Origin of the sequence: Clostridium sp. MCC345, from assembly GCF_018785345.1 — a bacterium.
Lineage (GTDB): Bacteria > Bacillota > Clostridia > Lachnospirales > Anaerotignaceae > Anaerotignum_A > Anaerotignum_A faecicola.
The window spans coordinates 53,996-111,666 of sequence record NZ_WQPP01000003.1 but is presented as its reverse complement, the minus strand read 5'-3'; the positions used below and the strand labels follow the sequence as shown (position 1 = coordinate 111,666).

The 57,671-nt window shown below is 48.4% G+C and carries 55 protein-coding genes, 1 tRNA gene and 1 riboswitch (2 of these 57 running past the window's edge); of the genes, 12 read left to right on the top strand and 44 right to left on the bottom strand.

The annotated features are described in order from the left end of the window. Both secA and GPK49_RS00655 read right to left on the bottom strand, forming a co-directional pair. Positions 1-1,607, bottom strand: the 5' portion of a protein-coding gene (secA, locus tag GPK49_RS00660; protein WP_016406682.1) for a preprotein translocase subunit SecA. 988 nt of this gene lie to the left of the window's left edge; the window shows 1,607 of its 2,595 coding nt (coding positions 1-1,607); it begins with the start codon at positions 1,605-1,607; its stop codon lies beyond the left edge, outside the window. Between the two features lie 232 nt (positions 1,608-1,839). After that, the gene (locus tag GPK49_RS00655) at positions 1,840-2,430 is read right to left on the bottom strand and encodes a thymidine kinase (RefSeq protein ID WP_016406681.1); all 591 of its coding nucleotides are present in this window, start codon (positions 2,428-2,430) and stop codon (positions 1,840-1,842) included. Between the two features lie 196 nt (positions 2,431-2,626). On the opposite strand from GPK49_RS00655, the gene GPK49_RS00650 reads away from it, so the two are divergent. Continuing rightward, positions 2,627-3,973, top strand: coding sequence for an MATE family efflux transporter (locus GPK49_RS00650; protein ID WP_444876927.1), 1,347 nt, complete (start codon positions 2,627-2,629; stop codon positions 3,971-3,973). Between the two features lie 41 nt (positions 3,974-4,014). On the opposite strand, the gene GPK49_RS00645 is transcribed toward GPK49_RS00650, so the two are convergent. The 7 genes from GPK49_RS00645 to GPK49_RS00615 all read right to left on the bottom strand — a co-directional run bounded on the left by GPK49_RS00645 (position 4,015) and on the right by GPK49_RS00615 (position 10,810). Next, positions 4,015-4,611, bottom strand: coding sequence for an HD domain-containing protein (locus GPK49_RS00645; protein ID WP_016406679.1), 597 nt, complete (start codon positions 4,609-4,611; stop codon positions 4,015-4,017). A 113-nt stretch (positions 4,612-4,724) separates the two neighbouring features. Then, on the bottom strand, positions 4,725-5,270 hold the full coding sequence (hpf, locus tag GPK49_RS00640) for a ribosome hibernation-promoting factor, HPF/YfiA family (protein ID WP_016406678.1): 546 nt from the start codon (positions 5,268-5,270) through the stop codon (positions 4,725-4,727). 538 nt (positions 5,271-5,808) lie between these two features. Beyond that, positions 5,809-7,011, bottom strand: coding sequence for a class I SAM-dependent rRNA methyltransferase (locus tag GPK49_RS00635; protein ID WP_215676446.1), 1,203 nt, complete (start codon positions 7,009-7,011; stop codon positions 5,809-5,811). A 105-nt stretch (positions 7,012-7,116) separates the two neighbouring features. Then, a complete protein-coding gene (locus tag GPK49_RS00630) occupies positions 7,117-8,298 on the bottom strand; it encodes a coenzyme F420-0:L-glutamate ligase (RefSeq protein ID WP_016406676.1) in 1,182 nt (393 codons plus the stop codon). Positions 8,299-8,626: 328 nt separating this feature from the next. Continuing rightward, the gene (deoD, locus tag GPK49_RS00625; RefSeq protein WP_215676445.1) at positions 8,627-9,349 is read right to left on the bottom strand and encodes a purine-nucleoside phosphorylase; all 723 of its coding nucleotides are present in this window, start codon (positions 9,347-9,349) and stop codon (positions 8,627-8,629) included. A 67-nt stretch (positions 9,350-9,416) separates the two neighbouring features. Then, entirely contained in the window at positions 9,417-10,253 is an 837-nt protein-coding gene (locus GPK49_RS00620; RefSeq protein WP_215676444.1) for a deoxyribonuclease IV, read from the bottom strand. Positions 10,254-10,264: 11 nt separating this feature from the next. Continuing rightward, positions 10,265-10,810: a helix-turn-helix domain-containing protein gene (locus GPK49_RS00615; protein ID WP_016406673.1), complete on the bottom strand. Its 546-nt coding sequence runs from the start codon at positions 10,808-10,810 to the stop codon at positions 10,265-10,267. Positions 10,811-10,961: 151 nt separating this feature from the next. On the opposite strand from GPK49_RS00615, the gene GPK49_RS00610 reads away from it, so the two are divergent. The 3 genes from GPK49_RS00610 (at position 10,962) to GPK49_RS00600 (ending at position 18,844) form a co-directional block, all read left to right on the top strand. Then, a complete protein-coding gene (locus GPK49_RS00610; RefSeq protein WP_215676443.1) occupies positions 10,962-12,086 on the top strand; it encodes an SLC13 family permease in 1,125 nt (374 codons plus the stop codon). A gap of 124 nt (positions 12,087-12,210) precedes the next feature. Next, a complete protein-coding gene (locus GPK49_RS00605; protein WP_215676442.1) occupies positions 12,211-14,697 on the top strand; it encodes a LuxR C-terminal-related transcriptional regulator in 2,487 nt (828 codons plus the stop codon). A 136-nt stretch (positions 14,698-14,833) separates the two neighbouring features. Continuing rightward, positions 14,834-18,844: an S-layer homology domain-containing protein gene (locus tag GPK49_RS00600; protein WP_215676441.1), complete on the top strand. Its 4,011-nt coding sequence runs from the start codon at positions 14,834-14,836 to the stop codon at positions 18,842-18,844. Between the two features lie 97 nt (positions 18,845-18,941). Here the strand turns inward: GPK49_RS00600 and GPK49_RS00595 are convergent, their stop codons facing one another. Then, a complete protein-coding gene (locus tag GPK49_RS00595) occupies positions 18,942-20,600 on the bottom strand; it encodes a Na+/H+ antiporter NhaC family protein (protein WP_215676440.1) in 1,659 nt (552 codons plus the stop codon). A gap of 141 nt (positions 20,601-20,741) precedes the next feature. Beyond that, a riboswitch (Lysine riboswitch) is annotated at positions 20,742-20,913 on the bottom strand. Between the two features lie 511 nt (positions 20,914-21,424). On the opposite strand from GPK49_RS00595, the gene argC reads away from it, so the two are divergent. The 5 genes from argC (at position 21,425) to argF (ending at position 26,732) form a co-directional block, all read left to right on the top strand. Then, on the top strand, positions 21,425-22,354 hold the full coding sequence (gene argC, locus GPK49_RS00590; RefSeq protein WP_016406668.1) for an N-acetyl-gamma-glutamyl-phosphate reductase: 930 nt from the start codon (positions 21,425-21,427) through the stop codon (positions 22,352-22,354). Between the two features lie 12 nt (positions 22,355-22,366). Then, positions 22,367-23,584, top strand: a complete 1,218-nt coding sequence (argJ, locus tag GPK49_RS00585) for a bifunctional glutamate N-acetyltransferase/amino-acid acetyltransferase ArgJ (protein ID WP_215676439.1) — start codon at positions 22,367-22,369, stop codon at positions 23,582-23,584. 74 nt (positions 23,585-23,658) lie between these two features. Next, positions 23,659-24,519 (top strand): acetylglutamate kinase, encoded by an 861-nt coding sequence (gene argB / locus GPK49_RS00580; protein WP_016406666.1) that lies wholly within the window; start codon positions 23,659-23,661, stop codon positions 24,517-24,519. Between the two features lie 36 nt (positions 24,520-24,555). Then, positions 24,556-25,728, top strand: coding sequence for an aspartate aminotransferase family protein (locus GPK49_RS00575; RefSeq protein ID WP_215676438.1), 1,173 nt, complete (start codon positions 24,556-24,558; stop codon positions 25,726-25,728). A gap of 98 nt (positions 25,729-25,826) precedes the next feature. Next, a complete protein-coding gene (argF, locus tag GPK49_RS00570; protein WP_215676437.1) occupies positions 25,827-26,732 on the top strand; it encodes an ornithine carbamoyltransferase in 906 nt (301 codons plus the stop codon). 67 nt (positions 26,733-26,799) lie between these two features. Here argF and GPK49_RS00565 read toward each other — a convergent pair whose 3' ends face one another. After that, positions 26,800-27,192: a metal-dependent transcriptional regulator gene (locus tag GPK49_RS00565; protein WP_016406663.1), complete on the bottom strand. Its 393-nt coding sequence runs from the start codon at positions 27,190-27,192 to the stop codon at positions 26,800-26,802. Positions 27,193-27,731: 539 nt separating this feature from the next. On the opposite strand from GPK49_RS00565, the gene GPK49_RS00560 reads away from it, so the two are divergent. Beyond that, positions 27,732-28,847, top strand: coding sequence for an aminotransferase class I/II-fold pyridoxal phosphate-dependent enzyme (locus GPK49_RS00560; protein ID WP_118580914.1), 1,116 nt, complete (start codon positions 27,732-27,734; stop codon positions 28,845-28,847). A 193-nt stretch (positions 28,848-29,040) separates the two neighbouring features. Here GPK49_RS00560 and GPK49_RS00555 read toward each other — a convergent pair. From GPK49_RS00555 to GPK49_RS00520, 8 genes are all read right to left on the bottom strand, one after another. Beyond that, a tRNA-Arg gene (locus tag GPK49_RS00555) sits at positions 29,041-29,113 on the bottom strand. Between the two features lie 99 nt (positions 29,114-29,212). Then, complete coding sequence (locus tag GPK49_RS00550) at positions 29,213-31,654, bottom strand: glycogen/starch/alpha-glucan phosphorylase (RefSeq protein ID WP_016406661.1); 2,442 nt, start codon at positions 31,652-31,654, stop codon at positions 29,213-29,215. A gap of 121 nt (positions 31,655-31,775) precedes the next feature. After that, entirely contained in the window at positions 31,776-32,219 is a 444-nt protein-coding gene (locus GPK49_RS00545; protein ID WP_215676436.1) for a hypothetical protein, read from the bottom strand. Between the two features lie 63 nt (positions 32,220-32,282). Further along, positions 32,283-32,852 (bottom strand): chromate transporter, encoded by a 570-nt coding sequence (locus GPK49_RS00540; protein WP_215676508.1) that lies wholly within the window; start codon positions 32,850-32,852, stop codon positions 32,283-32,285. Further along, positions 32,852-33,397 carry a chromate transporter gene (locus tag GPK49_RS00535; protein ID WP_215676435.1) on the bottom strand — a complete coding sequence of 182 codons (546 nt, stop codon included), beginning with the start codon at positions 33,395-33,397 and terminating at the stop codon, positions 32,852-32,854. The genes GPK49_RS00540 and GPK49_RS00535 overlap by 1 nt, the downstream gene beginning before the upstream one ends. Positions 33,398-33,417: 20 nt before the next feature. Then, entirely contained in the window at positions 33,418-34,482 is a 1,065-nt protein-coding gene (prfA, locus tag GPK49_RS00530) for a peptide chain release factor 1 (RefSeq protein ID WP_016406657.1), read from the bottom strand. Between the two features lie 2 nt (positions 34,483-34,484). Then, entirely contained in the window at positions 34,485-35,366 is an 882-nt protein-coding gene (prmC, locus tag GPK49_RS00525) for a peptide chain release factor N(5)-glutamine methyltransferase (RefSeq protein ID WP_215676434.1), read from the bottom strand. Further along, on the bottom strand, positions 35,350-36,276 hold the full coding sequence (locus GPK49_RS00520; RefSeq protein WP_318283794.1) for a DUF1385 domain-containing protein: 927 nt from the start codon (positions 36,274-36,276) through the stop codon (positions 35,350-35,352). Before GPK49_RS00520 ends, prmC begins: the two co-directional genes overlap by 17 nt. A gap of 114 nt (positions 36,277-36,390) precedes the next feature. On the opposite strand from GPK49_RS00520, the gene GPK49_RS00515 reads away from it, so the two are divergent. After that, positions 36,391-36,636 carry a hypothetical protein gene (locus GPK49_RS00515; protein ID WP_215676432.1) on the top strand — a complete coding sequence of 82 codons (246 nt, stop codon included), beginning with the start codon at positions 36,391-36,393 and terminating at the stop codon, positions 36,634-36,636. A 160-nt stretch (positions 36,637-36,796) separates the two neighbouring features. Here GPK49_RS00515 and GPK49_RS00510 read toward each other — a convergent pair whose 3' ends face one another. The 5 genes from GPK49_RS00510 to GPK49_RS00490 all read right to left on the bottom strand — a co-directional run bounded on the left by GPK49_RS00510 (position 36,797) and on the right by GPK49_RS00490 (position 39,637). Then, on the bottom strand, positions 36,797-37,549 hold the full coding sequence (locus GPK49_RS00510; RefSeq protein WP_215676431.1) for a DNA adenine methylase: 753 nt from the start codon (positions 37,547-37,549) through the stop codon (positions 36,797-36,799). A gap of 126 nt (positions 37,550-37,675) precedes the next feature. After that, a complete protein-coding gene (locus tag GPK49_RS00505) occupies positions 37,676-38,308 on the bottom strand; it encodes a hypothetical protein (protein ID WP_215676430.1) in 633 nt (210 codons plus the stop codon). Between the two features lie 4 nt (positions 38,309-38,312). Continuing rightward, positions 38,313-38,654, bottom strand: a complete 342-nt coding sequence (locus GPK49_RS00500; RefSeq protein ID WP_318283793.1) for a hypothetical protein — start codon at positions 38,652-38,654, stop codon at positions 38,313-38,315. Positions 38,655-38,717: 63 nt separating this feature from the next. After that, the gene (locus GPK49_RS00495; protein ID WP_215676429.1) at positions 38,718-39,488 is read right to left on the bottom strand and encodes a phage antirepressor KilAC domain-containing protein; all 771 of its coding nucleotides are present in this window, start codon (positions 39,486-39,488) and stop codon (positions 38,718-38,720) included. Further along, on the bottom strand, positions 39,485-39,637 hold the full coding sequence (locus tag GPK49_RS00490; protein WP_016408210.1) for a hypothetical protein: 153 nt from the start codon (positions 39,635-39,637) through the stop codon (positions 39,485-39,487). Before GPK49_RS00490 ends, GPK49_RS00495 begins: the two co-directional genes overlap by 4 nt. Before the next feature lie 448 nt (positions 39,638-40,085). Between GPK49_RS00490 and GPK49_RS00485 the strand changes: the two genes are divergently transcribed. Beyond that, on the top strand, positions 40,086-40,277 hold the full coding sequence (locus GPK49_RS00485) for a hypothetical protein (protein ID WP_215676428.1): 192 nt from the start codon (positions 40,086-40,088) through the stop codon (positions 40,275-40,277). Positions 40,278-40,299: 22 nt separating this feature from the next. On the opposite strand, the gene GPK49_RS00480 is transcribed toward GPK49_RS00485, so the two are convergent. The 20 genes from GPK49_RS00480 to GPK49_RS00385 form a co-directional block, all read right to left on the bottom strand. Next, the gene (locus GPK49_RS00480; protein WP_215676427.1) at positions 40,300-40,584 is read right to left on the bottom strand and encodes a hypothetical protein; all 285 of its coding nucleotides are present in this window, start codon (positions 40,582-40,584) and stop codon (positions 40,300-40,302) included. After that, positions 40,584-40,874 carry a hypothetical protein gene (locus GPK49_RS00475; RefSeq protein WP_016408216.1) on the bottom strand — a complete coding sequence of 97 codons (291 nt, stop codon included), beginning with the start codon at positions 40,872-40,874 and terminating at the stop codon, positions 40,584-40,586. The genes GPK49_RS00480 and GPK49_RS00475 overlap by 1 nt, the downstream gene beginning before the upstream one ends. A 15-nt stretch (positions 40,875-40,889) precedes the next feature. Then, entirely contained in the window at positions 40,890-42,026 is a 1,137-nt protein-coding gene (locus GPK49_RS00470) for a phage tail spike protein (protein ID WP_215676426.1), read from the bottom strand. Between the two features lie 4 nt (positions 42,027-42,030). Beyond that, positions 42,031-42,171 (bottom strand): XkdX family protein, encoded by a 141-nt coding sequence (locus GPK49_RS00465; protein WP_215676425.1) that lies wholly within the window; start codon positions 42,169-42,171, stop codon positions 42,031-42,033. 14 nt (positions 42,172-42,185) lie between these two features. Beyond that, entirely contained in the window at positions 42,186-42,479 is a 294-nt protein-coding gene (locus tag GPK49_RS00460; protein WP_215676424.1) for a hypothetical protein, read from the bottom strand. A 12-nt stretch (positions 42,480-42,491) separates the two neighbouring features. Next, positions 42,492-43,739, bottom strand: a complete 1,248-nt coding sequence (locus GPK49_RS00455; RefSeq protein ID WP_215676423.1) for a BppU family phage baseplate upper protein — start codon at positions 43,737-43,739, stop codon at positions 42,492-42,494. Positions 43,740-44,091: 352 nt separating this feature from the next. Next, positions 44,092-44,790, bottom strand: a complete 699-nt coding sequence (locus tag GPK49_RS00450) for a phage tail domain-containing protein (RefSeq protein ID WP_215676422.1) — start codon at positions 44,788-44,790, stop codon at positions 44,092-44,094. Beyond that, the gene (locus GPK49_RS00445) at positions 44,787-49,520 is read right to left on the bottom strand and encodes a phage tail tape measure protein (protein ID WP_215676421.1); all 4,734 of its coding nucleotides are present in this window, start codon (positions 49,518-49,520) and stop codon (positions 44,787-44,789) included. The genes GPK49_RS00450 and GPK49_RS00445 overlap by 4 nt, the downstream gene beginning before the upstream one ends. A 69-nt stretch (positions 49,521-49,589) precedes the next feature. Then, positions 49,590-50,561, bottom strand: coding sequence for a hypothetical protein (locus tag GPK49_RS00440; protein WP_215676420.1), 972 nt, complete (start codon positions 50,559-50,561; stop codon positions 49,590-49,592). An 82-nt stretch (positions 50,562-50,643) separates the two neighbouring features. Beyond that, entirely contained in the window at positions 50,644-50,802 is a 159-nt protein-coding gene (locus tag GPK49_RS00435; RefSeq protein WP_215676419.1) for a hypothetical protein, read from the bottom strand. Continuing rightward, positions 50,799-51,209, bottom strand: coding sequence for a hypothetical protein (locus tag GPK49_RS00430; RefSeq protein ID WP_215676418.1), 411 nt, complete (start codon positions 51,207-51,209; stop codon positions 50,799-50,801). Before GPK49_RS00430 ends, GPK49_RS00435 begins: the two co-directional genes overlap by 4 nt. A 75-nt stretch (positions 51,210-51,284) precedes the next feature. Then, positions 51,285-51,887: a hypothetical protein gene (locus GPK49_RS00425; protein WP_215676417.1), complete on the bottom strand. Its 603-nt coding sequence runs from the start codon at positions 51,885-51,887 to the stop codon at positions 51,285-51,287. Positions 51,888-51,894: 7 nt separating this feature from the next. Continuing rightward, positions 51,895-52,377, bottom strand: a complete 483-nt coding sequence (locus GPK49_RS00420) for an HK97-gp10 family putative phage morphogenesis protein (protein ID WP_215676416.1) — start codon at positions 52,375-52,377, stop codon at positions 51,895-51,897. Beyond that, positions 52,377-52,694: a hypothetical protein gene (locus GPK49_RS00415; RefSeq protein WP_215676415.1), complete on the bottom strand. Its 318-nt coding sequence runs from the start codon at positions 52,692-52,694 to the stop codon at positions 52,377-52,379. Before GPK49_RS00415 ends, GPK49_RS00420 begins: the two co-directional genes overlap by 1 nt. Beyond that, positions 52,691-53,065: a hypothetical protein gene (locus GPK49_RS00410; RefSeq protein WP_215676414.1), complete on the bottom strand. Its 375-nt coding sequence runs from the start codon at positions 53,063-53,065 to the stop codon at positions 52,691-52,693. Before GPK49_RS00410 ends, GPK49_RS00415 begins: the two co-directional genes overlap by 4 nt. Continuing rightward, positions 53,034-53,354: a hypothetical protein gene (locus GPK49_RS00405; protein WP_215676413.1), complete on the bottom strand. Its 321-nt coding sequence runs from the start codon at positions 53,352-53,354 to the stop codon at positions 53,034-53,036. Before GPK49_RS00405 ends, GPK49_RS00410 begins: the two co-directional genes overlap by 32 nt. After that, entirely contained in the window at positions 53,354-54,829 is a 1,476-nt protein-coding gene (locus tag GPK49_RS00400; RefSeq protein WP_215676412.1) for a phage major capsid protein, read from the bottom strand. Before GPK49_RS00400 ends, GPK49_RS00405 begins: the two co-directional genes overlap by 1 nt. Positions 54,830-54,843: 14 nt before the next feature. Further along, the gene (locus tag GPK49_RS00395; RefSeq protein ID WP_215676411.1) at positions 54,844-55,647 is read right to left on the bottom strand and encodes a head maturation protease, ClpP-related; all 804 of its coding nucleotides are present in this window, start codon (positions 55,645-55,647) and stop codon (positions 54,844-54,846) included. A 2-nt stretch (positions 55,648-55,649) separates the two neighbouring features. After that, complete coding sequence (locus tag GPK49_RS00390; RefSeq protein ID WP_215676410.1) at positions 55,650-56,858, bottom strand: phage portal protein; 1,209 nt, start codon at positions 56,856-56,858, stop codon at positions 55,650-55,652. A 13-nt stretch (positions 56,859-56,871) separates the two neighbouring features. Then, positions 56,872-57,671, bottom strand: the final stretch of a protein-coding gene (locus GPK49_RS00385) for a terminase TerL endonuclease subunit (RefSeq protein WP_215676409.1). 871 nt of this gene lie beyond the right edge of the window; the window shows 800 of its 1,671 coding nt (coding positions 872-1,671); the start codon falls outside the window, past its right edge; its stop codon occupies positions 56,872-56,874.

Here is a 57,671-nt window from a genome sequence, read left to right as displayed (position 1 = left end):
TCATGACGTTCCGTACCGATGATTTTCAAACCACCCAGCTCTGCAACGCCTTCGCCCAGCTTAATGTCCGTACCACGGCCGGCCATGTTTGTCGCAATCGTAACTGCGCCCATCTGCCCTGCCAGTGCAACGATTTCCGCTTCCTGTGCGTGGTACTTCGCATTCAGCACCTGATGCTTCACGCCCTCCATCTTCAGCAGCTTGCTCAGTGTTTCGGATTTTTCGATTGTAACCGTACCAACCAGTACTGGCTGTCCCTTTTCGTGTGCCGCAATAATATCTCTTACCACCGCGCGGAATTTGCCCGCCTCGGTACGATACACAACATCATCCAGATCCTTTCTCTGTATAGGACGGTTTGTGGGAATTTCCACAACGTCCATCCCATAGATATTACGGAATTCTTCTTCCTCTGTTTTCGCCGTACCTGTCATGCCGCATTTCTTAGCGTATTTATTGAAATAGTTCTGGAAGGTAATTGTTGCCAGAGTTTTGCTTTCTCTGCGCACCTGTACGTTTTCCTTCGCCTCGATTGCCTGATGCAGACCGTCGGAATAGCGTCTGCCCGGCATCATACGCCCTGTGAATTCATCAACGATAACGATTTCGCCCTCATGAATCACATAATCCTTATCCAGATGCATGTTATAGTTTGCCTTCAAGGCATTGTTGATATAATGCTGCAGCTCCAGATTTTCGGGATCGGAAAGGTTGTCCACGGAGAAATATTTTTCCGCCTTTGCAACACCTTCCTGCGTCAGCACAACGGATTTCGCCTTTTCATCCAGAACGAAGTCGCCTTCCTCCTGAATTTCCTCCTTCAGAAGGGCATTCATTGCCTCATCCTCATTCAAAATACGACCCTTTTTCAGTTTTTTAACAAACAAATCTGCCACGCGATACAAGTCCGTAGACTTGGAGCCGCTGCCGGAAATAATCAGGGGTGTTCTGGCTTCGTCAATCAGAACAGAGTCTACCTCGTCGATGATGGCATAATGCAGGTCTCTCTGCACCATGTTTTCCTTTCGTACTACCATGTTGTCACGCAGGTAGTCAAAGCCGAATTCATTGTTTGTACCATAGGTAATATCGCAGGCATACGCCGCGCGGCGTTCGTTGTTGTCCATCCCGTTCAGGATGCAGCCCACGCTCAGCCCTAAGAAACGGAATACCTCACCCATCCAGTCAGAGTCACGCTGTGCCAGATAGTCATTGACCGTAACCACATGTACGCCCTTGCCCTCCAGCGCATTCAGATATGCAGGCAGTGTTGCCACCAGTGTTTTACCTTCACCTGTTCTCATCTCGGCAATACGTCCCTGATGCATCACGATGCCGCCCATCAGCTGTACGGGAAAATGCTTCATATTCAGCACATTGGGACGGGAAGCCGCCTCTCTTACCACTGCATACGCCTCCGGCAGAATATCATCCAGTGTTTCGCCCTTTGCCAGACGATCCTTAAATTCCTGTGTCTTTCCTCTCAGCTCTTCATCCGAAAGGTTTTCATACTGGGGGCCCAGTGCTTCAATCTTCGCCACGATGGGCTTGATTTTCTTGATTTCCTTTTCACTGTAGTTCCCAAATATTTTTTCCAAGAAACCCATTTGGTTCACCTCATTTTTCTTTTCTCACATGTGCCGAAAGCAGACAGCCGCTCGATAGGCACACTTTTACATTATTATAGTATAGCAGAAGAACACCCCCGTACACAAGGAAAACTTGCGCATTTCAGGGGATGTTCAAAAAGTTTTAAGAAATCTTTATATAAATTTCACATTTTTTCTCAATACCACTATTCTTCTGACGAAAAACAGCGCATTTTATTCCGCTTCTGCTTTATTTCTCTGATTTCGACTCAAGCGCCGCCTTCTTCCAGCATTTATAGCACATCGGACGATAGCTTTCGTTGCCCCCCAGAAGGAACTGCTCCCCTTCGGTAACAACTCTGCCCTCCGCATCAATTCTTGCGTTCACCATAGCCTTTCCGCCACAGGTGCAGACCGTTTTCAGCTCCGTCACGGAATCTGCCAACTCAAACAGCCTTGCACTGCCGGGGAACAATCTTGTCCGAAAATCTGTCCGCAGTCCAAAGCAGAACACAGGCACATTGTAATAATCCACAATCTCCCGTAGCTGCTCCACATGGGCAGGCTGTAAAAACTGTGCCTCATCCACAATAATCACATCATAAAATTCCCGTTCTCTGTCACGGAAAACCTCATATAAATCCATATCGTCGTCAATCACATCCGCAGGCTGCTCCAGCCCGATGCGAGAATGTACCTTATCTGCGCCATAGCGCGTATCTGCCGCAGGCTTCATCAGCCAGACGCGCATCCCCTGTTCCTCGTAGTTGAATTTCGTAATGAGTGCCTGTGCCGATTTGGAGCTGCCCATCACGCCGTATCTGAAATATAATTTTGCCATACACAAAACCCCTTTGCTTTTTCTTCTCAATTTCCCTGTTATGATACCACAATCCTAGCCCCTTGGCGAGTGACACTCTCCCCAAAAATTCTTTTGCTTTTTGCTTTCTTTTCTCAAAAAAAAGAGTATACTGTCTAAAGAAGGTAAAATGACAAAAATATAACAAAATGATACCCACCAAAAATTCAGATTGGAGATGACTTTGTTGATTACAGATTTAACCCGGGGCAGCAGCCGAAAAATGCTCTGGATGTTTTCCATTCCCATGCTGCTGAGTGTTGCCTTTCAGCAGGTTTATCAAATTGCAGACAGCATCATTGCCGGGCAGTTCATCGGTGAAGCCGCGCTTGCGGCAGTCGGTGCATCCCACCCCATCACTATGATTTTCATGGCAGTTGCCGTTGGCAGCAATATCGGCTGTGCCGTTGTGGTTTCCCGCCTGTTCGGGGCAAAAAAATACAGCGCACTCAAAACGGCTATCTGCACCATCTTCTGCGCCTGCATTGCGGTCAGCGTGGTTCTGACGCTTGTCGGCATTTTCGGCGGAAGTGCCATGCTTCGCCTCATCCGCACCCCTGCCGATGTTTTCGCCGATGCCAAACTCTATCTGCATATCTATATCTATGGGTTTTTGTTCCTGTATCTTTATAATATCTGCAACGGCATCTTCACCTCTCTGGGGGACAGCCGTACGCCGCTGTATTTCCTCATCGGCTCCTCCATAAGTAATATTCTTCTGGATATTTTCTTCGTGGTCTGGCTGAAAATGGGCGTTGCCGGTGTTGCATGGGCAACCTTCGCCGCACAGGGCGCGGCATCCGTGCTCGCCTTTCTTACGCTGGTGCATCGCATCAAGCAATTAAGAAGCACCGAGCCGTATGCAAAATTTTCCGCAGAAATGCTTGTACAGGTTACCATCGTTGCCATTCCAAGTATTTTGCAGCAATGCTTTGTTTCCGTCGGGAATCTTTTCGTGCAGTCTGCCGTCAATAGCTATGGCTCTGCCGTTGTTGCAGGCTTTTCTGCCTGCCAGAAGCTGAATACCTTTGCCGTCACCTGTATGACAACCCTGTCCAACGGCGTTTCCTCCTTCACCGCTCAGAACCTCGGCGCAGATAAAAAGGAACGTGTTTCCGAAGGCTTTCGGGCAGGGGCGCTCCTCGGTATTCTGGTCTGCGTACCGTTTTTCCTGTTCTATTTCTTCTTCGGCCGCACCGCCATGGGGCTGTTTCTGGATGAAAGCAGTGCTGCCGCAATTCAGGCAGGTGTAGACTATATGCACATCGTCACCCCCTTCTATTTCATCGTAACGATTAAGGTCATGTGCGATGGGGTGCTGCGCGGCGGCAGTGCCATGCTCTATTTCATGACAACCACCTTCACCGACCTCTTCCTGCGTGTGGCGTTGGCGTTTCTCTTTGCAAAAGGGCTTGGTCTCGGCGCAACCGGCATCTGGATGGCATGGCCCTTCGGCTGGACACTTTCCGCCCTTCTTTCCATTTTCTTCTATCGTTTAAAGCCTTGGCTGAAAAAAGATCTCTGATACTAAAAAATGCACTACGAAATCGTAGTGCATTTTTTGACCTATTTATCCTCTTTGATATTCTTTTTCCGAATGTTTTCCTCAATCAGCTCTCTTGTATATTCCCAGATTTCCGCCGAACCCAATTCCGTTTTCGCCTGTCTCCCCCAGACCTGACTGCGGCTCACCCTATGCGCACGCCAATCTCCGCCGTCATTGGCATTATTCAGCAGCAGCGGCTGAAAATTATCCATCACATGCGCAAATCTTGCCTCTGGTGTTTCATTCGCTTCAAATTCTTCAAATAATCCGCGCAGCTCATCTCTCTGGTCATCTGGCAGTAAGCCGAAAATCCGCTCTGCCGCCTTTTCCTCCCGTTCCGCCTGCGTTGCCAACCCTGCCGTATCGTAGGCATAGGTGTCCCCTGCATCAATCTCCACAATATCATGAATCAGCGCCATCATCATCGTTTTCGCAAGGTCAAATTCCGCATTTGCGTATTCCTTCAGCAGATAAATCATCATCGCCATGTGCCATGCATGCTCGGCATCGTTTTCCCTTCTGCCGTGCCCGCTCAGGTGCGTCTGTCTAAGAATATTCTTCTCCTTGTCCGCCTCCAGAATAAACGCCACCTGCTTCTTAAATCGTTTTCTGTCCATCGTTCTCCCTCTTTCTTCATAAGAAAAGCCTTAGACCTTTCGGTCTAAGGCTCAGGAACTCGTCTGTTTATTTTTCTGCTTCAGCAAGTCAAAATCCTAATTTCAACTTGTTTTTAATATTCGGGCTCAATCAGACCGTAGGTGCCGTTCTTTCTCTTATAAACCACGCTTACCTCGTCTGTCTCCGCATCGCGGAATACAAAGAAGCTATGCCCTACCAGTTCCATTTCCATAACAGCCTCTTCCGCATCCATAGGCTTTACGGCAAAACGCTTTACCTTCTCGATTTTTACCAGAGGCTCGTCATCCAGACTTTCCTCAGGCACCAGAATTGCCGCATATTCTGCCGCATAGGCATCTGCGCCGTTTCTGATTTTGGTGCGCATCCGTTTTTTATAACGGACAACCTGCCCCTCCAGAATATCCACCGTTTTATCCATAGCGGCTGTCATGTCCGCATCCTGCACCTCTGCCCGTGCATATCTTTTATTCATAGGAATGGTTACTTCCACCGTAGCAACCTGTTTTTCCAAGCTTAATGTGATGGTTGCCTCTGTGTCCGCAGGGAACAGCTTGGCAATTCGATCCATCTTCTTTTCTACCATTTCCTTTGTTTTGTCCCATACATCGATGTTTTTCCCAATAATGTTATAACGCATACTAACAACTCCCTTCGGGATTCTCTCATCTTCTCAGAGAATCAAAAACATATATCCAATCGGCACCGCGCCGATGAGATTCAAAAGTAATCAAAATGGATTTCTTGTTTATTTGTTATATTCTCCGTTATTTCGTAAAATCCTTCTTTCTTTTGAAAAAAATATTTGAATTTTCGATTTTTTTCGCAGGCGCATCAAAAAAAGAGTTGTAGGCTTTTTCTGCTTTCGTTTCCATAATCTGATTTATGGAATCGGATACTTTTTCCGCAGAAGCAGAAACGGCGGATTCTCAGGCTTTTCAAATTTCCACAAAAAACGACATTCCTCTCCATTTTTCCACAAATTTTTTTGCACAACCTGTGGATATTGTGAATAACCTTGTGGAAAACTTACGTTTCAAGGATTTTTATTGTGGATAAAACGTGGAATTTATCCACGTTTTCCACAGTCACATTCTTCTGTTCATATCTGCCATAGGTTCACATAATCTTCCATCTCTCAAAAAGAAAAAGCCCTTCATTCTTTTTTTATCGCCGCATTAAGGCTGATTCATAACCTGAAAAATATAGAATTTCAGATAATAGGATTCCTCTGCCGCCCAGAGAATCGGATGATCGGGTGCCTGATGGCGATATTCCACCTGACGCAGGCGTTTATGCACATTCTTTGCCGCCTGCCCGATGGTCTGGGTGAACAATTCATAGGTCATAAAATGCGAGCAGGAGCAGGTTGCCAGAAATCCGCCGTCCTTCAGCAGCTTCATGGCACGCAGGTTGATTTCGCGATAGCCCTTAACCGCATTCTTGACAGAGCTTCTGGACTTTGTAAAGGCAGGAGGATCCAGAATAATCACATCGAATTTTCTGCCCTCTGCTTCGAGTCTGGGCAGCAGCGCAAACACGTCCTCGCACTGAAATTTCACAACCTCCTGCAAGCCATTCAGCTTGGCATTCTCCGTTGCCTGATCCACTGCAAGCTGACTTGCATCAATCCCCAGCACGCTTTTTGCCCCTGCAATGCCTGCATTCAGCGCAAAGGAGCCTGTATGGGTAAAGCAGTCCAGCACATCCATTCCCTGACAAATTTTATGAATGGACAGTCGATTATATTTCTGGTCAAGGAAAAAGCCGGTTTTCTGCCCTTCCTCCACATCAACGATATATTTTACGCCGTTTTCCACAATCTGCACCTTCGTATCAAAGGGTTCGCTGAGGAAGCCCTTCCAAGGCTGCATGCCCTCCTGCCTGCGCACCTTCGCATCACTGCGTTCATACACGCCGCGGATATGGATGCCGTCCTCCAGCATAGCTTCGATGAGCAGGCGCAGAATCGTTTCCTTCATGCGGTCAATCCCCATCGCAAGAGACTGTACCACAAGCACATCGGAGAATTTATCCACAACCAGACCGGGCAGAAAATCCGCTTCCCCGAAAATAACACGGCAGGAGGAAATATCCACCGTCCGTTTGCGGTAATTCCATGCCGCCTCTACTCTGGCGCGCAGAAATGCCTCATCAATCACCGCATCCTTATTTCTGCTCATCATACGAATGGTGATTTTGGAATTGTTATTATAAAAGCCTGTCCCCATGGGATAGCCGTCAAAATCCTGCACCGCAATCAGCTCGCCATTGACCGCATCCTCCGTCACTGCGGCAATTTCATTATCGAATATCCAAAGACCGCCCGCCTTAAGCATACGCCCTTCGCCCTTTTTCAATGTTGCAACAGGTAAACCCATCAGCCTTCTCCTTTCTGAATAAAAACCCTTCCTGCGAAAAAAAGGAGTATCTCCCGATACTCCTTTTCATTTTACTTATCTTACTTATCCGCTTATCAGACTTGCTTAGTTTGCGTAGTTATTGAAGTAATTCTGAACCAGAACGATAGGGGTACCCTTATCACCGGAACCACTTGTCAGGTCACACAGGGAACCAATCAGGTCTGTCAGGCGGCGAGGTGTGGTACCTTCGGATGCCATCTGTCCTTTCAGATTTGCTTCTTTTGCCTTGATTGCATTCTTAATTGCATCTGCCAGTGCATCGCCGTTCAGGTCAGCAAAATCGTTATCTGCCAGATATTTCAGCTTCAGCTCATTGGGCAGACCGTTCAGACCATCTGTATAGCCTGCGCCGACAACGGGGTCAGCCAGCTCCCAAATCTTACCAACGGGATCCTTGAATGCGCCGTCGCCATAAACCATAGCCTCTACCTTTACGCCGGTGCGTGCGATTATTTCCTTCTGGATTTTTTCTGCTACCTCCTGTGCGTTCTTAGGGAACAGCTTGATGGTTGTTTCTGTTGCCTTATTGGAGCCAAGCAGACCGTACTCTGCATTGTAGCCACTGCCATTTACGGGTGCGTTCAGGATTTCTGCCAGTGTCAGAACCTTTTCGCCGCCCTTTGCCAGAATACGGCGTTTGGAGCGTTCTCTGTTGTGAATATCACAGCACAGCACGTTCTTTGTATACTTTACGATTGCTTCGGGGTGGTTTGCGAATACGATTTCAGCTTCTGCGCCTTCCTCTTCAATCAGACCCTTGTAGTATTCTACATAGTCAACGCCTGTGAAGGGGTGCTTCACATAGCCGAATGCCTTACGGTATTCATCCAGAGACAGCACGTCTGTGTAGGGATTTACGCCGCTGTCATCCAGAATATCCATATCAAACAGGTGGTTGCCTACTTCATCGGAAGGATAGCTCAGCATCAGCACTACCTTCTTTGCGCCCTTTGCGATACCTCTCAGGCAGATTGCAAAACGGTTTCTGCTGAGGATGGGGAATACAACACCGACTGTTTCACCGCCCAGCTTTGCTTTTACGTCTGCCGCAATATCCTCTGTGGATGCGTAGTTGCCGTCTGCACGAGCAACAACTGCCTCTGTTACACAGATTACATCTCTTTCATGCAGCTGGAAACCATCCTGCTCCACTGCCGCCAGAACGGAATCTGCTACGATTTTAACGATGTCATCCCCTTCACGGATGATAGGTGCTTTGATACCTCTGGAAATTGTTCCTGCCATAGTGTAAAACCTCCTGAAAAATTCGATTTATTTCTCACAGGCATTCTGCCTGCTTTGATCGAATGATTTTTGCCATTGTGCAAAGCGGAAACCCGAATCCCATTTTCTGCAAGCAGAATGGTCTTCCTAAGGAAAAAACGGCTTTCTCCGCTATAAATGTAAAAAGATCCCACGAAAACGCGGGATCGATGGCAAAATTTCTAGTCATGGTGTGATGAAAGTACATTCGATCACCGACGCACTCATTCTACCAAGAAAAGCGCACACTTGTCAATAATATCCCACTTGTTTTCTATAAAAATATCTTATATCAATCATAATTTTTCATTTAGACTTCCTCCATCCGAACCGCCGTATCCAAGGCAATTTCCATCATCTGGGTGAAGGTATTCTGTCTCTCCTCGGCTGTGGTGGCTTCGCCTGTAATCAGATGGTCGGAAATGGTAACAATGGTCAATGCGCGTTTGCCTGCCCTTGCCGCCTCCAGATACAGTGCGGTCGATTCCATTTCCACCGCAAGCGTACCCATTTTCGCCCAGGAAACGGTTTCCGCCATGCCGCCCTCGTTATAGAATGCATCAGAGCAGAGGAGATTGCCAACGTGCATTTCAATTTTCCTTGCCTTCGCGCAGTCCACCGCTGTGGAAAGAAGCGTATAATCCGCTGTGGGAGCTAAGGTGCCGGGCATGTGATATTGCTCGGCATAGCTTGAGGTTGTGTTGGAGCCGATGCCTGCCACGATATCGCGCACCTTCAGCCTTTCGGACAATGCCCCCGCGGAGCCGATGCGGATAATGTTTTCCACATCATAGAAATTGAATAATTCATGGCTGTAGATACCGATGGAAGGGCAGCCCATGCCGCTTGCCATAACAGAAACCCTTTTGCCCTTATATAGACCCGTATAGCCGAGAATCCCACGGGTGTGGTTGACCTCCACGGCATCGGTCAGAAATGTTTCCGCAATGAATTTCGCCCGTAAAGGGTCGCCGGGCATCAATACTGTTTTTGCAAAATCGCCTTTTTCGGCAGAAATATGAGGTGTTGCCATATCCATTCCCTCCTTATTGTTATTGAAGCTTGCTATTGAAAATTTTTCTCGTTTCTCAAATCGTTTCTTATTTTTCCTCGCGCAGGCTTTTTAAAAGAGAAATCTCTTTGGCGTAGCCCGCCGCCTCGTTCGGTGTTTCCAGATAAAACGGCAGATGGCACAGCTTCGGGTGGTTGATAATATTTGCAATGCCTGCCAGACCAAGCGTACCCTCACCGATTTTCTCGTGTCTGTCCTTATGACTGCCGATGGGATTCTCGCTGTCGTTCAGGTGAATGGCTTTCAGCCTGTCCAAGCCGATGATGTCATCAAACACCTGCAAAACGCCATCCAAATCCCCGATGATGTCATAGCCGCCATCATACACATGGCAGGTATCCAGACAAACGCCCATGCGCTCCTTCTGCTCTACTCTGTCCAAAATGGCGCGCAGCTCCTCAAAGCTTCTGCCGACCTCACTGCCCTTCCCTGCCATGGTTTCCAGAAGGACGAGGGTTTTGCCGCCTGCCGAAAGAATATCGTTCAATGCGTCCGCAATCAAGGGAATCCCGATTTCCACTCCCTGCTTCACATGGCTGCCGGGGTGGAAATTAAACATCACATCAGGCAGAAGCTCCAGCCTTGCCAAGTCCTCCTTCATGGTATTTCTGGCGAAGGTGCGCAAATCCTCCTTCGCGGCACAGGGGTTCATGGTATAGGGTGCATGGGCAAGCAGTGTGCCGAAGCGGTGCTCCGCATGAAAGGCATTGTATTTTTCGATATCCTCTAAATCCAGCGCCTTGACAGAGCCGCCTCTGGGGTTTCTGGTGAAAAACTGGAACACATTCGCCCCAAGCTTCACTGCCTCCTTCCCCATGGCAAGATAGCCCTTGGCGGCAGATAAATGACAGCCGATATAAAACATAGTTGTCCTCCTTAGCCGATATAATACACGATATTGGTAAATTCCGTCATGCTTTCCCCGCGGTTGCAGTAGGTATGGGGCTGGGTGCAGTCAAAATGGATGAAATCCCCTTCTCTGAGGAGATATTCCTCGCCGCCGTAACGCAGAACCATTTCCCCTCGCGTCACCAGAAGATATTCATGCGTATTCATGCCATGCCCTTCGGAAGTGTATTCCTTATGTGCATCCAATTCGCCGTTGAAAAACTCAAAATCGCGCGCAGGGTTGGCTGTATTGTAATGATAGGCACGATAGCCGTCATACTCCGCAATAACGCTTTCCTCTTTTCGAATCAGCAGAGGCACATCAATCTGCTCATCAATCAGCTTTGTATAGGAAACCTGTAAGCCACCTGCGATCTTCCAGAGAGTGTTGATGGTAGGGTTGGATTCGCCCTTCTCAATCTGGCTGAGCATAACCTTGCTGACACCGGAAAGCTCCGACAGCTTTCCCAAACTGAAGCCACGCTCTGCGCGCAGCCGTTTTAAATTGACAGCAATAATTTCATTCAGATTCATGGAGGAACCTCCTTTCTTCTCTTTTTTTATTTTACCCTGTTCTTCCTCTTTCCGCAAGCAAAACAACGCTTGCGGCTTTGCGTCTGCCGCCGTATAATTGTCTGAGCTGAAACAAGCGGAACCAAAAGGAAAAAGAAAAGGAAAAGAGACCATGAAGGAAAAACTGCTTACATTTTTCAAAAAAGAAACGATTCTCTGCATTGCCTGCCTGTTGGCAGTGCTTTCGGCATGCATTGTGCCGCCCGATGCAGCGTATCTTGGCTACGTTGATACAAGGGTGCTGATTCTGCTTTTCTCGCTGATGGCAGTATTGGCAGGCTTTCGCGCGCTTGGCATCTTCGACCGCATGGCAAATCTGCTTCTGGCAAGGGCGAAAAAAATGCGGCAGTTGGCGCTGACCCTAGTCATGCTGTGCTTTTTCTCCGCAATGCTTGTGACCAATGATGTGGCACTGATTACCTTTGTGCCGTTCACGATTTTACTGCTGCAGCGCGTGCATTTAGAGGAAAAGCTGATTCCCGTTATTGTTCTGCAAACGATTGCCGCCAATCTGGGCAGTATGCTGACCCCTGTTGGCAATCCGCAGAATCTCTATCTTTATACCATTTCGGGGATTGGGGTCGGGGCGTTTTTCAGAATTACCCTGCCGTTTGTTCTCGTGTCCTTCTTTCTGCTGCTTCTGCTCTGCTTTTTGCAGGGAAACACCTCCTTAGCCACACAGCCGCAGACAACGCCACCCACACGGACAAGAGCAGAAAAACAACAGCTTTTCGGCTTGACGGTGCTGTTTTTTCTTTGCCTGCTGGCAGTTTTCCGCATCCTGCCCGTTCTGCCGCTGTTGGCGTTGTCACTGGTGTGGTTTCTGCTGTTTCAAAAAGGGATTCTGAAAGAGGTGGATTACTGCCTGCTGCTCACGTTTGTATTTTTCTTTATCCTGATTGGGAATCTGGGACGTATTTCCGCCATACGGGAAGCCCTTCAAGCACTGCTCTATGGCAGAGAGGTGCTTGTTTCTTTTCTGAGCTGTCAGCTCATCAGCAATGTGCCTGCGGCGGTTCTGCTTTCAGAATTTACCGACCGATATGACCTTTTGCTTGCAGGGGTGAATATCGGTGGTCTGGGGACATTGATTGCCTCTATGGCAAGTCTGATTTCCTATAAATATTTCGCACAGATACCGAATGTCGGAAAGGGGAAATATCTGCTCTGGTTTACCCTTGCGAATCTTCTGTTTGCGATAGTTCTGCTGGGGCTTGCAGCTTTGCTCCCCTCCTGACTGCAAAGGGCGATTTTATTGCATTTTATCATAGCCTCCTCTGCCCAAAAAGTATTCCAAAAGGCAAAAAGCTATGCTAAAATAAAAAAATATCAAATCCCTTTGAACGAACGAGGTGTATCGCATGCCGAAACGAAAGCAGGATTTTAACACCATATACATATCTGAACGATTACAGGAGGCACTGCGCCCAATTTCGCGCTGTGCGCTGACAGCTGTGGTTGCACCAATGGGCTATGGCAAAACAACCGCTGTCAACTGGTATCTTGCGGAGCGCAGGAAAGAGGAAAACGCGCGCATCATCCGTATCAGCGTCTATTCCGACAATCTCGCAATTTTCTGGAAAAGCGTACAGGATGCCTTTTTGCGTGCAGGGCTTTCCATTTTGCTGGATTATCCCTGCCCGACGGATGCCGCCGGCGGCAGTCTGCTGGCAGATGACCTTTGCCATGCGCTTGCAGGAGAGAAGCCATGCTATCTTTTCATTGACGATTTTCATCTGCTGACAGATGTACACACCGCTGCCTTTCTCTGCACGCTGGCGAACCGTCTGCCCGAAAATGTGCATGTCATTGTAGCAAGCCGCGACCGTTTTCTGCCCTTTGCGGCACAGGTACGTCTGGGCGGCAGGCTCTGTCAGCTTGGCACGGCAGAGCTGCGTCTGAACCATGCAGAGCTTGCCGTTTATGCACACCGCTGTGGCACTGCCCTTTCGGATGCAGAAATTTCCTCCCTGCTTTATACGAGTGAGGGTTGGTTTTCCGCAATTTATCTGCATCTGCGTACGCTTGCGGAACGTGGCACTTTGCCCAACCGTAAATCCGATATCTACACCATGTTTACCGCCGCAATGATTGCGCCCCTGCCTGTGGATGCAAGAGAATTCCTCGCGGTTATGGGGCTTGCGGATGAATTTACGCTGGAAATGGCGCACTTTATTACAGAAACTCCCCATACAGAAAAGCTGCTGACCACACTGACGGAGCAAAATGCCTTTGTGAAGCGTCTGCCCGATGGGAAGGTCTATCGTTTTCACCACATGATGAAGGAATGTGCAAAGCGCACCTTTCACACGCTGCCGCCCGAAAAGCAAGCGGTGTACCGCAGCCGTTTTGGTATCTGGTATGAGGAGCACCGCCAATATCTGCATGCCATGGCGGCGTATCGGCAAGGCAGAAATTATGATGCTCTGCTTCGCATTGTGGAGCAGGATGCAGGCATCCTGCTTTCCTCTCTGTCGCCCAAAGCAGTGCTGAAGGCAATCGAGGAGTGTCCCGTTTCGATTCTGAAGGAGCATCCGCTCGCAATTCTCGTGCTGATGCGCAGTATGTTCAACTGGCGGCTGATTCCCGAAATGATGCGGATGAAGGAGCTTCTGCTGACCGCTATCGCAGAGCATCCGGAGCTGCCGGAGCAGGAAAAGGGAAACCTTCTGGGAGAATGTGACCTGATTCTCAGCTTCCTGATGTATAATGACATCAGTGCTATGAGCAGGCTCCACCGCAGCGCAAGCAAGCAGATGTCCCGTCCTGCCGTCAGCATACAGAACGTCGGCGGCTGGTCATTTGGCTCGCCCTCGGTTCTGATGATGTATCACAGAGAGCCCGGCGCACTCAAAAAGGAGCTTGCCGAAATGGAGGAATGTATGCCCCATTATTACAAAATCACGAATGGGCATGGACAGGGGGCAGAAAAAATCATGTCCGCCGAAGCCTATTTTCTACAGGGAAAATTTACAGACGCGCAGATTGCTTTGGAGCAGGCGTATGCCCAAATTGAAGGAAATGGACAGGAAAACATTGCCCTCTGCTGCGATTTTCTGGCAAGACGGCTTTCCCTCTGCATCGAAACAGAGGAACGAGCTTCCTTCGCGGCACGGCGTGCGTATCTTCTGAAGCAGCATAATATCGCATGGCTGAATATTTTCAATGCGACTGCCGCCTATTACTATGCCCTGCTGGGGGAAACAGAGGAAATCCCCGAAATTTTCCGCACGCACACGCTTTTCTCCGTCAATATTCTTGTTCCCGGCAAGCCCATGATAGAAATGGTTGAAAATCAGGTTTATCTGGCGCAGGGTGCTTATGCAAAGGTCATCGGGCGGAGCGAGGGATTGCTTGCCGCCTGTGCAGGGCTACAGTATGCCTTGGTGGCGCTGCATCTGCGGATACAGACCGCGGCGGCGTATGCCATGCTCGGAAAAACAGAGGAGGCGCAGGCGCTTCTTTTGCAGGCATTGCAGGAGGCAGAGCCCGATGAGTTTCTTCTGCCCTTCGTGGAAAATTACCGCTATATCAAAAAAACGCTTGAAAAGCTGCCGCAAACGCCCCTTCTTGCACGCATCCAACGGCTTGGAAAGGCATCCGAACAGCGGCAGAAGCAGCTTTCCACGCATCGTCCTGCATCCCTTGCCGCGCTGACGGAACGAGAATATGAAATCGTGAAGCTGATGGCAAGCCGTCTGCGGAATCGGGAAATTGCGGAAAAGCTGTTCCTTTCCGAGGGGAGCGTCAAGCAATATATCAATCAGATTTATTCCAAGCTACAAATTGAAGGGGATACCCATAGCAAGAGAAAACAGCTCTTTCAATTACTGGAAGAAAAAACCTAACTTTTGGTTAATAGCCTTTTGCCTTTTATCCATCGTACAATAACAGTACGGTGGATTTTTTATTTACTTTTTTTGAAGAAGGGAGGATATCCGAGGGGAAGAACTGTGATTGATTCAGCTAAAAAGGAGGAATACTATGATAAAACGAATATACAGCAGCCTGCTTGCGCTGGTTATGGTGGTAGGGCTGCTGCCGACGACAGCATGGGCGGAGGTCACTGCTGAAAATGACTGGAATATTTTTAAAACAGATGATTATAGTCTGCCGGAAACACAGGAGCAGATCCTTACGGCTATGATTCAGAATCCAAAATTTGCAGATGCTTGGGCACCTATTGTAAATAATATTTTGCCCAAAACATTCGTCAATGACAATGAGTGGTCTAGCTATGATGAATCTTATACAAAATTTACTGCAAATGATTATGCAAATGTAAAATATACATCTAAGGGTCTGCGAGATGCTGTCAACAGTTGCATTGACAAGAGCGAAATTAAAAATGGCACAGGCATTTTGAACAGTCTGCCTGAAGCAGAAACTCCTGTTTACTATGTATATACAAAAGCGGAAAAGAAAAGAGATACTGGACACTCTTATATAAGCACCGGCTATGGTTATTATATTCAGCTTTTCTATGACTTTGAAATCGAAGGCATTAAGGGCAGATTTAAATCTCCATCCGTAGAGAATGATGATACACAAGAATCTTTAGAGGAGAGAGGCTATAGATTTTCCATGGGCGGCAGCTCCGACAGCTATAAGGTAACAGCAGAAAACCGCAACGATTTTGAAAATACCGTAGAAAAAAGCTATACCTATGAAAAGAGTACCTCTACCTCTACCACAGTTTCCAACACCTATTCTCAAAACTGGACAGAGGAAACCACGATAGGCGTAGAATTCAGCGTTCCCGTTTTGGCGGCACTTTCGCCTACCGCAAAGGTGGAACAGAGCTTCTCCTATTCCTACGGAATGGAAAAGACCTACGAAACCAGCAAGGAGGAATCCTATTCCCAGTCCATTCAGGACACCATCTCCGTTCCTCTGCCTGCACATACCGGCATTGATATTAACGTGGATGTAAAGGATATGACAACTACGATTCCTTATACAGGTGCGGTACACATCAAATACAAGACCATGATTCTCTCGGCTTCCGGTTGTAATGTAACCAAGGTGAACGGTACCAACGAGAATCGATGGAAAGAAAGAACATACCAAAAATACACCTTCGGTCGTGACGGCAGATCCGCTATCGAGGATTTGGATGCCAGAATCGAAAACCGCAATGTCTCCGGCTTTGACCCCGATAAATTAAATATGAATACACTTTATCAGGGTGAATTCAAAACCGCCGCTGACGCACTCCTCTCCGGCCAGCCTGTAGCACCGTATTTCGGCGATTTCCACTACACCTCCAAAAACACAATCATCACACCACAGCAGGTTTATCCGATTTACGCCTTAGATAGACTTGTTCCAGATACGGAGAACATCACGCTGTATGAACAGCAGGATATGCGTCTGGACAGCATTAAGGTGCAGGCATTAAATGAACATGCTGTGGCTTGGTATGGGTTCAATCCTCGCTTGAGCGGCAAATGGACAGTTGTGGATGAAAACCTTGATGACGCATCGGAATATGCAGAAATCACAAAAAACAAAAACGGCTACCCTCTCTTGCAGGCATTGAAGCCGAATGACGGAAAAGAGCTTTTCCTTCGCTACGAGCCGAAGTCTTCCATTGAAACAACGGATGATTTCAACAGCGAATTGATAGAGCTTACCATCAATCCTGTAAAGCTGTCCTCCGTTACGGTGGAAGGCTCCTTTGACACCTTCTACCTGAATGACGGAAACAACAAAACCGATGTTGCGGGGCTTACCGTTACCGCAAAGGATGAGGCCGGCGAAGATTTCACCGTAACAACAGACAGAATAAAATGGTATGCAGAGGAAACAGACGGCATTACCGTAGATGAAACCACCGGCGACATTTCCTTCGACAAAGCAGGAACCTATCAGATTTATGCAGTTGTCAATGGAACAGAATCCAACAGAGTGGCTCTGCAGGTACTCCCCAAAAGATATTTGAACGAAATTACTGTAGAGGGAACCATTCCCGATTTAACTTACGATGACGATGCTGCAAATACCTTCGACCTTTCTTCTCTTACCATCACAGGCACAGACCAGTATGGTCATGATTATGCACTTGATGCAGACGAGTATGACTGGAGATTGACAAGCGATAAGGGCTATGCCGCAATTAACGGAAATACAATTACAGGGCTTGTTGTGGGAATGGATACAGTTACACTGTATTACCCTGTAGGAAAAGATGATAATAACGAAACGGTATATAAGCAATCTCTCCCGATTACCGTAAAGGTCGTGGCAAAGCCTTATGTAGATGAATTTTACTATAACGACGGCGCACCCAATGCGGTAGAAGGTATGGCATACAACCTGACACAGATTCCTCTGATGGCACGAGATCAGCATGGAAATCCCTTTAATGTACCCAATGACATTGTATGGAAATTGGCAGACAATAACGAAACAGAAGCAACGCTTGATACCACAGCAGGAACACTTACCGTTAAAGCAGGGCAGGTACCGAATGCCTCTTATGCAGATGTAATTTTAGAGGCATATTCTCCTTCCATCGACAAAACAGCAAGGAATATTGTTGTAAAGGCAGAACAACAGCCTGTTCTGAAAAGCATCAAGGCAACAATGAACGAAAGCTTCATTTTGCGTCTGGATGAAAATGCCAAACTGGCAGACCATTTCAGCGCAGTCGGATATGACCAGTACGGCAGAGAAATGCAGAATCTTACCTTTACATGGCATACCACAAAGCCCGATGTGGTTTCTCTGAAAAACGGAACACTGAAAGCACTCAAGGAAGACTCCACCGAAATTTATGCGACCGCAGATGAAATCGAAAGCAACCGAATCACACTGACGGTAGCAGCACCGAGAAGATTAACCGGCATTTCCGTAAGCGGTGTATCCTCCACAGCGGCAAAAAATACAACCCTTGACTTAACAAAACCCGTTGTAAAAACCTTTGATCAGTTCCAGAAGGAATTCAGCTCGGATGAACTGAAGGCTTATCCTGCATCCATCCGCTGGACACTGGAAAAGAACGATACCAATGCCGTTATTGACGGAAACATCCTGAGCTTTGGCGACAAGGACGGCAAAATGACCTTGATTTGCGCGGCAGTAAATACAGATACCAACGTAATCGTTGAAAAGAGAATCGACATTCAGATTGGCGGCTCCTCCTCTGGCGGCGGTTCCTCCTCCGGTGGCGGCGGCGGTGGTGGCGGCGGCGGTACAGCCAAATCCGCTTATATGATTACCGTTGAAAACACCAAAAACGGTGAGGTAATCTCCAGCCACAAGACAGCCGACAAGGGAGATACCGTTACATTGACTGCTACTCCTGATAAGGGCTATGCTGTTCGACGCATAATCGTTACAGACAGCAGTGATCAGAAGCTGACACTGACCGAAAAGGATAGCAAATATACCTTCACAATGCCCGCCTCTAACGTGACCGTTAAAACCACATTCATCATGGATAAGTCCAAAGATGAAGTACCAAACCCCTTCGAGGACGTTTCTGCAAGCAGCTACTACTATGATGCAGTTCAGTGGGCAGTGAAGAATGGCACTACCGGCGGCACATCCGCCACAACCTTCTCTCCCGATGCTCCCTGCACACGCGCGCAGGCGGTAACCTTCCTGTGGAGAGCGGCAGGCAGTCCTGCACCTAGCAGCACAGAAATGCCCTTCGCAGATGTACCTACGGATGCCTACTATTATAATGCGGTACTGTGGGCAGTCGAAAACGGCATTACCGGCGGCACATCCACTACAACCTTCTCCCCCGATGCTCCCTGCTCCCGCGGACAGATTGTTGCCTTCCTGTGGCGCAGCAAGCAGTCCCCTATGGTTGCGGCAGAAAATCCGTTTATGGATGTGAATGCAGCGGATTATTACCATAATGCAGTGCTTTGGGCGGCAGAAAACGGCATTACCGGCGGCACAGGCGCAAATACCTTCAGCCCCGATGCTCCCTGCACACGCGCACAGATTGTAACATTCCTGTATCGCGCATTGCATAAGTAACCCCTTTCCCCAACTGCCTTTCTGTTGGGATATAAAAAGCGGCGTAACCGAAATCGGTTACGCCGCTTTTAGTATAAACTATTTTATAAACGTCTTTTTATTTCTCTGCCGGAACTTCCTTATCCCCGTACAATTTACGGATAGCAAGAATTACAACAACCATGGAAACGATTGCGATAGGCAGGTTGATCATCCAATTCTGGATGAGTGCCGCCAGAACGTAGTTCACAGCGGAAACAGCCGCTACAGTCAGTGCATAGGGCAGCTGTGTGGATACATGGTTGATGTGGTCACACTGCGCACCTGTGGATGCCATGATGGTGGTATCGGAGATAGGAGAGCAATGGTCACCGCAAACCGCACCTGCCAATGTAGCCGCTACGGTAATGGTCAGCATTTCACTGCCTGTCTGCATAATAGGCACAACGATAGGCAGGAGAATACCGAAGGTACCCCAGGAGGTACCTGTTGCAAATGCAAGGAACACCGCGATACAGAATACGATAATGGGAATAAAGACCTGCAAAACGCCTGTGCTGTTTGCCAGAATACCTGCAACGAATACATCCGCGCCCAGAAGCCCTGTAATACCGGACAGTGTCCATGCAAATGTCAGAATCATGATTGCAGGAACCATCGCCTTAAAACCTTCGGGAAGCGCTTCCATGAACTGATGGAAGGTCAGCACGCGGCGAGGGATATACAGCAAGAAGGTAATCAGCAGTGCCGCTGCAGAGCCAAGCAGAAGGCCTGTGGGTGCGGAACAGTTTGCAAAGGCATTGATGAAGCTTTCGCCTTCAAAGAAGCCGCCTGTGTAAATCATGCCGATGATACAGCAGATAATCAGCACGATAACGGGCAGAACCAGGTCGATAACCTTACCATTGCCCACTACCTCGGATTCTGCCTCTGCACTTGCAAAGGGTCTTGCATCTGTGGTATAGAGATCATTGTTCAGCTGTGCATTTCTTTCATGCTCCAGCATAGGGCCGAAGTCTGTATTGGTGATGGTCAGTGTCAGCATTGCCACAATGCTCAGCAGTGCATAGAAGTTATAGGGAATGGCTCTGATGAACAAATCCAAGCCGTTCACGCCCTCAACTACGCCGGCTACTGCCGCAGCCCAGGAGGAAATGGGAGCAATGATACAGATAGGAGCCGCTGTTGCATCGATGATATACGCAAGCTTCGCTCTGGAAACCTTATGCGTATCCGTAACGGGACGCATAACAGAGCCTACGGTCAGGCAGTTGAAATAGTCATCCACGAATACCAGAACGCCCAGCAGGAAGGTGGACAGCAGTGCGCCCTTTCTTGTTTTGATTGCCTTAACTGCCCAACGGCCATACGCCGCAGAGCCGCCTGCCTTATTCATCAGCGCAACCATGATACCCAGAATAACAAGGAAAATCAGAATCCCCACATTGTCGCTGTCGGAAAGCTTTGCCAGCATACCGCCGTCTGTGATATCAGTGAAAATCGTCAGATAGGTCAGCTTGGGGCTGAAGTTCGCATAGAACAGACCGCCGACCACGATACCGATGAACAAAGAGGAATAAACCTCCTTTGTAATCAGTGCCAGAATGATTGCAACCAGCGGAGGCACCAAAGACCATGCGGTTGCATACATTTTACTTGTGTGCTCTGCCGCTTCTGCATCGCCCGCAAAAACGGTTACGGACATGGCTGCCGCTACCAGAACAACCACAAAGAGCGTTCCCAGCCATGTTTTTTTGATGTTGCTTTTTGTTTTCATAACCCTTCTCCTTTCAGAAAATCTTAAATGATAAAAACAGTAATAAAGGAATAAATAAGATGATATCGGTTGTCCCCAAATTTCGGAAACAAAAAAGCCCTGCGCAAAGCGCACGGCATCAGAAACATAAAAATATGCTGAAATTCCGATAGCGCTCCACATCCGTGACAGTACATTACATTTTTTGCAATGTCCCAGCAGCTTCTTCCCTTGGGCAGAAAAAGCCACTTCGGCAACGCCGCCTTTCCCCCTCCTGCCGCCCACGGCTCTATTGGGAGAGGATACTCATCGTCATTGCACCTCTATCTTCCTTATTTGTTGTCTGACGTTTCCGTCGGACTATTCTTCATTCATAACATACCGAAGCACTAAAGTCAAGCCTTTCTGTAAAAAAGAACAGGTTTTACGGTTTTTTGTTGACTTTTGTGCGAAAACAAGCGCAAACGGTTTTTCTGCGGATACATTCCTTCTTTTGCATCGACAATACACGCCACCTCTGTTTTTTATTCACATATTCGCGTGAATATTGCATAAACTGTGTATACAATACACATATACACAGCTTCTATCGGAATTACCAAAGCGTTTTTTTGCAGAACAGCGGCAAATTCTATATAGTTTTTGCAGATTTTCTCTCTGATTTTTGTCTATTTTATCTCTCGTATTTTTATTTCTCTCCGTTCTCGCTCTGCAATTCGCTAAAATTGAATAATTATACATATATTTATTGACTTCACCCATAAGGAGTATATAATAAGAATAAATCATCATTACCATGGGGTAATCATTTATTTCGGAAGAAAAAGAAAGGAAGGAACAGCCTGATGAAGCATAAGGTATACATCGACGGGCAGGCAGGCACAACAGGTCTGCAACTGCGTCAGAAGCTGCAAAATCACAAAGATGTGGAAATCCTCTTAATCAGCGAGGAGCTGCGAAAGGATGAGGCAGAGCGAAAAAGACTGATGAACGAGGCAGAGGTTGTTTTTCTCTGTCTGCCGGATGATGCGGCAAGAGAGGCGGTTAAGCTGGTGGAAAACCCGAACACCTGCATTATTGACGCAAGCACAGCCCACCGCACAGATCCCGATTGGGTATACGGCTTTCCTGAGCTTTCCCCTCTGCATAAGGAAAAAATCAGGCATGCAAAGCGCATTGCCAACCCCGGCTGCCATGCCACAGGCTTTATTGCGGCGGTTTATCCCCTCATTCGGCTTGGTATCATCGGGACGGATTATCCCTTGACAGCGCACAGTCTGACAGGCTACAGCGGCGGTGGCAAGGCAATGATTGCCGAATATGAAGCGGAGAACCGCTCTCCCCTGTTCGACAGCCCCAGACAGTACGGTTTGGGACAGCAGCATAAGCATCTGCCCGAAATGCAGTATGTGACAGGGATTGATACACCGCCTGTGTTCTGCCCCATCGTTGTGGATTATTACAGCGGCATGGCAACCTGCATCCCTCTGATTGCCTCTTTATTCAAAAAGAAGGTGACAAAGGACGAGCTATTGGCACTGCTGACAGAATATTATAAGGATGCAAAGCTTATCAGTGTCGGCACAGAGGAAACGAACTTCTTGGCATCCAATCCCCTGAGTGATACGAATGAGCTCAAGCTCTATGTTGAAGGGAATGATGAGAGAATGACGCTCATCAGCGTATTCGACAATCTGGGCAAGGGTGCATCCGGCGCAGCAGTAGAAAACATGAATCTTGTATTAGGTCTGGATGAAACGACCGGTTTACTATAAGGAGGAAATACTATGCAAAAGATAAACAGCGGTGTCACAGCACCCAAGGGCTTTCTTGCCGGCGGGGTGCATTGTGGCGTAAAAACAAACAATACCGCAAAAAAGGATATTGCTATCATTTACAGCGAAAAGCCCTGCACAGCAGCAGCGGTTTATACACAGAATAAGGTTTTCGGCGCACCCATCACCGTAACCAGACGAAACATTGCGGACGGCATGGCGCAGGCAGTTGTCTGCAACAGCGGCAATGCGAACACCTGCAATGCGGACGGCGTGGAAAAGGCAGAGAAAATGTGTGTTCTGGCAGCAGAAGCACTGCATCTGAAGCCGGAGGATATCATCGTAGCCTCTACCGGTGTCATCGGGCAGGTGCTTCCCATCGAGCCCATCGAAAAGGGCATTACGGCACTGGCTCCCATCATTTCCAGAGAGGGCAATCTGGATGCCGTGCAGGCCATCATGACCACAGACACCAAGCCCAAGGAAGAGGCTTATGAAATCGAGATTGGCGGAAAAACAGTCAAAATCGGTGCAATGGCAAAGGGCAGCGGCATGATTCACCCCAACATGGCGACCATGCTTGGCTTCCTGACCACAGATGCGGCAATCACAACGCCAATGCTGCAAAAGGCACTCAAGCTGGCAGTCGATGATACCTTCAACATGGTCAGCGTAGACGGTGACACCTCCACAAATGATATGGTTTCCATCATGGCAAACGGCATGGCAGAAAACCCCGTCATCGACAAGGAAGGCGCAGATTTTGATTTATTCGTTGCAGTTGTCAAGGAAATCTGCACTTCTATGGCAAAGAAGATTGCCGGTGATGGCGAGGGTGCAACAAAATTAGTGGAATGTACCGTTACAGGCGCACCGACCATTCCTCTGGCAAAGGCGATTGCGAAATCCGTGATTACCTCCAGCCTGACAAAGGCGGCAATGTTCGGCGCGGATGCCAACTGGGGGCGTATTCTCTGTGCGATTGGGTATACAGAGGGTGACTTTGCCGTAGATACCATTCAGGTGGATATTTCCTCGCCCAAGGGCAGTATTCTGGTCTGCGAAAACGGTGCAGGCGTTGCCTTTGATGAGGATAAGGCGAAAGAAATCCTTCTGGAGGATGCGATACATATTGAGATTGCAATGAAGCAAGGCGATGCAAGCGCAACCGCTTGGGGCTGCGACCTGACATACGATTATGTGAAGATCAACGGGGATTATCGCACTTGATACCATAAAACCGTGGGATTCCATCCCACACCCTGCTTGAATGAAGCCCTCAAGAAAAGCAAAGGAGAAAGGTAATGGAAGATATGAATATAAACAGCGTAAAGGCGAAGGTGCTAACAGCCGCCCTGCCTTATATCCAAAAATACAACGGAAAAACAGTTGTTGTAAAATACGGCGGCAACGCCATGATTCACCCCCTGCTGAAAAAAGCTGTCATGAGCGACATTATCCTGCTGAAGCTGGTCGGCATCAACATCGTTCTGGTGCATGGCGGCGGCCCCGAAATCAGCAGCATGCTGGAGCGTCTGGATATCCCCTCCAGATTTGTGAATGGTCTGCGGTATACGGATGAGGAAACCATTGAAATCGTGCAAATGGTGCTTTCCGGCAAAACCAACAAGGATCTGGTTTCCCTGATTGAACAGCTGGGCGGCACGGCAATCGGCATGTGCGGCATTGATGCAGGCATGATTCAGGCGAAAAAGCTGGAGGGCGATTACGGCTATGTCGGCGATATCACCCACATCAACACAGAACCCATTGAAAATGCCATTGCGAACGGCTATATCCCCGTTATCGCGACCGTCGGCACAGATTTAGACGGCAATGTATACAACATCAATGCCGACACTGCCGCCGCAGAAATCGCAACAGCCCTGCAGGCAGAAAACATCATCACGCTGACCGATATCCGTGGGCTTTTGCAGGATGTGGATGATCCCGATTCTCTGATTTCCACTGTCACCATGGACGATATTCCCGCTCTGATGGAAAGAGGGATTATCAGCGGCGGCATGATTCCCAAAATCAAGGGTCTGGAGGCCGCAATCAAGGCAGGCGTAAAGAAGGCCGTTATGATTGACGGCAGAATCGAACATTCCATCCTCATCGAAATATTCTCCGATGAAGGGATCGGCACAATGTTTACAAAATAAAAAAGCATGGAAAAAGCACGGAAAGAAGGAATTTCAATGAGCTTTGAAGATATTAAAAAACTGGATGACGCTTATGTCATGCACACCTATGGGCGATACAATCTGGCAATCGACCACGGCAAGGGCGCAATCTGTTATGACCCTGCCGGCAAATCCTATATTGACTTCACCAGCGGCATCGGGGTAAATTCCCTCGGCTTCGCGGATGATGGCTGGGTTGCGGCAGTCACGGCACAGCTGAATAAATTACAGCATATCTCCAACCTGTATTATACAGAGCCCTGCGTTCTGGCAGCAAAGCTAATCTGCGAAAAAAGCGGCATGAAAAAGGTATTCTTCGGCAACAGCGGCGCAGAGGCAAACGAAGGCGTGATTAAGGCGGCAAGAAAATACTCCTTCCAGAAATACGGTGAAGGCAGAAGTAAAATCGTCGCTCTGGAAAACTCCTTCCATGGCAGAACCATGGCGGCACTTTCCGCAACAGGGCAGAACGTATATCACAACTTCTTCTTCCCCTTTGTGGACGGCTTTGTGTTCGCAAAGGCAAATGACACAGAAGATACCATCTCCAAGCTGACAGACGATGTCTGCGCCGTTATGATGGAGCTGGTGCAGGGTGAAGGCGGCGTTATGCCTTTGGAGAAGGAATATGTGCAGGCAGTTTATGCGGCCTGTCAGGAAAAGGATATTCTCTTTATCGTAGACGAGGTACAGACAGGTGTCGGCAGAACAGGCACCTTCTACAGCTATCAGCAGTTCGGGATTCAGCCCGATTTAGTATCCTCCGCAAAGGGTCTGGGCGGCGGTCTGCCGATCGGTGCGGTGCTGTTCGGTGAAAAAACACAGGATACCCTGATTCCCGGTGACCACGGCTCCACCTTCGGCGGCAACCCCGTTGTCTGCGCCGGTGCGGTTGAGGTGCTGAACCGCATGGATGATACCTTCCTGCAAAACGTAACCGCAAAGGGCAGGCACATGCGCGAGAAAATCGAAAAAATGCCCCATGTGACAAGCGTTGCAGGCATGGGCATGATGCTCGGCATTGAGCTGGATATTGACGTAAAGCCTGTGGTGACGGCACTGATGGAAAACGGACTTCTGGTGCTGACCGCAAAACACAAAATGCGTCTGCTCCCCCCTCTGAATATTGCACAGACAGAGCTGGAAAAAGGGCTTTCCATTTTGAAAAACACGCTTGCGGCACTTTGATTTCAAACGTAAATAGGGTATAATGATACCTATCACTGGCATAAAAACCCGACAGGGGTTGGGAAGGGACAGCGTCCCTCGGAAAGAGAGGAACAACTATGAAACATTTTTTGAAGCTGTTGGACTGCACAACAGAGGAAATTTATGAACTGCTTGATCTGGCGGCAACCATGAAGCAGTATGTCAAGGAAGGTAAGGAGCATCATTTCCTGAAGGGCAAAACACTGGGTATGATTTTTGAAAAATCCTCCACCCGTACCCGTATTTCCTTTGAAACAGGGATGTATCAGTTGGGCGGCCATGCGCTGTTTATCAGTGCAAGGGATTCCCAGATTGGCAGAGGCGAGCCCACACAGGATACTGCACGCGTCATGAGCCGTATGCTGGATGGGATTATGATTCGTACCTTTGAGCAGAAGGAAGTGGAAATGCTTGCCGAATACGGCTCCATTCCCATCATCAATGGGCTGACAGACCTGTGTCACCCCTGTCAGGTTATGGCAGACCTGCTGACCATCCGCGAACACAAGGGTAAGCTGGAAGGACTGACCATGTGCTATATCGGCGACGGCAACAACATGGCAAACTCCCTCATCGTCGGCGGTCTGAAAACAGGCATGAACGTGCAGATTGCCTGCCCCGAGGGCTATCGTCCCAACCCTATGGTAATGGATTTTGCAGCGCAGTATCCCGATAAGTTCTCTATCACAGATGACCCCATGACAGCCGCAAAGGATGCCGATGTTGTCATCACAGACTGCTGGACCTCTATGGGACAGGAGGAGGAAAAGAAAATCAGAGAAAAGGCATTTGCAGGCTATCAGGTAAATAAAGAGCTGATGGGTGTTGCAAAGGCAGATGCTATGGTGCTGCACTGTCTGCCTGCTTATCGCGAACAGGAAATCACAACAGAGGTTTTCGAGGCGCATGCAAACGAAATTTTCGACGAAGCGGAAAACAGACTCCATGCACAGAAGGCAGTTCTTGTAAAATTACTGGGTTAAGACAAACAAAAAAGGATAAATCTTCATTCCGAAGATTTATCCTTTTTATTATGCCTGATCGCAGAAATCATTCCTTCATATCCGGATTCAGCTCATGCCATTTTCTATGGTGCGCCTTCATGCAGTCAAAGGTTTCCTCGCTCAGGATATGCTCCATCCGGCAAGCATCCTGCAATGCAGTTTTTTCGCTTACCCCAATATCCATCAGCAGATGGGAAATCACACAATGCTTTTCATAGGTACCCTCTGCCAGTGCCTTGCCCTTTTCTGTCAGCACGATACGACCCTTATCCTCTATCTGCACATAGCCCTCCGCCTTCAGCTTTTTCATGGCATTGGAAATGCTGGGCTTGCTGAAGCCCATTTCCAACGCAACATCCACCGAGCGCACAAAGCCTGTTTTCTGATTTAAAACATAAATCGTCTCCAGATAATTTTCCATAGATTCCTGTGTTTTCATACGGGTTCCCCCCTTCTTCTTCCTTCTATATTAACAAAAATAAGTACAATTTACAATATTTTTCTGTTGTTCTTTGTGTTTTGCATACAGCCTTTAAAAAATTCTATGGGTTTGATTGCATTTTTTTATTGATATTTGGTTGAAAATCATGTATGATGTATATAAGAAAAAACGAGAGCGGCAAATCCTTTTTCCGTTCTTGTATTTTAAGTATGCTTGCTTCTGTAGTTTGAGGTTTTTCTCCTAACTTCAAGCTATTTTGAATCAAACTTTTCATCTCTTCTTGTCATTGCTTCCCAAGCGTAAAAAAGCACCCCCTTTATCGTTTTTTTGCGTGGCAATGGCAACCCTTACGCGGCACCTTCTCCCCCAAGAAGGTGCCGTTCCCCTTTTACGCAGAAATGCTCCGCGAAAACCCACTGAACATTTTTTCATTTTATGCAGAATGAACTGTATTTTATAAATCTTCCCCTTTCTGTCTCTGTGTAGTATGATAAAAGCAATCACTATACAGCATTGATAGAAAAGAGGGTATTTTTATGTACAGAACATTATACAGCCCACAGGGCGGACGCATTATCCTGGATGGACGCGAGGTTATCAATATGGCCTCCAATAACTACCTTGGCCTAGCCAACCATCCTGCCGTTGTTGCTGCCGCAAAGGAGGCTTTGGAAAAATACGGCGTTGCCACAACCGCAAGCAGAAACATCTGCGGCAATTATCCCGTGCATGATGAGCTGGAGGAAAAGCTGGCAAAATTCAAGGGCGTAGAGGCAACACTGGTATTCAACTGCGGCGTAACCGCAAACTCCGGTTTGATTCCACAGCTGGTCGGCAAGGGTGATTTTATCTACAGCGATGAACTGAACCATGGCTCCATCATTGATGGCTGTCGCTTATCCGGCGCAAAAATCAAGGTGTTCCGCCACATGGATATGGCACATCTGGAAGAGCTGCTGCAGGAGCCTGTCGAAGGCAAACGGCTCATCATCACAGACGGCGTATTCAGCATGGACGGCGACCTTGCCCCCCTGCCGGAAATGGCAGATCTGGCAGATCAATATAATGCTCTCTTGGTGGTAGATGATGCCCATGGGGATGGCGTAATGGGCCCTGCCGGCAGAGGTACGGTAGACCATTTCGGTCTGCGCGACCGCATCATCATTGAAACAGGCTCTCTCTCCAAGGCATTCGGCTCCGCAGGCGGCTTTGTGGCAGGCCCGAAGGAGTTCATCGAGGCACTGCGTCCCAAGGCAAGAAGCTTTATCTTCACCGCTTCCCCCATGGCTCCCTGCCTGACAGCGGCGGCAGCAAAGGCTGTAGATCTGGTCATGGAAAATACGGCACTGGTAGATAAGCTGTGGGAAAACCGCAATTACTTTGCCGACCGCCTGAGCAAGCTCGGCTTGAATATCGGCACATCCGTCACACCTGTTATCCCGATTATCGTCGGCGATGCCGAAAAGGCGCAGAAGCTCAGTGAAATGATGTATGAACGAGGCGTTTATGCACAGGCCCTGCAGTTCCCCATGGTGCCCAGAGGAACCGCACGCCTGCGTACCATCCTTTCCGCAGACCACACCAAAGAGGATTTGGACAAGGTTGTGGATGCACTGGAGGAATGTGCGAAGGCACTTGACTTAATCAGATAAAAACAAAACCCCCTTTGCTGAACGAAATCCGTTCGGCAAAGGGGGTTATTTTTATGCCTCATTCCTTATTTCTTCCTGCCGAAGAACCGCTTCCCGCCGCTCTGTCTGTTCAGTCCTCAGCTGCTTCAGGCAGGCATGGCGTTAAAGCGAATCACATAAAAAAAGAAGCCCTGAAAAATCAAGGCTTCTTCGCTGCACCCGACAGGATTCGAACCTGCGGCCTTTCGGTCCGGAGCCGAACGCTCTATCCCCTGAGCTACGGGTGCGTAAGGGCTGTGTTTCAGCCCGTTTTTCTATTCTACATGGAATCGTGGAAAATGTCAATTCCTTTCCCCCTGTTTCCTTTCGTCAAAAGCCGCTTCATTTTAAACAATCTCTACCGAAGGCAGCTGCCAGATTTCATCGGCATACTGACGAATGGTGCGGTCAGAAGAAAATTTACCGCTCTCTGCCGTATTAAGAATTGCCATCCGCACCCATTTTTCCTCATCGCGGTAGGCTCTGTCGATGTCCCACTGTGCGCGTGCATAATCGGCGTAATCCTCCAGAACGAAGTATTCATCTGCTCTGCCGCCGCAGCCGTTCAGCAGTGCATCGTACAGCTCACGGAACAGATTGGTATCCGGGTCAAATGTGCCGTCAATCAGGCTTGTCAGCGCCATCCGCACCTCCTGATTCATGTTATAGACCATCCAGGGATCATATCCCTCCTGTGTCTTCTGCTGCACCTCCGCCGCGCTCATGCCGAAGATAAAGATATTGTCTCTACCGACCTCCTCGCAAATTTCCACATTTGCACCATCCATCGTGCCGATTGTCAGCGCACCGTTCAGCATAAACTTCATATTGCCTGTACCGGAGGCCTCCTTGCCCGCAGTCGAAATCTGCTCGCTGACATCTGCTGCCGGAATCATCTTTTCTGCCAGAGAAACACGGTAGTTTTCCATAAATACCACCTTAATCTTACCATGAATGGTCGGGTCGTTATTCACCACATCCGCAACAGCGTTAATCAGCTTAATGATGAGCTTCGCTCTGTGGTAGCCTGCCGCCGCCTTTGCCCCGAAAATAAAGGTTCTGGGTATCATATCCAGTCCGGGGTTCATCTTCAGGTGGTTATACAGCCCAATGACATGCAGGATATTCAGCAGCTGTCTTTTATATTCATGCAGACGCTTCACCTGAATATCAAAAATGGAATCAGGATTGATATCAATCCCCTTTGTTTCCTTGATATATTGCGCCAATGCAATTTTGTTTTCCTTCTTGATTGCCGTAAATCGGCTGCGGAAGGTAGCATCCTCTGCATAAGGTACCAGCTTTTTCAGCTCATCCAGATTGGTAATCCAGCCCTTGCCGATGGTTTCGGTAATCAGCTCTGCCAGCTTCGGATTGGCATGGAGCAGCCATCTTCTCTGGGTAATGCCGTTTGTTTTGTTATTGAATTTTTCGGGATACAGCTCATAAAAATCATGCAGCTCCTGCTTTTTCAGAATTTCCGTATGCAGTGCCGCTACCCCGTTGACAGAATGACTCCCGACGATTGCCAGAAATGCCATGCGAATCTGCCCATCTGCAATGATTGCCATTTTTCTGATTTTATCGGGATTGTTCCCATATTTTTCCGTCAGCTCCAGAACGAAACGGCGGTTGATTTCCTCCACAATCTGATAAATACGAGGGAGCAGGCGGCTGAATAATTCCATCGGCCATTTTTCCAACGCTTCGGACATAATCGTGTGATTGGTATATGCACAGACCCTTCTTGTAATATCCCATGCCTGATCCCAAGGCAAATCATTTTCATCCACCAGCACACGCATCAGCTCCGCCACCGCCATACTGGGGTGGGTATCATTCAGCTGAAATGCCACCTTATCGGGCAGTTCGTTGAAATCAGTATGCTTTTTCTTGAAGCGCGCAATGACACGCTGCACCGTTGCGGAAATGAAGAAATACTGCTGCCGCAGACGCAGCTCCTTCCCCTGTATATGCTCATCCGCAGGATACAGCACATCCGTCAGCGTATTGGCAAGCAGCTCCTCCTCCGCCGCCTTCTGATAATTGCCCTCATTGAAGGATTTCAAATCCAGTCTGGTTTTGGGCTTTGCCTCCCATAGACGCAGGGTATTTACAGTATTATTGCCATACCCAATCACCGGATAATCATACGGGATTGCCGTTACAGACTGATAATTTTCCTGCACAAAGCGATATTCGCCGTTGCCCTTTTCCACTGCGCGCACATTGCCGCCAAATTTGACCTCAACGGCATATTCATTCCGTTTAATGCCCCAAGGGTCGCCGTTTTCCAGCCAGTTATCCGGCACCTCGACCTGATAGCCGTTTTCAATCCGCTGCTCAAAGATGCCGTAATGATAGCGAATCCCACAGCCGTAAGCCGGCAGGGAAAGCGTGGAAAGGGATTCCAGAAAGCAGGCCGCCAATCTGCCAAGGCCGCCGTTGCCAAGGCCGGGGTCTGGCTCTGCTTCCTCCACCATATTGTAATCAATGCCCAGCTCCGCAAAGACCTCCTTCACCTCATCAAACATTTCCAGATTGATCAGTGCATTGCCAAAGAAACGCCCCATCAGAAATTCCATGGAGAGGTAATAAACCACCTTTGCATCCCTTTCATAATATTCATCATGGGTTTTCATCCACTTATCGGTAATCACATCGCGCACAGCAAACACTGCCGCCTGATACAGCTCCTCAGGCGATGCATTTTCCAGTGTTTTGCGGTACAGCGTTTTCACATTTTCCCGAATGAGCTTCTTCAGTTCCTTTTTTTCAATTCGTTCCATACTAAACCCCCTTAAGGTTTTCTCTATTTCTACAAAAATTTTGTTTTGTATGCTATTCTGTACATTTTCCTTTTCATCATACCAAAAAAAAGAAGGCTTGGCAAATTTCTCCTTTTTTCCGCTACAATAGCGGCGAAAAGAGAAATACTCCCGCAAGAAAGCCACCTGCGCTAAAAAGTGCGTTTCGTATGGAAACAGGCTCAGGCAAAATGCCTGCCGAGGCATGATACAGCCCCACGCCGCCCAGAAACGCCAGCGGAAATACGGGAATCTCCCATGAGAAGCAGACCGCCGCCGTCAGAAAAAGAAACAGCGCGCGCCGCAAAAGCACATCCCATGGAAGATATTTCTCTGCCAGAAATCCCGTCCCGCAGCCTGCCGCCGCACAGCCTGCCGCACCCCAGAACCGCGCCGTACCCATGGCAGACGGCAAAACTGCGAAGCAGAGCATCGCCAGATAAGCCCCCTCCAAAAAGCAAAGGACAGCACCCGCGGCGTTCCGCCTCTCTGCCGTCCTTATCATCATCAGATACCCCACCAGAAGGAGCACCCAGACCTTTTCCATAAAATCACCCCATCATACCCTCTTAGAAAAAGGATATGGCAGGGACAAAGCCTTCATGCCGCATCAGAGCGCAAAAACAATCCCCACAATGGCACTCAGCACGATATAAAAAATCGGGTGCTTTTTCCATTTATTCGTTGCGAACAGCAGCACCACAAACAGAATACATTCCTCAATGCCGATATAGCTGCCAAAATTGGAAAGCGTTAAATCAGATAGCGCCGCAGAATGAAACAGCGCCCCGATCAGCACGCCAAAGCCTGCCGCCGCAATCAGCCCCATAACCGCAGGGCGCAGTCCGTAAAACGCATACTCCACATATTTATTGCTGCGGAATTTTTTCAGCACCTTGGAAATCAGAATAATAATGATAACTGAGGGCAACACCAGACCAAAGGTTGCCGCAATGCTGCCGATAACGCCGCTGTGCTGAAAGCCCGTATAGGTTGCCATATTGATGCCCAAGGGGCCGGGGGTCGATTCCGAAACAGCAATCATATCGGGAATCTGCTTCGCGGAAAACCATGGATATTTATCCGCCAGACGGTAGAGGAAGGGCAGCGTTGCCAGACCGCCGCCGATGGAAAACAGCCCAATCTTGAAGAATTCAAAAATCAAAATCAGAAGGCTCATCATTTCTCCTTCGCCTCCCTTCCGCAGGAAACAGCAATGCCGAGAATCGCCGCCGCCAGCACAATCCAGACAGGGGAAATATCCACCCATACGGATACAAGGAAGGAAGCCGCCGCAATCACCACACAAAGCTTATCCACGATGGATTTTTTCCGCAGTCCCATCACGGCATTGAGAATCAGCACGCTGACCACAACGCGAATCCCTGCAAAGGCATGCTGCACCACTGCCAGCTCCGCAAAGTTTTTCAGCACTGCCGCAATGAACATCACAATACACAGCGACGGGAACACACTCCCGACCGTTGCCGCAATCGCGCCCGGTATGCCCTTCTGCTTATAGCCGATAAAGGTTGCCGTATTGATAAAAATAACGCCGGGAGTGCATTGCCCGATTGCAAAATAATCCAGCATTTCATCCTCTGTTGCCCATTGGCGCTTTTCTACAACCTCCTTCTGCAGCATCGGCAGCATAGCATAGCCGCCGCCAAAGGTAAAGCCGCCAATGCGTGCAAAAGAAGAAAATAATTCCCACAATTCTTTCATTGCTATCCTCTTTTCTGCTCTTATGTCTCCTGCATTTTCGCCATTCGGTCTGTCGTTGCGAGGGTATCCATCATTTCATTCAAATCGCCATCCATAATGGCATCAATCTTATGCAGTGTCAGTCCAATGCGGTGGTCTGTCACCCTGCCCTGCGGGAAGTTATAGGTGCGGATACGCTCACTTCTGTCCCCTGTGCCGACCTGCGAGCGTCTGTCGGCGGAAATTGCCGCATCATGCGCGCGCCGCTCCCGTTCATATACACGAGCATACAGCACCTTTAACGCCTGCTCCTTATTCTTGAGCTGCGATTTCTCATTCTGACAGGTAACCACAATCCCCGTCGGGATATGCGTCATCCGCACCGCAGAATCCGTTGTATTGACACACTGACCGCCGTTGCCCGATGCACGGAACACATCCACGCGCACATCGTTCATATCAATATGCACATCGACCTCCTCCGCCTCCGGCAGCACTGCCACCGTCACCGTTGAGGTATGCACGCGTCCGCCGCTTTCCGTCACCGGCACACGCTGCACACGATGCACGCCGCTTTCGTATTTCAAACGAGAATATGCTCCCTCGCCCTTTATCATAAAGGAAATTTCCTTAAAACCGCCAAGGTCGCTCTCGCTCGTATTCATAATTTCTATCTTCCATTTTCTCCGCTCTGCATAGCGCGCATACATGCGGAATAAATCCCCTGCAAACAATGCTGCCTCATCGCCACCTGCGCCGCCGCGGATTTCCATGATAACATTCTTTTCATCATTGGGGTCCTTGGGAATCAGCAAAAGCGTCAGCTCCTGCTTCAGCGTTTCCGCCTTTTCCTTGTTTTCCGCCAGCTCCTCCTTCAAAAGCTCCCGAAAATCCTCCTCCTGCTTTTCCTCCAGCATGGCAAGGCTTTCGGCAATCCCTTCCTTCGCCTGCTTATACTCCCGATATTTCTCCACAATGGGAGTCATATCGCTGTATTCCTTCATCCGCTTGCGCCATTCTGTCTGATTGGCAATCACGTCGGGGTCGTTAATCTGTTCCGCCAAGTCCTCATATTTCGTTTCGATTTCCGCCAAACGGTCTAACATTTTTATGCCCCCTCCTTCTTTCCTGTATATCTCCCAAAGGCAACCCTGTCCAGTCCTGCCAGGTCCTGTCGGATGCCGATTTCCGTATAGCCAAAGTCTGCCAAAAGCGTGCGCAGGGCTGCTCCCTGATCATAGCCGATTTCAAAAAACAGCCAGCCGCCCTGTTTCAGCCATTCTCGGCTTTCCGCTGCAATCACGCGGTAAAAATCCAGACCGTCCGCGCCGCCGTCCAGTGCATTTCTGGGTTCAAAGTCCTTCACTTCCGTCATCAGCCCTGCGATATCCTCCTTGGGAATATAGGGCGGATTGGAAACAATCGCATCCAGCTGTCCTCTCCACTGCGCAGGTATATTTTGAAATAAATCACTTTCATAAAACGAAATTTCCGCATGGTTTGCCGCCGCGTTTTTCGTTGCATAGCCTAACGCCTTCCGGCTGATATCCACCGCCAGAACATATTCAAATTGCCCGTAATGGGACAGGCTGACAGGAATACAGCCGCTCCCCGTCCCGATATCCAGAATCGTCCGCAGTGGTTCTGTCTGCTGCTTCTCCAGAATGGTTTCCACCAGAATTTCCGTATCCCCTCTGGGAATCAGCACGCCCTCGCCCACAGAAAAGGGAAGTCCCATGAACTCCCATGTGCCGAGGATATACTGCGTCGGGCGACCGCTCTCCCGTTCCGCAAGAAAGCCTTCATACTGCATCGCAGCCTCCGCAGAAAGCGGCTCCTCTCCACGCAAAAATAAAGCCGTTCGATTCAGACCGACAGCTTTTTCGAGCAGCAGTTCCGCTTCAACGGCGTAGGCATCCTTTCCTGCCGACCGCAACCGCTGCTTCCCCTCGCGCAACGCCTCTGCAATGGTTTTATTCCTCAGGCTCATCTTCCAGAACCCCTTTCATTGCCGCAATGGCACATTCTATCTGGCTTGCATCCGGCTCTGCCGTTGTCAGCTTCTGCAGGCAAAGTCCCGGCGCACTGACGATTTTCACGAAGCTGCTTTCTGAATTGCCCGCCCAGCGGATAACCTCATAGGAAATCCCCGCAATAAACGGCACAAGGCAGATTCTTGTAATCAGCCGCAGCCAGAATACATCCGTCCGAACGAAGAAAAACACAATCATGGAAATCAGCATAACGAACAGCAGAAAGCTTGTGCCGCAGCGCTTATGCAGCCTTGTGCAGGGGCGTACGTTTTCCACCGTCAGCTCCTTGCCGCTTTCAAAGCATGCAATCGTCTTATGCTCTGCGCCATGGTATTGGAATACGCGCTTAATCTCCTTCATACGAGAAATCAGCCAGAGATAGCCAAGGAAAATCGCAATACGAATCAAGCCTTCGATAATGCCCAGTGCCCATGTCGGCACAAGGGTTTTGAATAAATTCCCGATGGCAACGGGCAGCACAAAAAACAGCCCCATACCCAGAAGCAGGGAAATGAATACACTGAAATAAATCAGAATATCGTTGATTTTATCCCCAAGCTTGTCCTTCAGCCATTGCTCAAAAGGGGAAAGCTCTTCCTCCTCCCAGCCCTCGCCTGCAATTTCCGCAGAACGCATCAGTATTTTCGTACCGGTAACAAGGGAATCCACAAACGCCGCCATGCCGCGGAAAATAGGGTATCTGAACAGCCCTTTTTTCCCTAGGCCGCCGACAGGCTTCTTTTCCACAACAATTTCCCCTTCGGGATTTCTCACTGCCATTGCATATATCTTTTTTCCGCGCATCATAACGCCCTCAATGACCGCCTGACCGCCGATGTTATTTGTCTGTTGTTTGCCGTTTGACACAGAATCATCTCCTTTCATAAATATTTATTATAGCATAAGGGAGTAAATTTAGCAAAACGGTTTTTGTTATAGTCTGCTGCGCAATCGAAATTTGTATCATAGGAGGTAAAAAACATGAAGAAAATCGAAGGTTTATATCGCAGCTACTGCCACGAAAGAGAACTAGAAATGCAGGAGTATCACACAGGAGGGAACAGGATGAAAGAATTGCAGGAATTTTTGAAAAGCAAGCTCAATGCGGAAGATTATTTCACCGCGGAAGAAATACTGAATAATCTGATTGCCGAGACGGAAGAAAAAGGCTTTGCCGCAGGTGCCAAATACACCGCTAGTCTTGGGAAAGAATTGTTTGCAGAATAAAAAAATTTGCCCCTCGAAAGAGGGGCTTTTGTTATTAAAATTTCTCCCTTTTTAATACTGTTTCAGTGCTTCTTCCACTCAACTTATCAAAATTCAGTGTTTTGTAGCAAGTTAAAATGTTCCTTTCGCAAAACCTTCCAAAAGCATATTTATCGAACACTCAATAATTCCTAATTATCAACTCCTTAAAAACCTTCTCACCGCCAATAGCCACTCCGAGATTATTAACCCGCTCAACCTCTTCAATATGAAATCCCTCATACAGATTCCGCACAAACGCATCATCATTATATGTAAGAATCCACTTTCCTTTCAGATTATATAACATTTCTGCCAATTTTCGATGTTCAGTTTCTCCAAAATCATCCTTCATCTGATAGAACTTTTCCGTTCCATGATAAGGTGGATCTATAAAAAACAGCGTCCTTTCGGAATCATGAATCTGTAGAATTTCATCAAAAGATTTATTCTCAATCAGTACCTTGATTAATCGTTCATGCACCGCCTGCAAATTTTTTATTGCAGATACATCCTTAAATCCAACTCCAAATGTAGACACCTTAGATCCATAAGATGCTTTAATCAAATAAAACATTCGTGCCGCTCTCTGCAGTTCTGTCATTGTTTCCGGTTGCATTCCCCGTTGTCGGAAAAATTCTTCTCTGCTGTTTAGCATAAAACTGAGCTCAGCTTGCAACGCCTCTGGATGATATTTTACCATCCGAAAAAGATTCACCAATTCTCCATTGATATCATTGTATACCTCTTTAGAATGAGGTGTTTTCCCGAATAACACCCATGCTGCACCGCCAAACGGCTCAACATATTTTTCTATTTCTTCTTTCGGAAATTTCTTGATAATTTCCTTTCTAAGCAGTTTTTTCCCACCTACCCAAGAAACAAAACTATTCATATTGATCGCTCCTTTCTCTGTTCATCATCCCACAAAGAAAGTCTCTTAAAGTCTCAATTTTTCACACAAAAAAATTAAGGGGACGGATAACCGCCCCCTACCATTTTCGCGACCTCACGAAAAAGCTTATTTCTTCGTCAGCACTGCCACATTTCCCTTACTGGTAACACTATACCCGATAGCATCCGCCACATCCCGAATTTTGATATAGTTTGTGCCATCCTTAAGGATACGTTCTGTCATGTGTTCTTTGCCGTCAATAATAACCTTGCATTTTTCTACCACTTCATCATCCCTCATTTCGTATTGAAATACATCCTCAACCAACAGCCAATGCGTGAATTTATTGCACCGCAGGGGGACTTCTCGCACGCCGAAAGCCGATCCATCCGCCGCCACATAATACGGATGCCCATTCTTCATCCCGGTATAAACCCCGATATGCCCCTGCATCCAGACCAACGCCCCGATGGGTGCTTTTTCGATGGTGGAAATGGGGTTGATTTTGGTTGCCTTTGCCTTCCACTGGCCCGAACCGAGCGTCACGCCGCACGCCCACGAAATCAGACCGCTGCAATCCACGCAGACCTTGCCGATTTTATCCCTATCGCTCAGCCAGACCATTTTCCCGTAGGTGTTTTTCAGAAATTTATAGTTCTGCTCTGTCATAACCTTGCCCTTCATGCCGTAAACATACGGTGTGCCGATTTTGGAACGGCAGAAGGCTACCAATTCTTTTCCTGTCATTTTTTTCGCCATGTAATCAACCCCTCACAATTTCCTTGACCGCCTTGTTCTCCTTCAGCATTTTTCGCATTTCTTCCAGTGCCTCATCCACCCACAGAGAGAAGGTGTCGAAGGATACCGCCATAGCCAATGCAGGAAACCGCTGGATGAATAAATCGTAGGTCTGCCGCAGCTTCAGCTTGCCTGTGCCGCTCCCCAATTCCACCTCTGCCTGTGTGACCGCCCACAGCAGCCATTCCTTTACCCTTTCTCTCTGCTCGGATGTTGGCATTTTCAGAAACCGCCCGATGTACACACCGACCATCCCTGCAACCGCCATCAGCGCAACCACCAAATACCAATTTTCCATTAAAAACATTATTCTTTCCTCCTTCTTTCTTTTATATAAAAAAGCGCCCGATTTCTCGAACGCTCTTTCTGCTTATGCGCTTGCCTCCAAAAACAAGTTGATAAAATAAATCTGTCCCTTTCCTGTTACCTTTGGCGTTTTGTTTAGGCTGGTATGTCCGTCACCGTGCGAAATCGTAGTTAGCTTAATTTCAAACAGCTCCATTTCCATGCTCCGCTGCGTCGGCATATTATAGTCAGTGCCTTTTCGGCTAATGAGATAGCCGTTTTCACGCATCCATGTAAACAACCTGTTCTGTCCCATATCCACGCCGTTCTGTTTTAACAGCTTTGCCAGTTCACCTACCAGAATAGAAGCCTTTGCCACAGAAACGGAATTCGCAAATGTTACCAACGGCTTATCCTTTTCCGCCTGCCGCTCCAACTCCATTCTCTTCTCCCGTTCCGCTTTCAGATTTGTTGCCAATTTGATGATGGTATCCGGATTCAACAGCGCTTCTTCGATTTTCTGCGGTGTCATGTATGCCCCATGCTTGCGGATGGAGGGAATAATCTCATCCGCTACCAAGGCTTGAAACCTTTCCGCCGTTTCGTTTTTGGCTTTCATAGCCAGACGGTAGAAGATATTTTCGGGGATGAAATCTGGTCTTTTGCCATTTGTGGCAAAACCGATTTCCTCAAGATATTCTTCAACTCTTTTCCACCTAACATTTACATATTCTGTGCCGCCAACATTTTGTGTTGTGGTAAACCCAAGCCCTCTTGCCACTGCTTCCAGTTTCAAATACGCTGTTCCGTCTTTTTCGTAGCAGTCTACGCCGCCAATGTTCATAATCTCATTCATACTTTCACAACCCTTCTTTCTCGAACGCTCTTAATCACTTCAACAATTTCACCGCAAAGCTGTTGAATTTTTTCCATTTCCTCACGCTTTGCATAATTTGTAATCTCAGAGGATATTGTCAAATATTTTTCATCAAATTTTATCAGCATATTAAAACCTCCCTTTAAATCATCTTGCTTACCAAAGTTACAAGTGCCAAAACCAAGCCCATCAAAAAGATAAAATGTACCATTAGCTTAAAAATATCTTTTTTCATATTGCACCGTTGGAGTTTTTCATGTATTATTACTGATAGAAGGTTGGGGCTTTCGCCCCTCCCTCTATGTAATGAGTTTGATTAGGATTAAAACCCATCCTACCAATGAGATTATCCTAATCATGAGCTTTTCAAGTTGTTCCACCAGCTTGATTAGCTCTTTTATTTTGTCCTCCAACGTGTCACCTCCTTTCTGATACTATAATATCATACTTGCGCAAGTATGTAAATCGACAACTTAAACAAAATATACTTGCGCAAGTATACCATTATTTGTGCAAATTGCATACTTGTGTAAGTATTTCATGATACGATATAATAGTATTAAGGAGGTATGCAAAATGGGTAAAACATCAAGCGCAGTAAAAAACAAGTACAATGCCAAAGCCTATGACCGCATCAATTTAACAATGCCGAAAGGCAAAAAGGAAGTTATTCAAAATCACGCTGAAGAACGCGGAGAAAGCACCAATGCTTTTATCAATCGTGCTATCAATGAAACCATGCAACGTGATTCTGAGTCCAATTCTTAAGACCGCCCCTCGCGGTCTTTTTTCATTCCTCTTGCTCCTTTCCCTCTGCTCGCCGCTTCCTGCGTTCCTCCGCCCTGCGTTCTGCCTGCTCCACGCCTTTATCATACAGCTTCATCAGACCACAGATACCCAATTCCGTACCGAATAGCAACAGTGCGGACGATACGATGGATGAAATGTCAACGCAGAAGCACGCCAAAATAATACCCACGATAACAACGCACACACAAAACGACAGGGACAAAACCACAATCGTTGTCATGGTATCGTTATTGATTTTAAAACGAATCCGTCTGCGTTTTTTCATCATAAACCGCCGCCATTCAGCAGAAACCCGATTGCCGCACCGACAACCACCGCAATCGCCTTATCAATCAATCCATCCCAACGCTTTGCCGGCTTGGAAACCAGCTGCTTCACATCGTCCTTGATTTCCCCGACATCCGTTTTGATATGCTCCTGCTCGTTTTGCAGGACCGAAAACGCCTTCGTCAATCCGTCAAGGTTGTCCTGCCGCTTCTCCATGCGGTCAATCCGCTTGTGCGCGGATTTCGTGCTATCCAGTGCCTCCTGCACCATTTTTTCAATGTTTTCCATAAACCATCCCTCCCCTTAACTCTGCACCTGTGCCGCTGTGACGTGGTGCGGATTTTCAAAATCATTCAAGTGCTGTTGGAGCAGTGTCATAACCGAGGCGGCATTGATGTACGCAGAGGATGCCAGCGAACCGCTTTTCACGCCACTGGTAACGGATGCCGCAAGCGTGGGAATGAAATCCCCCAATTCCACATCGTTGTACTGCTCCAGAAGGCAATCCCATTCGTAGGAAATAACCTTCGCCTGCTTCTGAAAGCCCATTTTGGTATTGATAACTGTCACCATATCCCCCAGAAAGACCTCCTCCAAAACGGCATACTCCCGATATTCCACCGTCTTTTCCAGTGCCACAAAGTCCACCTTGATGTTAATGCTTGGAATATCGCAACCCTCGTCCAACAGCTTTTGTCCCTCTGCCTGCACCTCGGAAATGCTCTTATTTTCCTCTGTCAGCGTGTGGATTTTCGGGTAGATATAATCGTTGATATGTGGGCTTTCGAGCGTCACACTGCCGCCCCGCCCATAACAAACAATGCGTGTCTTGACCTCTGATTCATCCTCCGTGACCTCAAGCCCGACAAGGTTTTTCCCGTAGCGGATGGAAACGCCCCTGTCCTGCCCCAGAGCTGCCTTGACGGACACCCGAAAGCCATCCCGCAGCAGCTCGCCGCCGTAGCCCTTGACAAACGAGGTTGCTTCGTCATCATCCGATAACAACGCCTGTACGGGATTCATACGCCCTGTTGTGAGCGTCCCTGTCAGCGAAATATCCGTATCAAAGGAAAAGGGCATGGGATAGGCAAACGCCGCCTGTAATGCCGCCAGTGCCGCTCCTGCCGTACCGCTGTGGCTGATTGGTTCGCACTGGTTGTCCAGTAAATCATAAAAAATATGCCTTGCGTTGACCGAAATTTCCTTCATGCTCGGCTTGACGTAATAAATGCGGAACGGCTGTTTTCCTCTGGGCGTGGATGCGTAGAGAATTCGCCCACGCTCAATGCGTTTCCACTTGCCGCCCTCATCGTATGGGTGTTTCATCTCCAGCTCATACGCCCCGTTTAATTCCTCCGTCACAATACAAGAGCCGGGAACCAATGTCCCCAGCCCGATTGTGTCAAATGTCTTTGCCGTTTTTTCGTGAATGGTAATCATAACATCACCCCATCATGCCGACCAATTCCTGATACTGCTCCTCTGTGATTCTGTTCGCCATGAGGAATACGTCCATTTTATTCAACATGTCCTCCTTGTTGTAAGCCCCTCTTTCAATCAGCTTTTTCAGTCTTGCGTATGTCATAATATCTACTCCTTTCAAATCTCTAATTCCTTCATGCAGACCAAATAGTCTACATTGATTGCAGTTTCTAAAATTGCCTGTTCGGTTTCGGATAGGGGCGGTTCTGGTGTGGGCTCGGGTTCGGGTGGTGTGTATTCCGAAAACGTACCTATTTCAGAATCATAAATCATGCCAAGCGTAACGGTATCGTCACAAGGAATAGCAGTCACAGGATTGCCCGATGGGTCAGGTGGATAGTAGGGTTCTGTTTCCCTGTCTTTCAGAACGTCAATCACTCTGTTTTGTAAAATCATTGCATAGTTTTTCATTTTTTCACCTCCTTACCATTCGATGATGACAATGCCATCGCCGCCAGCAGATGCACCAGTATAATTATAACTACCGCCGCCACCGCCACCACCATAACCTGGCGGAAATTGAGATGCCCCCTTTGAAGAATCAGCACCATTTCCTCCGCAGCCATAAGAACCGCCGCCGCCGCCACCATTTGGGGAACTTCTTACCGATCTATCCGCTACTGTACCTCCATTACCTCTAACTCCATCTAGTCCATATTCAGCCCCACGATTACTGGAGGATTCTCTGTAATAGAATCCTCCTATACCACCAACACCAGCACCAACAAGCCCTGTTGTAGTACCTCCACCTCGGAGTGTAACGAGGTTTCCGATAATTGTAGGTGTGCCATTTGAACCTGCACTACCACCGTTGCCAACAGTAATGCTTATTGTTTGTCCTGCTGAAACAGAATACGGCTCCCTTATGATGCACTCGCCACCATCGCCTCCTTTTCCGCCGTAATAATAAGAACCACTATCACTATATCTGGTGCCTCCCTGCCCACCTGCACAGGCAGTAATCCAAATTTTCGTTACGCCATCGGGAACGGTAAACGTGCCATTTTCGGTAAAGGTCTGCGTACCACTCTTTGCGGGGAGCATTTTATCCAACGACTGAAACCCACTTGTCCCAATCGTACTATTCAAATAGGCTTTAATCTTTTTCTCCAGCGCACTCTCCACATCCCCACGCTGTGCAAGCATTTCCAAAATCCCCCAGAATGTATCCACGCCGTACTCTGCCGCCTTGTCCCCAGGCTCGCCGAATGCTGCGGCAATCTTGTGCATGGTATCCAGTGCGTTTTGAATTTCCTGAAACAGCACCACCAAAACGCCGTATTCGTTTTCGCTTTCTACCGCATCCGTCCAAGGAATTGCCGCCGTCACATAGATTTCAAACACCTGCGTAGACAAAATCTGACCGCCTGCATTCCAAACGGAAATCTGTGCCTCGACTGCCTTTGCCTCCGAAAGAATTTCATTCGTCAGGGCAAATTGGCATCTGCCCGCAGTCGCATCTGTCACTTCCCCCTGATTAAAAAATGTGCCGCCGTCCGCTTTTCTGAATGTGATACGCACCTGCTCGCCTGTCAGATTGATTGCCACACCGTTTTCATACAGGCACACGTCCAAATATCTGGATTTTGTATCGTTCTGCACAGGGCGAATCCCGATGCTGTTCGGCTTTTTGTTCACATCAATTTCCAGACGATTATACGTTTTTGCCATTTTCCCACTCCTTTCCAAAAATCGCATTAAAAAAGCACATCCATTTTATTTTCAGATGTGCCTTTCTTGACAGAATATCTTTCTTTTGCTATCATAAGCATAAGAGAAGGATTGCCACCTTTCGCAGGGCGGCTAGTCCAAGTAGTTGGTTTTAGCCGTCTAACTTCGCAGGTTAGGCGGCTTTTTCATTATTTCTTGTTATGAAACAAGGAAATAACTCCGATGATTACTAAGCAAAAAGTAAATAACCCTTCGTATGTAACCATAAGCGTCACCTCCTTCACGGGAAGTGACTAACCGCCAGTTGGCAATCCTTCATTTATACCATACCATAAATTTCATTTTTCGACAACTACAGCCATCTCCAACGGGGCTGTATTTTTATTTTGCTGACATGCCCCGTCCAGCGAATTTCGTTTTTCCCGACCTCAAACCTCGGAAACTCCGCGCCGCCGTATTTGCCGTTCTGGTTGGCGTTTCCCTTGAACACCTCCATCATTTCGCAGTCAATGGTGATACTTTCCTGCACGCCGTACAGGGGGAAATCCTCCCCGTTGATGTTCAGCGTAATGTCTCCGTTTCCGTAAACCGTAATGATTGGCTCGCTGTATACTGTCCCGCTGTTGCGGATGGTGGTCGGGGCAGTCAGCTCTAAGGCATCCCCTGCGGCATTGACGCTGTATTTGAAGGGCTGTGTATCCAGAATAACCTGAAATTTCTGGAACACACGCATCATCTGGGCGATGCTGATTTTATTTGCAATCGTTACGCGGTAAACCTTATCCGGTTCTGTTGAAAATGCCATTTCTCCGCTGCCGACAAGCCATGCTGTGATTTCGTCCAGTCTTGCACGCTTTATCAATGCACATTCCATCGTTCTGTCATAGCTTTCATAGACACCCTCATCTGTATGCAGAGAACCGTTCCGCCCTGCCACGGTAATACTTTCTATCCGCCGCTCCGCACGCACCGTTTCCGGCATAGCGGTCACAATGACCCCCATCTCTCGGCTGTCAACGCCTTTGAATGTAAACCATGCCTCATGTATCATTTGTTACCACCTCTCCCTGCGCTTTGCTGTCTGCGGAGAAACTCGATCTGCTCTGCGACAACTCTTGCTTCTCTTTCGCTTTTCACACTGTCGATATGCACATTGATGTCCCCGTAGGTGTAGGTCTGAGATTTACTGATGCCGCCCGTTGCCGTTTCCACTCTGGGCGGACGTGCAACTGCGTCCATGCTGTTCTGTACCGTCCGCATCACCGATTTCATTTTATCTTTGATGCCGATTTCGTAGCCCTCCATGGAATACTCGCCGAAGCCTTCAAAAACCTTAGAGGGCGAATGAATGTCCAGTTTAGACTTCGCTTTCGCAATCGCCGCCGCTACCACTTCTGCAACTGCCTGAATTACGCCACTCCTTCCGTTCTCAATACCATCGGCAAGTCCTGCCATCATCATTTCGCCAATATTGACATACTCAACACGAAAACCCGTCATAACCTCGACAAGCCTCATTTCAAGTGCCTGCACGTATTCCGTCAGAACAGGCTCCTGTGCCTGCAAAGATGCAACAATCTGTTTCATGGTTATCCCCTGCGTATTCTGGTTTGCGGTCGCAACAGCTCCGGAAACAGCACCTGCAATGTCTGTTTTACTGTCAGCTGCCATGCCCTGTGCAAAACTCTTTGCCGCTTCTGTCCCTGCCTGATACAGTTCATCCTTGACTTCTCCAATGGTCTGCGGCAGCTTTTCGGTGTAGTTCTGTTCCAGTGCATCAAATTCACTTTGGTAGAATTTTTTCGCCGCATCTGCCGCCAACTGCTGTTTTTCTTCGTATTTTTGGATGTATTCCTGCAATTTCACATCAGACATACGAGAGAGCTTATCCATGTAGTCCAGTGCATCATCCACGCTCATTGCGGAGATTTCACTCATTAAGCCCCCGGACAAGCCTTTTGCCTGCATTTCTTCAATCGCATTGCTGTATTTCTGAATCTTTCTGATTTCGACATCCAGATCCCCAAGCCGGAATATCTCCTTATCATCCTCCGTTTTCACGCGTTCAAACAAAGAACCGTAGTCGGCCAGTTTTTCCTGTAAGCTGGTTTGCTTGCTTTCAATTTTAGAAAGTGCCGATTCATATTCCTTCTGAAAGGTCTGCAACGCAGAAAGCCGCTCCTTCAGCTTTTTCTCCTCTGCTGTTTTTGTGGCATCCTCCTGTTTTTTATTCCAGTCGTTTTCCAGCTTTGTAATTTCTTCCTGTATCTTCTGCCGATTCTTCTTTTCTGCCTTTTTCAGCTCCGCACGCTTTTTCGCAAGGTTGCTCTTGTATTCCTTCAATTCCTCGGCGGCTTTCTTTTCCTCCGATTTCTTCTGTAAGGCTTCAATTTCGCTGTTGGTTTTCTCTAATTCGCTTTTCAGCACATCCCCAACCTTACGGGCAGTTTTCTGTGCGAAGGCTACCATGGAATCCATCCCCGCTGCCGCCTCCGCAATGTCCTCTGCCATCTTTTCAGCCGCTTCGACCGCCTCTCCTGTGCCATCCTCGATGCCGACAGCAACACCGGCAGGAATCTGTTTGCCGACCTCATCACGCATGACGCGGGAAGGGGAATGAATATCAAAGAACTTTTTCAGGGTTGAAGCCGCAGATGAACCAAGTTTTGTAGCCGCTGCGACCACTTTATTGATTGCCCCTTTTGAAAGTAGACCATTTGCAAAACCCTTTGTACAATTTTCAGCAACACTCTCCATTTCGGATTCCGCTTTTTTCATTTCAATAAGCCCTTTATCCTTCATAGTTACAAGTGCATTTGCATATAGCACAGCATTTTCATCTACTCCGGCTTTCAACGCCTTCGGGACTTCCCTGCCCGCATCCGCATACGCCTGTACCGCATTCAAAAAATCATCCTTCGTGGACATTAAAGCATCCAATTCCGCCTGCCCGATATCATAACCTGCATCCTGTGCCATTTTCAATCTGGTTGCAAAATTTCTCGATGTGACTTCCAGTTGCTGATCCAGCTGATCCTTTGTTTCATCTGTCACTCTTTGCTGTTGATATACATACTCATTCAGCCCGTTTTTAATTTCTTCCAGACTGTTAGACTGACTCAAAGTCAAAAGGCTGTTATATTCATCGATGTCCTGATAGGAGCTGCGCAGGATGTCGGTCTGCTCTGTATAAAGCCCCTCCATTTCCGCAAGGCCATCCTTTACCTGCTGCAAAGCAGACATGGCTTTTGTCTGTTGCCCTGTACTGCCGTTCATCAGCGCGTCTTGAAGCTCTTTCTCCTTTTCAATCAGCTCCTGTTTTTTTGTGGCAATATCATCCTCCAGAGTTATAAGGTTCTGCATTGCCTCTGCTTGGTTCTGGATTGCCGCCGTATAAGCCTCCTCTTTTGCGTTCAAAAGGGCATTGACACGCTTCTTTTCCATCAGCAAATCCAGATTATCAGCCGTCTGCACATAAGCCTGCCCTTCTTTTTCCGTCAGAGAAATTGCATTCGGAATCACACTGTTGATTTGCTCCGCCAGAGCCTTTGCCCTGTTTTCGTAGCCATCCTTTACCTGTCCGTTTGCATCGCAAAGCTCCTGCAGCTGACGAATCAGGCTGTCTGTGTAATCCATTTCAGAAAGAGATTGATTGATGCTTTCCTGCGCCGTTTCCTTCATACTCTTGCGTGCCTCTGCCTGCTGATTGATGGAATCCGTTGTTTCCTCCAGACGCTTTCGGAACTCTCGCATCCCCTCGCTTTCTTCCTCTGTCGCAGAAAGCAGAGAAACCAGCCCAATGGTCAATGCTGCCGCACCTGCAATCAGAAGTCCGAGCGGACACGCCGCCACCACAGCATTATAGGCAGTCTGTGCCGCAGTCATGAGGGCAATCTTTCCTGTTACCACACCAACCACAAGCTCTTTTGCGCTCAGCGTAGAGGTCAGCAGTAACTCCGCATTTCGATTGACCGCCAAAGCCGCTGTATAAACACGCACTGCCTTTTCCGCCGCCTGCCAGCTTTTCACCACAGTAGAAAGGCTTTGCACTGCCTTAAAGGTTCCGATTGCCGCCGCCGCTGTCAGCGTTACATTCTTAATCTCCTTTGTGTGTCTGAGCATAGCCGCAAGGGCGTTGATTGCCTTCGGCAAAGCCTTCACCGCCAGAGCGGTTGTTTCCTCCATGAAATGCCCTGTGCTTTCCGCAAGGTTATCCACACTTTCCGAGAGTTTTCCACTCCGCAGATTTCTTGCAACCTCATCCACCGATGTGATAGCGGTTTCCGCAGCCTCTTTCATAGGGGTTTCAAATTTTTCGTAGACCTGTATGTCAAGCCCTTCCAGACCACTGCCGAGAATCGTCATCTGCCCCTTGAGGTTGTCCATCTGCACATCTGCCATATCCTGCATGGCACCGCTGCTGTTCGCAATGGATGCAGAAAGATTCTCAAATTCCGCGCCACAGCCCGCAAGCATCGCCTCTGCACTTTTCAAATCTACTTTATTGAAAATATCGTTCAGTACGTTTGTTTTTTTCTCTTGACTCATGCTCTGCATTGCCGCATCCATTTTTTTGAAGGTTTCATTCAGCGGGTTCAGATTTCCTTCCGCATCAAATGCAGACACGCCAAGGCTTTTCAGCGTTGCCGCCGCTTTATCTGTCGGTGCGGATAAGGATAAAATCATGTTTCTCAGAGCCGTACCGCCCTCTGCTCCCTTGATACCTCGGTTCGCCAGAACACCGAGAGCCGTATTCAGCTCTACTGTGCCGCCTGCAAGGTTCTTCGCTGTACCGCCTACAGTTAGAATTGCTTCGCCAAGCTGTGCCACACTGTAGTTCGCCTTACTGGATGCCCTTGCCATCTGGTCCCCAAACTGCGTCAGATTGCCCGCGCTCGCCTCAATGCCCAGAGCCGCCATTGCATCTGTTGCAAGGTCAGAGGCATACGCCAAATCAAGTCCGCCCGCCGCCGCCAGATTCAGCACAGAGGGCAAAACCTCTGCGGATGTGCCTGCGTCATACCCCGCCAAGGCAAGATAATTCAAAGCCTCTGCCGCCTGTGTAGCCGTAAATTTTGTAGTTGCGCCTGCATTTTTCGCCGCCGTTGCCAGTGTTTCGTAAGCCTCACTGCCGTTATGGATTTCCGAAACGCTCATCCCCATGGTTGCCGCTACCTGCGACATGGATTCCTCAAAGTCACTGCCAACCTTGATTGCCGCTATGCCAAGCCCCGATAACGTACCCACCGCCGCCGCTGCCGCAGAAACCGCCGCTTTCATGGCTGCCTTCATACGGGCGGAGCTTTGTTCGGTCTTATCCAAATCCTTCGACAGTGCATCCGAGCTGTTCCCCAACTCCTGCATTTCCTGTTCCATACGGTTCATTTCTGTAGTTGTGCGGTTCATCTGGGTTTGCAGGTCATTCACGGTCTTAACCTGTCTGTTGTAGGCATCCTGCGCCTTTCTGGCCTCCTCACTGTTCTCCCCGAATTTCTGCTTGGATTTTTCCAGCTCATCCGACAGGGTTGCAAGCCTTGCCTTTGCACGCTCGCTCTGGTTTTGCAGCAGCTTCATTTTCTCCGCCGAGGCATTGAGGGAACGCTTTAAAACATCACCCTTTGCCGTTACCGCGCCTTCGCTGTTCTCCATGCCCGAAAACGCAGAAACTACGGATTTCATTTCACTGCCTAAGTTTTTTAATTGAGAATTGATTGCAGATAGGCTCGACCGAAACGCCGCCTCGCCGTCAATGCCAATCTTTGCACCAATATCCGTTCCCATTTCGCCACCTCCTTTTTTTGCATGAAAAAAGCACCCAAATGATTTGAGTGCTTTCTGATTTCTTTGTATTTAATTTAAAAGTGTGCTTATCATTGCATCCGTCTGATACATGTCGTTATCCTTGCGTGTGTATGTGTATTTTACGGCTGTGTCCGTTTCGGAATAATAAGGTACTTTACAAAGAATTGTAACCTCGCTGACATTTTTCAATTCTTTTCCTATTCTTGCCGCAAAATCTTCACTGTACATAGCCAACATTTTCTTGGTTGTGTCCTTTGAATTTTTTGTATTCCAGGTCAATTCCATCAAAATAATATAATCATTTTCCGCATCCGTTCCTAAATTTTCATTGACAAGGATATTAGAAACAGTAGCAGATTTATAATTTTCTGCACATATTGCTCTTGCACTGTTTTCTATTGTTTTCTGCTCTGTCATTGTGCTTTGCTGCGATTGATCCGTCTGCTCTCTTTCCGTTTCTTCCAGTCCATCAGCGTAGCCATTATCCATCATCATAGACATAGCAATCTTTTCAATATAATCTTGACCGCCATAATAGCACGCCGGGGCTTGCAAAACATCACTGTACCCCGCATATTCCGCATAAACACACACCTTTTCTCCTACCTTTGGAACAGCAAAATATTTTTGCAGAACTTCCTCTGTAAAGCCTCCGTATTCCACGCCTAACATCATTAACAGCAAACTGGGGTCAACAATAGAAACCTCTCCGACATCCGTCTTAACGGTAAAAGAGCCGATACTCATACCTTCTTCGCCCTCCGTTACCTCACTTTCTGTTACCTCACCCTCAATCTTATACAATTCGCCTTCCAAGCCGTTTTCGCTTGCAGGCGTTGTATAAATAATTTCGGGCGGCTCACCAAAATTGGCGGTATCTACAAAGGCATCTATGTGTTCCGGATACACCTTGACCTCATTGGTTTCCTCTGTCTCTGTTTCTGCCTGTTCTGTTCCGCACCCTGCGGCAACGCCCATCATCAAGCAACCACATAATAAAACAGCCAAAAATTTTTTCATACTACCCCTCCTGTGTCATATCGTGCCATTTTTCTAAAATTTATCACATAACATGACGTATATCAAGAATATTTTCACGATTTTACACAAAATCCATCAGCCGCCAGAATTCCGCTTCCTCCTGTGCCTTGGATTTTTTCATTTTTGCGCCTTCGTTTCTAATCTGCTCCACAGCAATCAGGTCGCACAATTCGCCAAAGGGAAGGGCATAGGCTGTCTCATAGGACAGCCCGATTTTCAATCCGTACCAGATGCACCACCCGACATCTGATTCTGTCGAGTGGTCTCCGCGTTTTTTCCTTCTTCATCTTCTGTTTCAATCCTTCTTTCGCTGCCGTCTGCAATCGTTTCAAAGATTTTAGTCTGCATATCCAGAAGATCATCCATGCCACATAAATCATAAAGCGCATCATAGCTCAGAGGGGGCGGTGTGCTGATGCCTTCCATCTTGGCATATTTCGCCCCTGCATCCATCATGGCAGACAGCAACCAGAAGCTCTCATCCATTTTCTGCACCTCTGTCCCCTCCGTCAGCGCCTTCCCGATATTTTCCGCGTTCTCGTAGCGTTCCGAACAAGCACGCATCACGCGAGCGGAAAAGCACAGCAGATATTCCTTTTTGTTAATTTCAATTTTCGCCGTTCTCATACGTTTCTTCCTCCGTTTCCTCCGTCAGATTTACCGTTTCTTCTCCCCCGTCATGCTCGGCTGTCATGACGGCATTCATTGCTCCCCCGTAATACCGAGGAATTTCTTAATTGCCGCCTCTGCGTCCGCCTCGCTGTCCATAGGGGAGGAAATCATCTTCCACGGGTGTCCTGCGGCATCGCTGCGCAGAATACTACCGCTGATTTCAGGTGTCCCCCATTCGACCTTTTCGCCCTGTGTGGTGAAGGTGTCGTTAGGGTTAGTCGGCTGAATCTTCGGCAATACAACCGCCTGCCACTTGGTTGCACTGTTTTTCTGTATTTTCACAACTGCGCCAAAGCCAAGGTAGGGTGTTTCCTGCTCATCATTCCAGATGTACCATTTTGCATCCTTGGTGCTGACATCCGATCCCGTCATTGCCTGCTCGATAATACCCAATACCTTCAGCATAACATCAGGCAGCAAATCATCCGTTGTCAGCGTCCATGTACCGCCTGCAAAGGTATTCGCACTCTCCGCAGGTCCATTGTCTGCATAAAGGATATTATCATCCGCGCCCTCCAATTCAATGGAAAGCTCTACCGCCTTGCCCATCAGCGCGCCGCCGCTATAATTTACTGTTTCGCCTGTGTTGCTGTATTTTGCACAATAAGGTTTGCTTAAGCCAATCTTTGCCATATCTCCCTCATCCTTTCATCGTTCTTTTGATTTCCGTTTCAAATACTTTTTTCATTTCTGCCTCCGCTTTTGGCTTCGCCGTTTTCAATGCCTTTCGCACAAAGGGCGTTTTCTGAGAAAAGCTTGTACCGCTTTCCGCAATTCTGGCAATCAGCGCAAGAGGCTGTCCCTGCGGATATTTCGGCGTTTGGATATCGCTATAGCCTGTAAAGCCGACAAGCGTATCAATCCTGTCCCCCTCCGATTGGAAGGGCGCAACGCCCAGTCCCTTTGCAAGCGCCGCCTTCTGCTCGTCCGTAATTCCCTTGAGATAATGCCCTGCACTGCGGTCATTGTCGGTTGGCAATGCCTCCACAGCGGAGCGGATTTCGTCCGCCGTCACACCCGCACCCTCATAAAGTGCCTTTTTCGTGATGCCGTCCGCGCTTTGCCGTAGCTTTTCCAGCTGTGCTATGTAGCCATCCAAGCCTGTGAAAGTAAGCTTTGCCATCAGAACACCTCCCAGACCCATTCGTAATGCGTAAAGCCTGTTTTCTCCTCATACTGCACGCTGTTTAATTCCCATGCAATATATGGGGATGCGTCAAAAGCCGCCTCCAGCTCCTCCTTCCATGGGTCAAACTCCTGCTTGGTAAAAAGGTCGGTTGTGCCGGTGACGGCTTTCTCCGCATGGGTATCGTCCGCAGTCAAGTCATTCGCACCATCCTCCTGCCAAACAAAATATCGGTCGGATTTCATGGTTCTTCCGTGCCGCACCGCATCCGTCACAGCAAGGTGTGCCGCTATGATGTGTTCCTGCCAGCTCATGCCATCACCTCAAATTCCTGTTCGATTTTCGCAAGTGCCAGATCCACGCAGGGTGGATAAATCTCCATGACCTTCTGCACCGTATCAATGCGGTATTGCTTTCCTTCCAGAAGTGCCACATCCTGCGGAGAAACCGTCCCTGCAACGGGTACCCGAATCATGCGCACAATCTCCACCTGTGCCTGCTTGCTCTGATAAATGCGGTTAATACCAAGTCTTTGTTCCGCAAAGCGCAGCATTATTTTTTCTGTCAGCTTTTCCTGCGGCGCATAGCCTGCCTTTGCCGCATCGCAGACAGTGCAGATTGTCACAATCCCGTCATTGAACGCCTGCGTAATCTCATGCTTTGGTCTGTTTGGTGCTTTCCGCATACTCTCTCACCATTCTTCCGTTCTGCATATTCAAAATCAATGCCATGTAGTTGTTTTCAAATACATCCAGTGCCTCATCCCTGGCATAGCGTACAAATTCCATCATCAATGTACGGGGAAGTCCGTCCGCATCATAATCCAGAACGCTACCACCCTTTTCGTTCAGATATGCCATTGCGGCGGCAATAAAGCCACGAATCTTGTTATCCGTGGCTTCATCGTCCCATGTAATATTCAGCTGGTTTTTGACATCCGCCAGAAGCTCCGCAGAAACACTCTGCCGCTGCATCAGGATTTTGTCACAGTGACGGTATAGGCTTTGGTGGTTGTGCCGTCAGCCGCCGTTACAGTAACCTTAACGGTATTTGCGCCTTCCTTCCACGTTGCCGCAGAGCCGTTGTCTGCCTCCGCATCATTTACCTGTACGCTGATTTCCGCGCCTGCATCAGAGGGTACTGCCGTAATGGTGTTGGTTGCGTTTGTGGTTGCCGCTGTGTAGGTTACGGTTTCCTTCGCAAACGTAGGGGACAGGCTCAGACTGCCAATCTTCAAGTCGGACAACGTCGCATCATTGGAGGCGGTCGCCGCTTCCACCTGCTCCACCTTATAGGTCAGAGGCTTAAGGTCTGCAATATCCAGATACAGGAAGGCGTTGTTATCCATCGGGAAACCGTTTGCATACAGCTTCACCAGATAAACCCTGTTATCCTCCAGGAACTGATACTGATCGGAATAATCAATCTTCCCCTCCTTGCTCATGCCTGCCGCCGCAAAGTATTTCTTACCCAGACCCAGAACCGCCTCTCCACGGCTCAGTGCCGCAGACTGGATAATTGTCATGGGATAAGGCACAACATCATTGCGATAGGTGCCATCGGGAGCCATTACCGTTGTTGCGGGCATCACCCTCTGGAAATAATCCTGCGGATTGACAATCAGAAGGACATTCTCCACCGCTCTTGCCTTCCCATTGGGATCCGCCGCAATCAGAGAAATCAGATTGCCGACCGTTTTCACGGAAAGGTCATTTACCTTAATTTTCTCCTTTGCAGGATAAACGCCGCCTGTGACGGTAACGCCATCGCCTACCTGACGCATCATGCCAATAGGCTTTTCATGCCCATCCCCCTTGACAATGCCTGCCTCCAGACCATTCGCCAGTGCTTCATACAGAATCTGTCTAACGTAATTGTCCAGCCATTCGGGACCCAAGTCCAGCATCGCCTTGCAGACAGGCAGGAAGGCGGACAGCTTCAGCAGGGTTGCATTGACTTCCTTGAAGCCGGAAAGCAGCTCCTTCACAATCGTATCTGTCAGTGCGCCCCACTGCGCCTCCTGCCGTCCATTGGTGTTCATCAGCATCTTGATTGCGCCGCCTGTGGACAGGAATCCGATATGGGACAGCAGAGGGTGCTCCTCTCTCAAATCATCGAATACGGAATCAATCACCGTCTCGGGCATCACAACATCCAGATTTGCCAATGCCTGCTTGGGGTCTGCGGCACGCATTGCCTCGCCCAGCTTCTGGTAATACTGCTTTTCCTGAGAGGTCAGCTGACGCACGCCACGGGAGGTCAGCGCCCTGCTGTCATTCTCCTGTCTGAGCTGTTCGATTTTGTCCTCATAGTCCTGCTTAATGTCCTCGCCGATGCACGCCATCATGTCATTCATGGCGGCGGCAAAGCCCTCCTTGTCATCCTGCTGCAACGCTGTCTGCATTGCCTGTCTGATTTCTTCTCTTGTTTTTGCATCATTGTGTTTCATTTTCTATCACTCCTTTATTTTTCTGCATCAAAAAAGCCGTTCAGCATCGCCATGATACTGTTCGGCTCTTCCTTCTGTTTTGGTTCTGATTTTGGATCACGCTCTCCTTCTCCGGTACACGGCTCTGTCAGCTGACGCAGCTGTGCCACAAGGCTTTTCTGCATTTCAATCCTCTGCTGTACATTCAGATTTGCCTTCTGCATCACGCCTGCAACCTTGGCAGGATCTGCATCCTCCTCCGCAAATCTGTCCGCCAGACCGTATCTGATGCAGTCCTCTGCGGTCAGCCATGTTTCGTCATCCATCATACGGGATAACAGTTCTTCTGTGACCTTCTCGCCCGCCTTCTGCAAATATGCCTGCTTTCCGGCATTGTTGATGATATCCAAATCATCCGCCGCCTTCCGCAGCTCTGCGGCATTGCCATAGGAGAACATCCACATATTATGAATCATCATCAGCGCATTTCGTGGCATAATGATTTCATCCCCTGCCATGGCAATCACGGAGGCAATGGAGCAGGCAAAGCCGTCGATATAGACGGTTTTCTTCGCAGGGTGCCGTTTCAGCTGGTTATAGATGGCAGTACCCTCAAATACAGAGCCGCCGTAGCTGTTGATATAAAGCTTGATTTCCGCAATATCTGCGTATTTCGCCAGCTCCTCACGGAAGGTATTCGCACTGGTTTCACTGCGAATCACTTCATCCGTCCACCAATCGTAGCCGTCGCTTTCCACATCGCCGTAAATATAGATTTCCAACACGCCGCTTTGCTGTGCCGCCTGTTTGATTTCCCACATGTTTTTCCTTTCCTTCATGCTTATTCACCCCCTTTCCCATCAATGCGGTGCATCGCACCGTCCAGAGTTTCAAAGTTTTTGGTAACAAAATGCTGATTTGCCCAAGGCTCGTTGATTTTCGGCATTCCTGCCGCATCCAGTACGTCATTCACACAGAACGCCGCAGAACCAATCAGCTTCTCGATATTTGCCGCATTGCCGAACAAATCGAAATGCAAAATTGCGGAGGTATCAATCTGCAAATAGGTGCCATCCTTCCATTCCGAAAAGCCGTACCGTTTCCGGTTGATTTCCTCCGAAAGCTGATCGCAAAGAGGGTCAATGCAGGTGGTCAGCCACCTTGTCATAGCATCCTTGGAATCCGCCACATCACCGAAAATCAGCACAGGCGGAATCAGAAACCCTCTTGCCGTAAAATCAAAAATATCATCCACCAAAGCACGAATATCTCTTGTGGAACGCTGTGTATCCGGATTTCCGCCGACATCCTCGTATTTGTACCCGTCAAATTCGGGCAAAACGCCGTTTTCGGATGTCAGAAACGGCTTTACCTGATTGCTCAGCATCTCGCCAAAGACTTCATTCCACCCCTTCTTGCCGTCCTTGCCGTCACCGATATTCCCTGCGTTTGCAATCTGGCTGACGTGTACCTTCAGGTGTCTGCCGCTGCCCCATTCGTAATTCTTCATTGCCGCCTGCACCAGTCTTATGTATGACTGATACAGCCCATCCAAAACAGGCTTAATATCCTTATGGTTGAGCCGCAGATGCAGCACTTCGCTTTCCGGAAATGTCTTTTGATAGCTAACCTCGCCGACAACCACACCCTGATATTCGTTTTCCTTCCATGGATGCTCTGCGGCCCTTGTAAAGCTGTCCGCCACCGCCAGATATTCCCGTCCGCCCGTTTTTCCGCCGCTGATAATCAGCACTTCATTCTCCTTGTAGAGCTGATAAATCAGCTTATGCAAAAAGGCGGTGCTGTTCTGGTTGCGGTTCGGCTCCACGTTCCAGAGGTAATACTCCTCGCCCCTGTTTTCCTCATGCTTTCTGTAGGTCTTGAATGTGCATTTGCCGACTGCATTTGCAATCATCGCCACACAGGTATGAAATGCCAGCTCGCGAATACGGTATTCCTCCAACGCCTGCTGTAATTCCAGAGAGGAAATCTCTGCCGTGCCGCCAAGCCCCAGTTTGGATAAAATCCATCGTTTGATACTGATTCCCATTTTCTCACCCCCTTTAAAATACAAAAGCACCCATTGTCGGAATTTGTACAGGTGCGCCATCGCCAAGAACGGATTCTATTGTCATTGCCGCTACAAATGCCATGAAGGCATCATTCTTGCGGCTTTTTGCTTCGATTTTCGCATAGATAAAGTTGCCCGTATCTATGCCCGATTTTATCTTTGTGCCCGATTTTACCCGCTTTGTGTTATTCACGCCCCACCGCAGATGGGGAACATTGCCCCAGTGCAGATATTGTCTGTTAAAGCACTCCTGAATCACAGGCTCAATCTGCATAATGTCGGACGGGCGTACCAGCTTGATATTTTTCTGCTCATCACTGAAGCCAATCTTCCGCAGGCTTTCCGCAACCAGCGCATAGCGGTGATGGTCGAGCGCAAGCATTTTGACATTGTACCTCCGCATACTGTCCCAGATGTAATTCGCCAGTAAATCGGGATGAATCCCGACATCATCCACAACCGTAACCTCTCCGCGCTCCGCCCATTCCTTCCAAGGTGCTTTCACACGGTGCAGTGTTTTTGACCTTGCGCAAATCCATGCGTGATTGATGTCGAACCTGTCCGCACCTCTGCGGAAATGCAAATCCACCGCCGCCCAGTCGTCCAGCTCCGCATAGTCCACGCCTGCAACACAGCTCCACCCCGTCATATCAGGCAAAGGCTTATTTGTTGCCGCTACGTTTTCATATTCCGTAACTGCAATCTCCTTCGCACCGGAACGGATGCCCATTCGCTTTGTCATGAAATCCCCGTTCTGCTCCGGATGCTCCAGCCACTCCCTGTATTCATCCT

What these genes read in the sequence shown, in the direction of transcription:
- GPK49_RS00655 (WP_016406681.1), bottom strand. Translation starts at nt 2,430, where the DNA reads ATGGCAAAATTATATTTCAGATACGGCGTGATGGGCAGCTCCAAATCG.
- GPK49_RS00650 (WP_444876927.1), top strand. Translation starts at nt 2,627, where the DNA reads ATGACTTTGTTGATTACAGATTTAACCCGGGGCAGCAGCCGAAAAATG.
- GPK49_RS00645 (WP_016406679.1), bottom strand. Translation starts at nt 4,611, where the DNA reads ATGGACAGAAAACGATTTAAGAAGCAGGTGGCGTTTATTCTGGAGGCG.
- hpf (WP_016406678.1), bottom strand. Translation starts at nt 5,270, where the DNA reads ATGCGTTATAACATTATTGGGAAAAACATCGATGTATGGGACAAAACA.
- GPK49_RS00635 (WP_215676446.1), bottom strand. Translation starts at nt 7,011, where the DNA reads ATGGGTTTACCTGTTGCAACATTGAAAAAGGGCGAAGGGCGTATGCTT.
- GPK49_RS00630 (WP_016406676.1), bottom strand. Translation starts at nt 8,298, where the DNA reads ATGGCAGGAACAATTTCCAGAGGTATCAAAGCACCTATCATCCGTGAA.
- deoD (WP_215676445.1), bottom strand. Translation starts at nt 9,349, where the DNA reads ATGGCAACACCTCATATTTCTGCCGAAAAAGGCGATTTTGCAAAAACA.
- GPK49_RS00620 (WP_215676444.1), bottom strand. Translation starts at nt 10,253, where the DNA reads ATGTTTTATATCGGCTGTCATTTATCTGCCGCCAAGGGCTATCTTGCC.
- GPK49_RS00615 (WP_016406673.1), bottom strand. Translation starts at nt 10,810, where the DNA reads ATGAATCTGAATGAAATTATTGCTGTCAATTTAAAACGGCTGCGCGCA.
- GPK49_RS00610 (WP_215676443.1), top strand. Translation starts at nt 10,962, where the DNA reads ATGAAGGAAAAACTGCTTACATTTTTCAAAAAAGAAACGATTCTCTGC.
- GPK49_RS00605 (WP_215676442.1), top strand. Translation starts at nt 12,211, where the DNA reads ATGCCGAAACGAAAGCAGGATTTTAACACCATATACATATCTGAACGA.
- GPK49_RS00600 (WP_215676441.1), top strand. Translation starts at nt 14,834, where the DNA reads ATGATAAAACGAATATACAGCAGCCTGCTTGCGCTGGTTATGGTGGTA.
- GPK49_RS00595 (WP_215676440.1), bottom strand. Translation starts at nt 20,600, where the DNA reads ATGAAAACAAAAAGCAACATCAAAAAAACATGGCTGGGAACGCTCTTT.
- argC (WP_016406668.1), top strand. Translation starts at nt 21,425, where the DNA reads ATGAAGCATAAGGTATACATCGACGGGCAGGCAGGCACAACAGGTCTG.
- argJ (WP_215676439.1), top strand. Translation starts at nt 22,367, where the DNA reads ATGCAAAAGATAAACAGCGGTGTCACAGCACCCAAGGGCTTTCTTGCC.
- argB (WP_016406666.1), top strand. Translation starts at nt 23,659, where the DNA reads ATGGAAGATATGAATATAAACAGCGTAAAGGCGAAGGTGCTAACAGCC.
- GPK49_RS00575 (WP_215676438.1), top strand. Translation starts at nt 24,556, where the DNA reads ATGAGCTTTGAAGATATTAAAAAACTGGATGACGCTTATGTCATGCAC.
- argF (WP_215676437.1), top strand. Translation starts at nt 25,827, where the DNA reads ATGAAACATTTTTTGAAGCTGTTGGACTGCACAACAGAGGAAATTTAT.
- GPK49_RS00565 (WP_016406663.1), bottom strand. Translation starts at nt 27,192, where the DNA reads ATGAAAACACAGGAATCTATGGAAAATTATCTGGAGACGATTTATGTT.
- GPK49_RS00560 (WP_118580914.1), top strand. Translation starts at nt 27,732, where the DNA reads ATGTACAGAACATTATACAGCCCACAGGGCGGACGCATTATCCTGGAT.
- GPK49_RS00550 (WP_016406661.1), bottom strand. Translation starts at nt 31,654, where the DNA reads ATGGAACGAATTGAAAAAAAGGAACTGAAGAAGCTCATTCGGGAAAAT.
- GPK49_RS00545 (WP_215676436.1), bottom strand. Translation starts at nt 32,219, where the DNA reads ATGGAAAAGGTCTGGGTGCTCCTTCTGGTGGGGTATCTGATGATGATA.
- GPK49_RS00540 (WP_215676508.1), bottom strand. Translation starts at nt 32,852, where the DNA reads ATGAGCCTTCTGATTTTGATTTTTGAATTCTTCAAGATTGGGCTGTTT.
- GPK49_RS00535 (WP_215676435.1), bottom strand. Translation starts at nt 33,397, where the DNA reads ATGAAAGAATTGTGGGAATTATTTTCTTCTTTTGCACGCATTGGCGGC.
- prfA (WP_016406657.1), bottom strand. Translation starts at nt 34,482, where the DNA reads ATGTTAGACCGTTTGGCGGAAATCGAAACGAAATATGAGGACTTGGCG.
- prmC (WP_215676434.1), bottom strand. Translation starts at nt 35,366, where the DNA reads ATGAGCCTGAGGAATAAAACCATTGCAGAGGCGTTGCGCGAGGGGAAG.
- GPK49_RS00515 (WP_215676432.1), top strand. Translation starts at nt 36,391, where the DNA reads ATGAAGAAAATCGAAGGTTTATATCGCAGCTACTGCCACGAAAGAGAA.
- GPK49_RS00510 (WP_215676431.1), bottom strand. Translation starts at nt 37,549, where the DNA reads ATGAATAGTTTTGTTTCTTGGGTAGGTGGGAAAAAACTGCTTAGAAAG.
- GPK49_RS00505 (WP_215676430.1), bottom strand. Translation starts at nt 38,308, where the DNA reads ATGGCGAAAAAAATGACAGGAAAAGAATTGGTAGCCTTCTGCCGTTCC.
- GPK49_RS00500 (WP_318283793.1), bottom strand. Translation starts at nt 38,654, where the DNA reads ATGTTTTTAATGGAAAATTGGTATTTGGTGGTTGCGCTGATGGCGGTT.
- GPK49_RS00495 (WP_215676429.1), bottom strand. Translation starts at nt 39,488, where the DNA reads ATGAATGAGATTATGAACATTGGCGGCGTAGACTGCTACGAAAAAGAC.
- GPK49_RS00490 (WP_016408210.1), bottom strand. Translation starts at nt 39,637, where the DNA reads ATGCTGATAAAATTTGATGAAAAATATTTGACAATATCCTCTGAGATT.
- GPK49_RS00485 (WP_215676428.1), top strand. Translation starts at nt 40,086, where the DNA reads ATGGGTAAAACATCAAGCGCAGTAAAAAACAAGTACAATGCCAAAGCC.
- GPK49_RS00480 (WP_215676427.1), bottom strand. Translation starts at nt 40,584, where the DNA reads ATGAAAAAACGCAGACGGATTCGTTTTAAAATCAATAACGATACCATG.
- GPK49_RS00475 (WP_016408216.1), bottom strand. Translation starts at nt 40,874, where the DNA reads ATGGAAAACATTGAAAAAATGGTGCAGGAGGCACTGGATAGCACGAAA.
- GPK49_RS00470 (WP_215676426.1), bottom strand. Translation starts at nt 42,026, where the DNA reads ATGATTACCATTCACGAAAAAACGGCAAAGACATTTGACACAATCGGG.
- GPK49_RS00465 (WP_215676425.1), bottom strand. Translation starts at nt 42,171, where the DNA reads ATGACATACGCAAGACTGAAAAAGCTGATTGAAAGAGGGGCTTACAAC.
- GPK49_RS00460 (WP_215676424.1), bottom strand. Translation starts at nt 42,479, where the DNA reads ATGAAAAACTATGCAATGATTTTACAAAACAGAGTGATTGACGTTCTG.
- GPK49_RS00455 (WP_215676423.1), bottom strand. Translation starts at nt 43,739, where the DNA reads ATGGCAAAAACGTATAATCGTCTGGAAATTGATGTGAACAAAAAGCCG.
- GPK49_RS00450 (WP_215676422.1), bottom strand. Translation starts at nt 44,790, where the DNA reads ATGATACATGAGGCATGGTTTACATTCAAAGGCGTTGACAGCCGAGAG.
- GPK49_RS00445 (WP_215676421.1), bottom strand. Translation starts at nt 49,520, where the DNA reads ATGGGAACGGATATTGGTGCAAAGATTGGCATTGACGGCGAGGCGGCG.
- GPK49_RS00440 (WP_215676420.1), bottom strand. Translation starts at nt 50,561, where the DNA reads ATGAAAAAATTTTTGGCTGTTTTATTATGTGGTTGCTTGATGATGGGC.
- GPK49_RS00430 (WP_215676418.1), bottom strand. Translation starts at nt 51,209, where the DNA reads ATGAGAACGGCGAAAATTGAAATTAACAAAAAGGAATATCTGCTGTGC.
- GPK49_RS00425 (WP_215676417.1), bottom strand. Translation starts at nt 51,887, where the DNA reads ATGGCAAAGATTGGCTTAAGCAAACCTTATTGTGCAAAATACAGCAAC.
- GPK49_RS00420 (WP_215676416.1), bottom strand. Translation starts at nt 52,377, where the DNA reads ATGGCAAAGCTTACTTTCACAGGCTTGGATGGCTACATAGCACAGCTG.
- GPK49_RS00415 (WP_215676415.1), bottom strand. Translation starts at nt 52,694, where the DNA reads ATGAGCTGGCAGGAACACATCATAGCGGCACACCTTGCTGTGACGGAT.
- GPK49_RS00410 (WP_215676414.1), bottom strand. Translation starts at nt 53,065, where the DNA reads ATGCGGAAAGCACCAAACAGACCAAAGCATGAGATTACGCAGGCGTTC.
- GPK49_RS00405 (WP_215676413.1), bottom strand. Translation starts at nt 53,354, where the DNA reads ATGCAGCGGCAGAGTGTTTCTGCGGAGCTTCTGGCGGATGTCAAAAAC.
- GPK49_RS00400 (WP_215676412.1), bottom strand. Translation starts at nt 54,829, where the DNA reads ATGAAACACAATGATGCAAAAACAAGAGAAGAAATCAGACAGGCAATG.
- GPK49_RS00395 (WP_215676411.1), bottom strand. Translation starts at nt 55,647, where the DNA reads ATGAAGGAAAGGAAAAACATGTGGGAAATCAAACAGGCGGCACAGCAA.
- GPK49_RS00390 (WP_215676410.1), bottom strand. Translation starts at nt 56,858, where the DNA reads ATGGGAATCAGTATCAAACGATGGATTTTATCCAAACTGGGGCTTGGC.